The 40,900-nt window shown below is 62.2% G+C and carries 31 protein-coding genes; 16 read left to right on the top strand and 15 right to left on the bottom strand.

Annotated elements, in window-relative coordinates:
- Window positions 1-259: 259 nt before the first annotated feature.
- Window positions 260-1,894 carry an acyl-CoA carboxylase subunit beta gene (locus tag VHD36_00155; GenBank protein HVU85705.1) on the bottom strand — a complete coding sequence of 545 codons (1,635 nt, stop codon included), beginning with the start codon at window positions 1,892-1,894 and terminating at the stop codon, window positions 260-262.
- Window positions 1,895-2,484: 590 nt separating this feature from the next.
- Between VHD36_00155 and VHD36_00150 the strand changes: the two genes are divergently transcribed.
- Window positions 2,485-3,975: a sigma-70 family RNA polymerase sigma factor gene (locus VHD36_00150; protein ID HVU85704.1), complete on the top strand. Its 1,491-nt coding sequence runs from the start codon at window positions 2,485-2,487 to the stop codon at window positions 3,973-3,975.
- Window positions 3,976-4,236: 261 nt separating this feature from the next.
- On the opposite strand, the gene VHD36_00145 is transcribed toward VHD36_00150, so the two are convergent.
- Window positions 4,237-4,911 (bottom strand): hypothetical protein, encoded by a 675-nt coding sequence (locus VHD36_00145; protein ID HVU85703.1) that lies wholly within the window; start codon window positions 4,909-4,911, stop codon window positions 4,237-4,239.
- Between the two features lie 156 nt (window positions 4,912-5,067).
- Between VHD36_00145 and VHD36_00140 the strand changes: the two genes are divergently transcribed.
- From VHD36_00140 to VHD36_00120, 5 genes are all read left to right on the top strand, one after another.
- A complete protein-coding gene (locus tag VHD36_00140; protein HVU85702.1) occupies window positions 5,068-6,531 on the top strand; it encodes an amino acid permease in 1,464 nt (487 codons plus the stop codon).
- A gap of 156 nt (window positions 6,532-6,687) precedes the next feature.
- Window positions 6,688-8,073 (top strand): ethanolamine ammonia-lyase subunit EutB, encoded by a 1,386-nt coding sequence (locus VHD36_00135; GenBank protein HVU85701.1) that lies wholly within the window; start codon window positions 6,688-6,690, stop codon window positions 8,071-8,073.
- 35 nt (window positions 8,074-8,108) lie between these two features.
- Window positions 8,109-8,966, top strand: coding sequence for an ethanolamine ammonia-lyase subunit EutC (eutC, locus tag VHD36_00130; GenBank protein ID HVU85700.1), 858 nt, complete (start codon window positions 8,109-8,111; stop codon window positions 8,964-8,966).
- 298 nt (window positions 8,967-9,264) lie between these two features.
- Window positions 9,265-9,798, top strand: coding sequence for a hypothetical protein (locus VHD36_00125; GenBank protein HVU85699.1), 534 nt, complete (start codon window positions 9,265-9,267; stop codon window positions 9,796-9,798).
- Window positions 9,799-10,041: 243 nt separating this feature from the next.
- Entirely contained in the window at window positions 10,042-10,905 is an 864-nt protein-coding gene (locus VHD36_00120; protein ID HVU85698.1) for a hypothetical protein, read from the top strand.
- 41 nt (window positions 10,906-10,946) lie between these two features.
- Here the strand turns inward: VHD36_00120 and glgX are convergent, their stop codons facing one another.
- The 4 genes from glgX to VHD36_00100 form a co-directional block, all read right to left on the bottom strand.
- On the bottom strand, window positions 10,947-13,094 hold the full coding sequence (gene glgX / locus VHD36_00115) for a glycogen debranching protein GlgX (protein ID HVU85697.1): 2,148 nt from the start codon (window positions 13,092-13,094) through the stop codon (window positions 10,947-10,949).
- Window positions 13,095-13,160: 66 nt separating this feature from the next.
- Entirely contained in the window at window positions 13,161-14,498 is a 1,338-nt protein-coding gene (locus tag VHD36_00110; GenBank protein ID HVU85696.1) for an AI-2E family transporter, read from the bottom strand.
- Window positions 14,495-15,766 carry an AI-2E family transporter gene (locus VHD36_00105; protein ID HVU85695.1) on the bottom strand — a complete coding sequence of 424 codons (1,272 nt, stop codon included), beginning with the start codon at window positions 15,764-15,766 and terminating at the stop codon, window positions 14,495-14,497. The genes VHD36_00110 and VHD36_00105 overlap by 4 nt, the downstream gene beginning before the upstream one ends.
- Before the next feature lie 54 nt (window positions 15,767-15,820).
- Window positions 15,821-16,795 (bottom strand): YihY/virulence factor BrkB family protein, encoded by a 975-nt coding sequence (locus VHD36_00100; protein HVU85694.1) that lies wholly within the window; start codon window positions 16,793-16,795, stop codon window positions 15,821-15,823.
- Window positions 16,796-16,912: 117 nt separating this feature from the next.
- On the opposite strand from VHD36_00100, the gene deoC reads away from it, so the two are divergent.
- The 3 genes from deoC to cdd are packed head-to-tail and all read left to right on the top strand — an operon-like array spanning window position 16,913 to window position 18,942.
- Window positions 16,913-17,632 (top strand): deoxyribose-phosphate aldolase, encoded by a 720-nt coding sequence (gene deoC / locus VHD36_00095; GenBank protein HVU85693.1) that lies wholly within the window; start codon window positions 16,913-16,915, stop codon window positions 17,630-17,632.
- Between the two features lie 8 nt (window positions 17,633-17,640).
- Complete coding sequence (locus tag VHD36_00090; protein HVU85692.1) at window positions 17,641-18,519, top strand: purine-nucleoside phosphorylase; 879 nt, start codon at window positions 17,641-17,643, stop codon at window positions 18,517-18,519.
- Window positions 18,520-18,537: 18 nt separating this feature from the next.
- Window positions 18,538-18,942: a cytidine deaminase gene (cdd, locus tag VHD36_00085; GenBank protein ID HVU85691.1), complete on the top strand. Its 405-nt coding sequence runs from the start codon at window positions 18,538-18,540 to the stop codon at window positions 18,940-18,942.
- A gap of 13 nt (window positions 18,943-18,955) precedes the next feature.
- On the opposite strand, the gene VHD36_00080 is transcribed toward cdd, so the two are convergent.
- Both VHD36_00080 and VHD36_00075 read right to left on the bottom strand, forming a co-directional pair.
- Window positions 18,956-20,173, bottom strand: coding sequence for a nucleoside transporter C-terminal domain-containing protein (locus VHD36_00080; protein ID HVU85690.1), 1,218 nt, complete (start codon window positions 20,171-20,173; stop codon window positions 18,956-18,958).
- Between the two features lie 122 nt (window positions 20,174-20,295).
- On the bottom strand, window positions 20,296-21,807 hold the full coding sequence (locus VHD36_00075; GenBank protein HVU85689.1) for an FAD-dependent oxidoreductase: 1,512 nt from the start codon (window positions 21,805-21,807) through the stop codon (window positions 20,296-20,298).
- Between the two features lie 684 nt (window positions 21,808-22,491).
- Between VHD36_00075 and VHD36_00070 the strand changes: the two genes are divergently transcribed.
- The 3 genes from VHD36_00070 (at window position 22,492) to VHD36_00060 (ending at window position 24,645) form a co-directional block, all read left to right on the top strand.
- A complete protein-coding gene (locus VHD36_00070; GenBank protein ID HVU85688.1) occupies window positions 22,492-23,265 on the top strand; it encodes a hypothetical protein in 774 nt (257 codons plus the stop codon).
- Between the two features lie 173 nt (window positions 23,266-23,438).
- Window positions 23,439-23,726 carry a hypothetical protein gene (locus tag VHD36_00065; protein ID HVU85687.1) on the top strand — a complete coding sequence of 96 codons (288 nt, stop codon included), beginning with the start codon at window positions 23,439-23,441 and terminating at the stop codon, window positions 23,724-23,726.
- A gap of 130 nt (window positions 23,727-23,856) precedes the next feature.
- Window positions 23,857-24,645 (top strand): alpha/beta hydrolase, encoded by a 789-nt coding sequence (locus VHD36_00060; GenBank protein ID HVU85686.1) that lies wholly within the window; start codon window positions 23,857-23,859, stop codon window positions 24,643-24,645.
- 156 nt (window positions 24,646-24,801) lie between these two features.
- Here the strand turns inward: VHD36_00060 and VHD36_00055 are convergent, their stop codons facing one another.
- Complete coding sequence (locus tag VHD36_00055) at window positions 24,802-26,124, bottom strand: hypothetical protein (GenBank protein HVU85685.1); 1,323 nt, start codon at window positions 26,122-26,124, stop codon at window positions 24,802-24,804.
- A 516-nt stretch (window positions 26,125-26,640) separates the two neighbouring features.
- Between VHD36_00055 and VHD36_00050 the strand changes: the two genes are divergently transcribed.
- Window positions 26,641-27,198, top strand: a complete 558-nt coding sequence (locus VHD36_00050) for a YqgE/AlgH family protein (protein ID HVU85684.1) — start codon at window positions 26,641-26,643, stop codon at window positions 27,196-27,198.
- Window positions 27,199-27,251: 53 nt separating this feature from the next.
- Here VHD36_00050 and VHD36_00045 read toward each other — a convergent pair whose 3' ends face one another.
- Complete coding sequence (locus VHD36_00045) at window positions 27,252-28,631, bottom strand: amino acid permease (protein ID HVU85683.1); 1,380 nt, start codon at window positions 28,629-28,631, stop codon at window positions 27,252-27,254.
- Window positions 28,632-29,298: 667 nt separating this feature from the next.
- On the opposite strand from VHD36_00045, the gene VHD36_00040 reads away from it, so the two are divergent.
- On the top strand, window positions 29,299-30,306 hold the full coding sequence (locus tag VHD36_00040; protein ID HVU85682.1) for a sigma-54 dependent transcriptional regulator: 1,008 nt from the start codon (window positions 29,299-29,301) through the stop codon (window positions 30,304-30,306).
- Between the two features lie 179 nt (window positions 30,307-30,485).
- Here the strand turns inward: VHD36_00040 and VHD36_00035 are convergent, their stop codons facing one another.
- Window positions 30,486-31,931: a glycosyltransferase family 87 protein gene (locus tag VHD36_00035; protein ID HVU85681.1), complete on the bottom strand. Its 1,446-nt coding sequence runs from the start codon at window positions 31,929-31,931 to the stop codon at window positions 30,486-30,488.
- A gap of 324 nt (window positions 31,932-32,255) precedes the next feature.
- Entirely contained in the window at window positions 32,256-32,648 is a 393-nt protein-coding gene (locus VHD36_00030; protein HVU85680.1) for a hypothetical protein, read from the bottom strand.
- A gap of 132 nt (window positions 32,649-32,780) precedes the next feature.
- Between VHD36_00030 and VHD36_00025 the strand changes: the two genes are divergently transcribed.
- Window positions 32,781-32,939 carry a hypothetical protein gene (locus tag VHD36_00025; GenBank protein HVU85679.1) on the top strand — a complete coding sequence of 53 codons (159 nt, stop codon included), beginning with the start codon at window positions 32,781-32,783 and terminating at the stop codon, window positions 32,937-32,939.
- Between the two features lie 89 nt (window positions 32,940-33,028).
- Here the strand turns inward: VHD36_00025 and VHD36_00020 are convergent, their stop codons facing one another.
- Together VHD36_00020 and VHD36_00015 are read right to left on the bottom strand one after the other, a co-directional pair.
- Window positions 33,029-36,430 carry an ABC transporter permease gene (locus VHD36_00020; protein ID HVU85678.1) on the bottom strand — a complete coding sequence of 1,134 codons (3,402 nt, stop codon included), beginning with the start codon at window positions 36,428-36,430 and terminating at the stop codon, window positions 33,029-33,031.
- 357 nt (window positions 36,431-36,787) lie between these two features.
- Complete coding sequence (locus tag VHD36_00015; protein HVU85677.1) at window positions 36,788-38,374, bottom strand: 2-isopropylmalate synthase; 1,587 nt, start codon at window positions 38,372-38,374, stop codon at window positions 36,788-36,790.
- Window positions 38,375-38,789: 415 nt separating this feature from the next.
- Here VHD36_00015 and VHD36_00010 point away from each other — a divergent pair, with 415 nt between their 5' ends.
- Complete coding sequence (locus VHD36_00010) at window positions 38,790-40,061, top strand: serine hydrolase domain-containing protein (protein HVU85676.1); 1,272 nt, start codon at window positions 38,790-38,792, stop codon at window positions 40,059-40,061.
- Between the two features lie 58 nt (window positions 40,062-40,119).
- On the opposite strand, the gene VHD36_00005 is transcribed toward VHD36_00010, so the two are convergent.
- A complete protein-coding gene (locus tag VHD36_00005; GenBank protein HVU85675.1) occupies window positions 40,120-40,755 on the bottom strand; it encodes an FMN-binding negative transcriptional regulator in 636 nt (211 codons plus the stop codon).
- Window positions 40,756-40,900: the final 145 nt, after the last annotated feature.

Genomic DNA, 40,900 nt, shown 5'->3' with positions numbered 1-40,900 from the left:
AGGCAGTAGGCAGTAGGCAGTAGGCAGTAGGCAGTAGGCAGTAGGCAGTAGGCAGTAGGCAGTAGGCAGTAGGCAGTAGGCAGTAGGCAGTAGGCAGTAGGCAGTAGGCAGTAGGCAGACGATAGTGATAGCGACTTACGGGCGCAATATCGATTTCGTGCGCCAATTTTCCACTTCTTAACTGACTACTGGCAACTGACTACCGGCTACTCACTACTAACCAAAACTGCCCTCTGCCGGCTGCCCTCTGCCCACTCATTTAAACCTGATACACCCCTACCCGGAACGGTTCATCGCTGGCCTGGCGCGTGGCCAGTTCCAGGGCGTAGACCAGCTCGTCGCGCGTTTGCGCGGGATCGATGATCCGGTCGACCCAGCCGCGCGCGGCACCGTAGCGGGCATCCATCTGGCGGTCGTAGTCTCCTTTCACCTTGTCGCGCAGTGCCGCCATCTCGGCGGCATCCACGGCATGCCCCTGCCGTTCGAGGCTTTTGACCATCACGTCCAAAAGCGTGCTCGTGGCCTGCTCGCCCCCCATCACGGCGCACCGGGACGAAGGCCAGGCGAAGACCAGCCGAGGGTCGAAGGCCTTCCCGCACATGGCGTAGTTGCCGGCCCCGTAAGAACCGCCGACGAGCACCGTCAATTTCGGCACGCGGCTGTTGGCGATGGCGTTCACCAGCTTGGCGCCGGCCTTGATAATTCCTTCGCGCTCGCTATCCCGCCCGACCATGAAGCCGTTTACGTCCTGGAAGAAAATGATCGGCAGCCAGTCCTGATTGCAATTCATCACGAACCGCGCGGCCTTGTCGGCGCTGTCGACGTACAGCACGCCGCCGAACTGGATCGGACCATCGGCCGGACGCGACTGGTGATGCTGATTCGCGACGATACCGACGGGGAATCCGCCCAACCGCGCCGTCCCGCACACCAGCGACTGGCCATATTCGGCCTTGTACTCGTCGAACGTGTCGGCGTCGACGATGCACGACAGCACGTCGCGCACTTCGTAATCGCGGCGCGGGTTGGGGCTGACCAGCTCGTTAATGTCTTCTGGCGGTCGGGCCGGCGCCACCGCCTCGTGGCGCGTAAACGGCGCCGGCGGCACGGCCGGATCGGGACGCACCGCCGAGACCAGCCGCCGCAGCCGGGCCAGGCAGGTCAAATCGTCCGGGTCACGGTAGTCGATCGTGCCGCTCACTTGGGCGTGCATTTTCGCGCCGCCCAGTTCTTCGCTATCGACCTTCTGACCGATCGCACTACGCACAAGCGCCGGCCCGGCCAGATACAGGCCCGATCCTTCGGTCATCAGCAGTTTGTCGCACAACACAGGCAGGTAACCGCCACCAGCCACGCAATTGCCCATGATCGCCGAAATCTGGCCCAGGCCGGCCGCCGACATCACGGCGTTATTGCGAAAGATGCGGCCGAAATCATCCTCGTCGGGAAACACGTCCTCTTGCAGCGGCAGAAAGACGCCCGCCGAGTCGACCAGGTACACCAGCGGCAACCGGTTCTGAAACGCCACGCGCTGTGCCCGCAATACTTTCTTGGCCGTGGCGGGAAAGAAGGCGCCGGCCTTCACCGTGGCGTCATTGGCGATGATCATGTGCCGCCGGCCCTCGATCGTGCCCACGCCGCACACGACGCCTGCCGCCGGAGCGCCTCCCCACTCGGTATACATCTCCCAGGCGGCCCACAGCCCGATCTCGAAAAAACGAGTGCCCGGATCAATCAACTTCTCGATCCGCTCGCGCGCCGTGAGGCGCCCCTTCTCGTGTTGCCGCGCGATCGCTTTGCGACCGCCGCCCAGGGCAATCTCGGCCTCCTGCTTGCGAATTTCCGCGGTCAATTCGGCCAGGGTGGGCTGGTCTCCGGCGATCGTAGGAGGCATTGCGGGGGCGTTCTCTCTGAGGGCAATGGGGACGAGCAGGATGCGAAGCGACCAAAACAGGGCCGAACGGTGCATCATAGCAGCCGCCCCGACAGGGCAAAGCCGGCCGCCGCGGCGAGCCGGCACGCCATTCAGACCAAACCAACGAGCTGCTTAAACGGTCGGCGGCGGCGTTTCAAAAACTCGACGCATCGGGGATTCTCGATGATGCCCGGGAACATCATCGCCCACGGCTCCGTAGCACGAAATAGGGGCCCTGGACGATTCGTTACTCCCGGTCGAATAATGACTTGAGACAAGCCTGTCGCCCGGTGCCGCGGTCTTTGGCACCCCGAGTGCTTCCATGCCACTCGCCCCCGTTGGCGGCTCCCCTCACCGATCGGCTGTTCAGCACGTCTCTCGGCGATTTCAAGAAGGAAAGCACCTTGCGTAAGCCCGCCCAGAAAGCCATCGTTCGTCGCAATTCCGCCCCCGCGAAATCCGGCACGGCGAAGCACACGCCGGCCACCTCGCCGCGGCGACCCGGTCGCCCCGCGCGCCCGTCCCGCGAGTTGCCCTCGGAAAGCGACGACCTGCCCGTCGATCGCGAAATGGCCGAAGAGATCGATGACGAAGTCGAAGGCAACGACGATCCGCAAGCCGCCGAGGTCGACGAAGAGGAACTCGGCGAGATCGATCTCGATACGGGCTCCGAAGACCGTATCGACGACCCAATCAGGATTTACCTGATGCAGATGGGCGAAATCCCGCTGCTCACACGCGAGCAGGAGATTTCTTCGGCCAAGCAGATCGAGTTCACGCGGACCCGCTTCCGCGACAACATGCTGGCGAGCGACTTCGTGCTGCAAGGCGCGGTCACGCTTTTGAAGAAGGTGCGCGACGGCGAATTGCGCCTCGACCGCACCGTCGAGGTCTCGGTGACCGACGCCGCCGAGAAGAAACAGATCCTGTCGCTGTTGGCGCCGAATCTGAACACGCTCGATCATCTGTTGCGGCAGAATGTGCGCGACTTCCGCATCGCCATCTCGAAGCGGCAGCCCCGGGCCGAGCGCAAGGCTGCCTGGCGCCGACTCGTCACGCGTCGTCGCAAGGCGGTACGGTTGGTCGAAGAGCTGAATCTGCGCACGCAGCGTTTGCAGCCCGTGATGGACAAGCTGATCGAAATTTCGCAGAGAATGGGGACGCTGATCGAGCAGATTCGCGACCTACGACGCGAGTCGGCCCCGGCCGAGGCCATCAAGCGGCTGCGCGACGAGTTGCACTACCTGATGCGGATCACGCTCGACAGCCCGGCCACGCTGGCCCGCCGCATCCACAACACCCTGGAATACCAGTCGCGCTACGACGCCGCCAAGCGCGTCCTGTCGGCCGGAAACCTGCGACTGGTCGTGTCGATCGCCAAGCGTTATCGCAACCGGGGCTTGAGCTTCTTGGACCTCATCCAGGAAGGGAACACCGGCCTGATGCGGGCTGTCGACAAGTTCGAGCACGCCCGTGGTTACAAGTTCTCGACCTACGCTACCTGGTGGATTCGCCAGGCCATCACCCGGGCGATCGCCGATCAAAGCCGGACGATCCGCATGCCGGTCCACATGATCGAGACGATGAGCCGGGTCCGCATGGTCGCCCGCGACCTGGTGCAGAAGACCGGGCGTGAGCCGTCGGTCGAAGAAGTGGCAGCCGCCGCCAAGCTGACGATCGAGGAAGCGGCCTGCGTTCTGAAGATGACGCGGCATCCGTTGTCGCTCGACCAGCCGGTGGGCGATCACGACGACAGCTTCTTCGGCGAATTCGTCGAAGATCATCGCAACGACGACCCGCTGGCCGACATGAGCCAGCAAGCGCTTAAGCAGCGTATCGCCAGCGTGCTCGAAGAGTTGAACTATCGCGAACGCGAAATCCTGCGACTGCGTTACGGCCTGGCCGACGGCTATTCGTACACCTTGGAAGAGGTCGGCCAGATTTTCTCGGTAACCCGTGAACGCGTGCGGCAGATCGAAGCCAAGGCCGTCCGGAAGCTACAACATCCGATGCGCTCCAAGGCGCTCACCGGCTTCGTCGACGAGGTGGAAAGCGCGTAGAACCGCCGCGTCAAGTCGTTACGCGTGACAACGCATCTGTAGCCGGGCTCTGGGAGCCCGGGCGCGACAATTAGCGACGACGCTTCCGAATGTTCGCCAATCGCTGCGTGGCGTTCCATCGCATCACAAAATCCGCATAGCCCCCGGACAGAGAAAGAGGCCGAGGGCTTGCGCTCAGGGCCGTCAACCGCAAGGTTGACGGTCCTGTCTTTTTGCGCTCGCGATTGCTTCGCAACCTTTCTGTTATCAACCCCGCCTCATTTAAGCCAGTGCTTTCTGCTTCAGTTGCAATTCCGCCACCTGGATAGCGTTGGTGCGTATCTGTGCTTTGCACCATTCGATACACCCAATGGCGACAACGAGGATGCAGGCCAAAACCACGTAGTTCTGCCAAAGTGCATGACGCTCGCGGGAATCAGCGAGCGTCCACATTCCAAGCAACTCTTCCCGCAGCTCGTCCGTCTGCTGGGTAATTGAATCGAGCCCGTTACTGACCTGCTCCCATCGCTCGTCCTTTTCTCCATTGGCGCGTGCCCTTGTCTGAGCGTAGATAGCAGCACGCCGGAGATACTCCAGGATTTCCTTGCGATCGTATTGATCCAAGGATGTCAGTTGACGCTTCGGTGGGGCCTTGGGCAGTTCGAGTACCGGCGTGCGGTACATCACCGGATGAGGGACGACCGTGAGAACGCTCTGTTGGATAAACTCATACCGATCCTGGACGGATGCTGAGGACCGCTTGAGCTCGTCGAGTTGAGATTCCAAATAGAAAAACAGCCATATCCCAACGGCGAGACCGGCTGTCACCATGAAAGAGTGCAGGTGCTGAAATGGGAGCAAGCCCTTGAAGACCGACGTATCCATTTTTGGTCCCTCTCGCGTCGTGCGAATGGCGTGATACTTTTTCTTGCTTTCATTTTTCGCGGCAGTGTACAAGAGTCAAGTATCAGATTTCGCGGCGGCAACCTCCTTAGCTTGGCTAGACAATCTCCTGATCAATTTCAGCGTCTTCTTGTGATATATTGACAAACTTGCCCACGGAATTTCCAGCGGGCATTTGGCGGTCCACCTCGAATCGCTTTTCGCGCCCGCATGGATCATTCGTCCAGTCCCGTTGCGAAGCCCGAGGTCCCGCAAGGCACCGGCCATCTCCACAAATCCCTCGGCCCCATCACTCTCTGGGGCTTGGGCGTTGGCTATGTGATCTCGGGCGATTACTTCGGCTGGAATTTGGGGCTCGCCGCCGGCGGTAGCGGTGGTTTGCTCGTGGCCTATGTGCTCATGAGCCTGATGGCGCTGGCCTTCGTCTTTAGCTACACCGAAATGGCGTGTGCCATCCCGCGGGCGGGCGGGGTTTTTGTGTACGCGTCGCGCGGGCTGGGCGTCGGGGCCGGCTTTCTGGCGGGCACCGCGCAAGCGATCGAGTTCCTATTCGCCCCGCCGGCGATCGCCATGGCCATCGGCACCTATATCAACCAGTGGCTGCCCGGCATCGATCGCCGACACGTCGCTCTTGCGGCTTACCTGGCGTTTACCGGGCTGAACATGTGGGGCGTGCGCCAGGCCGCGGCCTTTGAGCTGTTCGTCACGATCGTGGCTGTCAGCGGCATTTTGCTCTTCGCCGGCGTGGCGCTACCTCATTTCGAGCTCGCGCATTTCACGGCGAACTCAATGCCGCACGGAGCCGCCGGCATTTTGGCGGCCATTCCCTTTGCCGTGTGGTTCTACGTGGCTATCGAAGGCGTGGCGAACGCGGCCGAAGAGGCGCGCCACCCGCAGCGCGATGTCGCTCTCGGTTTCGGCTTCGCGATTGCCACGCTCGTGATCCTGGGAGGAATCGTGCTGGCCGGATGCGTCGGCGTGGGAGGGTGGGAGCGCGCCGTGTACGAAGCGCAACATATTACTGCCGACGGCGACGGCTCGATCATGATTGCGGCCGACGCCACGCCCGCCGATAACCCGCTCCTGCTGGCCGCTGGCCAGATCGTGTCCGTCGATTCACCACTGTTCCATGCACTGGTGGGCATCGGTCTCCTGGGCTTCGTCGCTTCGTTCAACGGCATCGTGCTGGTCGCAGGACGGGCATTGTTCGACATGGGGCGCGTCGGCTTTTTGCCCCGCGCGTTGGGAAAGGCCCATCCGCGGACCGGCACGCCCGTCGTGGCGCTGGCGGTGAACCTGGCGATCGGTGTCGTGTCGATTTACTGTTTCGACACGGCGGGCCTGATCACGATGAGTGCCCTGGGGGCCGTCACCTTGTACGCGCTCTCGATGGTGGCACTGTTCGCGTTGCGGCGCAGGGAGCCCGACTTGCCGCGACCCTATCGTACGCCGCTCTATCCACTGCTACCTACCGTGGCGATGGTGCTCGCGGCGGTGGCGTTCGTGTTGATGCTTTACGGCAATTTCGACAACCGCGCCGCGCCTAATTCCTTTGAGCGTTGGATCAGCATTTGGTACGTCGGGGCGCTGATCGTTGCCATGCTGTACTTCGGCGCCATTGTGCGGCCAAGGCTGACGGCCGAAGACCTGCAACATTTCCGGCACGTCGATTGAGCGCGACGTCATCACCGCAAGGCGGCCGCGGGCGACTACGCAATCGACTGCCCGCATGGAACATCGCCCTCGCCGTGGGGTAAACTATCTTGATCGGCGCGAGCCGACGCGTTTTTTGCGCATGATTTGATTCGTTCGAAGTCCGCTAACTTCCCTATGACGTACCGCCTTTCGCTCGGCAAAGAGCGCTACGAATTTGCCGATCTCAAAACGCTGCTGGCCAAGGCCACGCCGGCGCGTAGTGGTGATGCGCTAGCGGGCATAGCGGCCGCAACGGCCGAGGAACGCGTCGCGGCGCAAATGCTATTGGCCGAGGTGCCGCTTACGCAGTTTCTTGCCGAGCCGGCGGTTCCCTATGAAATCGATGAAGTCACGCGGCTGATCCTCGATACGCATGATCGCCAGGCCTTTGCGCCGGTGGCGGATCTGACGGTGGGTCAATTTCGTGATTGGCTCCTGTCGTACGAGACGACGGGCGAGACGCTCGTAGCCCTCGCCCCCGGCCTGACGCCCGAGATGGTGGCCGCCGTAAGCAAGCTGATGCGCAACCAAGACCTGGTGCTCGTGGCGAGCAAGCGCCGCGTCGTGACGCGCTTTCGCGATACGATCGGCCTGCCCGGCCGGCTGTCGGTGCGCTTGCAGCCGAACCATCCGACCGACGATCTGCGGGGGATCGCGGCCTCGATTCTCGACGGCCTGTGCTACGGCTGCGGAGACGCCGTGATCGGCATCAATCCGGCGGGCGACAACATGCCCGTGCTGGTCGATCTTTTGAAGCTGATCGACGAATTGATCCACGCGCACGGCATTCCCACGCAATCGTGCGTGTTGGCCCACGTTACGAATCAGTTGGCTGCCATCGAGCGCGGCGCGCCGGTCGACCTGGTGTTTCAATCGATCGCCGGCACCGAAGCGGCCAACAAAAGCTTCGGCATCAATCTGGCGCTCTTGGCCGAAGCCAACGACGCGGCTCGATCGCTCGGCCGTGGCACGGTGGGCAACAACGTGATGTACTTCGAGACCGGGCAAGGAGCCTGCCTGTCAGCGGGCGCCCATCACGGTGTCGATCAGCAGACGCTCGAAGCCCGGGCTTACGCCGTAGCACGCCGGTTCGAACCGCTTCTCGTGAACACGGTGGTCGGCTTCATCGGGCCCGAATACCTCTACGACGGCAAGCAGATCATCCGCGCAGGGCTCGAGGATCATTTTTGCGGCAAGCTGCTGGGCGTGCCGATGGGCTGTGACATCTGCTACACCAATCACGCCGAGGCCGACCAAGACGACATGGACACGCTGCTGACGCTGCTGGGTGTCGCCGGCTGCAATTACATCATGGGCGTGCCCGGCGCCGACGACGTGATGCTGAACTATCAATCGACATCGTTCCACGATAGCCATTATTTGCGCCAGGTGCTCGGGCTGCGCCCGGCGCCGGAATTTGAAAGCTGGCTCGAATCGCTGGGGGTCGTCGACGGGGAGCATCGTTTGCTGCCAGTAAGCGAGCGACACCGGTTGTTATCGCAAATCAACTCGCCCTCGTGACCGTCAGCCGTTCGAGCGCGGCCGGAGCAATATTTTTGCCGCACCAACCTGTCGCACGTGCTGACGCCTGGCAAAAGTTGCGCGCGCTGACGCCTGCGCGGATCGCCCTGGGGCGCGCTGGCGCAAGCGTACCGACTGCGGAACTGCTCGACTTTCAGCTTGCTCACGCCCGGGCCCGCGATGCGGTACACGCGCCGTTTGACGCTTGCAAGTTAGCCGAAGAGATCGGCCGGCTGGACGTATCAACGCTTTGCCTGACGAGCGGTGCAGCGGACCGCGCGGCGTTTCTACGGCGGCCTGATTGGGGGCGCCGCCTCGACGACGACAGCCGCGAAGCGCTGGCCCTCGCGGCAGCGGCTGCGGCCCCTTGTGAAAATATCGCAAGCGCTGGTGAAGACCACGTCGTGAATACCTGGAGGCTCGATCTGGCGATTGTCGTTTCCGATGGGCTGTCAGCGCTGGCAGCTCAGCGGCAAGTGGTACCGCTGCTGGCCGCCTGGCTACCGCTGTTGCGTGCCGAGCGCCGTTCGCTAGCGCCGATCGTGATTGTCGAGCACGGCCGTGTGGCGATCGAAGATGAAATCGGTCACACGTTCGCCGCGCGTGTGGCCGTCATCCTGATCGGCGAGCGGCCAGGGCTTGGTTCGCCCGACAGCTTGGGGGCTTACCTCGTCTTCGGCCCGCGCGCCGGGCTGAGCGACGCGGACCGGAATTGCCTTTCCAATATTCGTCCGCAAGGACTGCCGCCCGAGGCCGCGGCGCTGCGACTGCATTACCTTTTTCGCGAATCCTTGGCACGAAAACTGAGCGGCGTGGCGCTCAAGGACGAGAGTGTGGCGCTGGAAACGACCGTGACAGGCATGAAGCCGGTCGAAGGGCCGGCGTCGGGATGAAATCGACGCCGCCCCTGAATGGGGCATTCGCACCGATACCGCGGCGGCATTCCCTGACCAATCAAACGGGCCTTTGCAATCGGAATTTCCGGGGCAGAACCGCGGGCTTCCCTCGGGAGCCTCGGTACAACTGCTTCCGGTCCAGGAAAAATCTCACAAAGTTAACTTGCCGACCGCCGTTTTAGGTCAAATAATTTTCTTGGCCGCGCATCGGGCAGGCTGGCCGGGGCGCTGTTTTTGCGGGGCGAATCGGTTACGCGCGTCGACAGTCCCTCGTGCGGACGTTGGAGACCAGAACATGCTCCGTGTACCACGTCGGTTGGGTAGTAAACACCGCAAGAGCATCATTAAGCACAAGATCGAGCTTCATATCGAAGAGCTGGAGCGCCGATACCTGCTGTTCGCCTCGCCGGCCGACCCGCCGACGATCATTCCCACAGCGTCCGCGACGCCACTCACCGTGGTGCAAACGTTGGGGCAGAACGCGCTGCCGGCCACCGATACGGTGGGTTCGGCAATGAACTTTGGGAACGCTATTCCCTGGATGGCGTCGCAAGGCTCCGTTTCGACCTTGTCTCAATCTCTGGGCGGCGTGGCGATGCGCACCGAAGCCTTAGGGGTCGGCGCTCTGGGCAGCCTGAACCCTTTCTCGCGCGCCAGCCACGGCCCGCTCGTCGAACCGATTCCGCCGCAACAATTGCAACCGCCGAATCCCGAAGACGCGGGCGCTTCGTATCATTTGGAAGACGCCATCGATTCGGTGGCGCGAGTCACGGCATCCTACTTTAGCGACGCACGCGATGCCGCGATCGCTGCCATGGCGACGACCTAGCGACACGGCATCCTGGGCAGGCATGCTGATTCTTCGTCCCGACGGCGCATTTACGTCGCTGCAGGTCACGGCGCACAGCGTGTCACCCCATCTGCCGGTTCGGCGGTGAGCGTTTGAGCGCCGTGTGTCGCGATAGCAACCTCTCCTGGTCGCGCGCTAGACTATACATTTTATTTCGCGCGAATACTCGTTCCATCGCGCGGCGCGGCATTTGCTCTACCTGCTGGGCAGGAGGAACTGCCCATGCGTTGGTTTCTTGCACGGCTTGCATCAAACAGCAAGCCAACGGGCTGGGCAACCCGTCGACGACCCTTGTTCTTCGAAGAGCTCGAGACGCGGCAGATGCTTGCCGCATCGGCCCTGACGATGGCCGCGGGCGTGCAGCCATCAGTCGACCCGACTCCTATCGGACCAACATTGCCGAGTGGTGCGACTACCGGCACGGCCGCGCCGACGGGGCCGGGCAGCGTATCGCCAACTCCGGTGGTAAGCCCTTCGGTCGTTGGTGCCGCGGTGGTCCTCACTTCCTCGGTTCTGACACCTACCGCAGCGGCCCCGCTAGCCGGCAGTTCCATTACTTCCAGCGCTGCGGCGCTGAATCCGGCTGGTTCCACGCAGTTGGGGGTCATCCTGGATTTCGGTCAGGATGCCCTCACGGCCACAGACGTTCCCGACGCCTCGCAGACGTCGGCAATATCGACGTCAGCAGTTCCCTGGGCGCCGTCGTTGGGTCTGGTCACCCCGTTGGGCCAGGCGCTCGGAGGCGTTGTGACCCGCACCGAATCGCTCGAACGCGGTGAACTCGGAAACCTCAATCCGATGGGACGCGCCAGTCACGGAACGTTGTCTCCAGGCGCTCCCGGCGGAGAAAACGACCAGGGCTCGCCGAGGGGCAACCAGGGCACGCGACCGGAAGATGATTCGTTCAATTCGTTCAGTGAGTGGGAGTGGCGCGTGGATCCGGATGCGGATGCGGATGCGGATGCGGCAAACGACACAGCGCTTCGTCATCTCACGGCCGTCGACGAGGATACGCCGATCGTTGCCTCCCGGCACGCGCCAAAACTAGATCCCGGTGCGGCGCGGGCCTCGTTCGGCAGTTGGTGAGCCGATCGTCTATCCTGCCACGACGACGGAGCAAGACATTGCTACGCAGTACGATCGGCCGGTTCATTCGACGAGCGGAACACGGCCACCGAACACGTATCCAGCTCGTACTGCGTCAGCAACCCCAGATTCGATTTCGCATCGACGCGCGCGGTGTCGAATACCAACTCCCAAGGCGCGGAACTGCCCGACGGGGGTAGCGTAAAGGGAATCGTGTGGGTATGGTCCGCGTTGAAGAGCAACAGCAGCGTGTCACCCCGTATCGTTTCGCCATGTGTATCGACGTCGATCGACTGACCGAAAAGCTGAACGCCCAGGCAGCGCACGAAAGGGGCGTTCCAAGCCTCGTCCGACATCTCCTTGCCGCTCGGGTCGAGCCAGGCGATTTCACGCGCTTCGGCCCCTTTCAGCGCGCGACCATGAAAAAAGCGGCGACGATGAAACACCGGCTGCTCGTGAAACAGCTTGATCACCCGCCGCGTGAAGTCGAGCAGCGTTTGCCGGTCGGGCGTTAATTCCCAATTGAGCCACGTCAGCTCATTGTCCTGGCAGTAGGTGTTGTTGTTTCCTTGTTGCGAGTGGCCGATCTCGTCGCCGGCCAGGATCATTGGCACGCCTTGCGAGAGGAGCAGAGTAGCCAGCACGGCACGTTGCTTCTTGGCCCGCAGATTCAGCACCTCGGGCTTATCGGTCGGTCCTTCGATGCCGCAATTCCAACTGATGTTATTGTCCGCGCCGTCCCGGTTGTCTTCGTGGTTGGCTTCATTGTGCTTATGGTCATAGCTGACCAGGTCGGCCAGCGTGAAGCCGTCGTGGCAAGTGACGAAATTGATGCTGGCGTGCGGTCGGCGGCTACTCCACTCGTATAGATCGCTCGAGCCGCAGAAGCGCGTGGCGAATTCCGACGCCACGCCGCCGTCCCCTTTCCAGAAGTGGCGGATGCAATCGCGGTACTTGCCGTTCCATTCCGACCACAGCACCGGAAAGTTTCCGACCTGGTACCCTCCTTCGCCCAAATCCCACGGTTCGGCAATCAGCTTCACCTGCGAGATCACCGGGTCCTGATGCACGATATCGAAGAACGCTCCCAGTTTGTCGACTTCGTGCAGTTCGCGGGCCAGGGTGCTGGCCAGATCGAAACGGAAACCGTCGACGTGCATCTCCTCGACCCAGTAGCGCAAGCTGTCCATGATCAATTGCAACACGCGCGGATTGCGCATGTTGAACGTGTTGCCGCATCCGGTGTAATCGACGTAGTAGCGGCGATCCTCGGGCGAGAGCCGATAGTAAGCGGCATTGTCGATCCCACGGAACGACAAGGTCGGCCCCATCTGGTTTCCCTCGGCCGTGTGGTTGTAGACCACGTCGAGGATCACTTCGATGCCGGCCGAGTGCAGGTTGCGAACCATGGTCTTGAATTCGCGCACCGATTCCACGCCGCTGCCCGCCGCGCAATACAAATGCTCGGGCGCGAAAAAGCCCAGCGTGTTGTAACCCCAGTAATTCACGAGCTTTTGCTCGACCAGGTGCCGATCATCAACGTGCTCGTGTACTGGCAACAGCTCGACGGCCGTGATGCCCAGGTCCTGCAGGTAGCGAATGGCTGCCTCCGAGCCCAGACCGGCGTACGTTCCGCGCATCTGCTCCGGCACGTTTTGATTGAGCTTCGTCATGCCCTTGACGTGCAGCTCGTAGATGATGGTCTTGTTCCAGGGCGTTTGCGGCGGGCGATCGTCTCCCCAGGTGAAGGCCGCGTCGACTACCACGGCCAAGGGGGCATAGGCCGCGTTGTCGCGATCGTCGAACGACAAATCCGCCGCCGGGTCACCTACCTTGTAGCCCCACATTTCGTCGTGCCACTGCGTTTCGCGCGCCACGGCCTTGGCATAGGGATCGAGGAGGACCTTGTTGGGGTTGAAGCGGTGACCTTCCTCCGGCTTATAAGGCCCCGTAACGCGATAGCCATACAGTTGTCCCGGCAAAACGTCGGGCAAATACGCGTGCCACACCATGTCGGTCGCGTCAGGCAGGGTAATCCGCGCGGTCTCTTTGTGGCCATCCACGGCATCGAACAGGCACAGTTCGACCTTTGTGGCATTTTCGGAATAGAGCGCGAAGTTTGTTCCCCGGCCGTCCCATGTCGCGCCCAGTGGGTAGGGACGTCCTGGCCAAACAGTGGGCGTGGTCATAGTGTTCCTTCTCGAGGGCGTAAGACGTGGATGCGATTCTTTCAATAATCGACGTAACAAGTCAATCTAATGCGACAATCCGGTAGTCAACCTGGCGGCCGTGGGTGGTTCGAGCAAGTGGCGTGCCTGCTCGACCAACTCGTCCAGCCGATTGACGGCGTTTTGCGTTTCGGCCGAGACCTCCGCGGCGTCTGCCATCCGCGCTCGAAGCGTCGATAGCCGCTCGGCCAGCGCACTGGGCGAAGATTCGCGCGTCGACAAGGCCGCCGCGGTCCGATGCGCCAAGTACTGGGCCCCCAGGATTTGTATCGCGGCGGCAATCGGTGGAGCAAGGAGCAATCCCAAGAAGCCCAACGAATCGACCATGCCCACGCCGACCAGGACCAGCAAAATCGGGTTATAGCGCTTGCGTCGAAACAGGCGCGGCTCGACCAGCCATTCCAACAGCATCAGCACCAAGAGCGTGTACAGCGACGCGGCGGCCAGCATCACGAGCGCCCCTTCGCCACTGACCAGCATGAAGCGCGGCAGCCAGATCGCGGTGACCGCGATCATCGCCAAGGGCGCACCGACCCAGGGAATCAACCAGGCGAGCGCTCCGACGGCCGCCGACAATACCGGGTAGGGCTGTTGCAAGAGCCAGAATCCGCACCCCAATAGGCAGCCCGCCGACAGGCTTTGTACCGCCTCACGCTGCAAATACGCTCCGGTCGCGTTTTCGATGGCGCGCCATGTTTCGCGCGATCGCTGGCGGCGCCCGACGTCCAAGAGCGACAGCCACAGCCGCTCGAAATGAACGCGATCGATGCTCCAATAAAGGCTCAAGACCACGATAATCAACACATTGAGGATCGAGCCGAAGAATCCCCAGGTCACCCCCAGCAACGTATGGACGGCGCGATGGGCCCACCACGAGGCGATGCCGCTCTCGGTTTGATCCAACGGATCGGCTTGCTGGTCTTGGTTCGCTGGCTCGGTTTTAGCAGCCGAGACATCCTTGGCGGCATCCGTGCCGGCGCGGACACCGAGGCGCTGCAAATCGTCCCAGGAAGGCAAGCGCTGGGCAATCGTCCGCTCCAGCGCGTTTCCCTTCGGCCAGTTCGTGCTGATGTCGTCGTAGGCCGCCTTGGTGTCGTGCCCCAGTTGGTGTAAGTCCGCGGCCAAGGGAAAGACCAGCGCCAGCGCCAAGCCAAAAAAAGCGACCACGCAGCCCAGATACGTCACTCCCAAGGCCAACGATTTAGGCAATCCCCAGCGGTGAAGCTGCTCGATCATGGGCCGCAGCGCTGCCGAGGTTCCCAGCGACAGGAAAAAAATCAGCACCGCCCCGCGCAATTCCCAGAGGATGGCGATCCCGGCGAGTGTCGCTAGCACCAGCGCCGTCGAAGCGGCTAATCGTCTCATCGCAGCACCTCCGCAGCCCGCACGTTCAGCACGTCACCGCGGCGCGCGAGGACGTCGTCCAGTTGTTGGGCGATGAGCTCGATCGTCTCTTCGACGCGGTCAGCGCGGCTGCTGGTGGGATCGTCCTTTTCCCGAGTTTGCAAGCGGATTTCTTGAATGAGTGCCTGCGTCTGAAAACGCAACTGACCGATCGCATCCCGTTGCGCCGGCGCCTCGGGCTCGAGCGCTTCGGGCCCCAGCACGTAACGATCCAGGAGCAACTGGATAATGGCGGCCATCGGAATGGCCAGCACGGCGCCGGCCAGCCCTTCCAGGGCGCTGAATCCGGCGATCGCTAGAAGCGTCACCACCGCGTTCACACCCACCGAGCGGTCCATGATTCGCGGCACCAGCAGATAGTTTTCCGACTGCTGAATGACGATTGCCGAAACGATAACCCACAGCACTTTCGAGGGATCGACCGACAGCGCCACGAGCATCGGCGCGATGGCTCCTAGTACGGGTCCGAAGACCGGCACCGCTTCGAGAACGCCCGCCGTGATCGCCAGCACCAGAGCATGTGGCAGGCCGATGATCAGATAGGCCACGAGCGACATGAGCCCGACGGCGAGGCAAAGCAGCCCCTGGCCGCGGATGTAGGCGCCCACCTTGGCCTGAATGCCCTCGACCACTTCGCCCGCCTCCTGCCGCTTGTCGGCCGGCAGGAACAAGAGCAGCGAGCGAATGGTTTGTTCTTCGTAGATTGTCCACAGAAAGCTGGTGAAGATCACGATCACCACGATCACGCCGCCGCGAATCAAGATACCGCTGTAGCTGATCGCGCGGTTGATGGCGGAGATCGCGCCTTCGATTACTTCGTCCTCGCGGTCGACCCACGGCGGCTTCTCCGGCAGACGCTGAGCAACCGTGGCGGAAATCTTGCCGATCCGGTCGCGAAAATCGCTGTAGCTTTCCGGCAGTGAATGCAGTACCTGCTGCGCCTGGTCGACCAACAGCGGCAAACCGACGATCGCAGGCGCCACGAGCGTGGTAAGCAATAGGGAATAGACCAGGGCAATCGACACTACGCGCGGAATGCCACGACCGGTCAAAAGCGCGACAAGCGGCTTGATCGCCGTCGAGAGCACGATGGCGACGAACAGAAAGAACAACACATGCCTGGCCACAAGTGCCAAGGCAAAGAGACCCACCACGGCGCATACGACCAGCGTGCCTCCAACGATGCGTCGTGGCGACCAGGTTTCTTCGTTCGTGGCGACCGTCGGCATGCGCTCTGTTTGCTCCCCCGCAATCATAGCCCTTGGTCCGCGCTCGGGCGTTTATCAGCCAGAACGCTTCGGTTTGCCGCGGCGTTTGTGTTTTGAGCCCGACCCCGGCGACGCCTGCCGAAACAGTGCAGGCGGCTCCGCGGCAGCCGTGGTGGTTACGAATTGAGCATGCCAAGAGGGTCGCACGGGTGCCCCCAAATACCGCGCGTAAGCCTGTGTGACCTCGGCCCCCAGGAGAAAAATCTGCGCCGAATAATAGGTCCAGATCAACACCAGAACGAACGATCCGGCCGCCCCATAGGCCGAACTGATGACCAGTCGGGCCAGATACCAGCCGATCAGGAATTTGCCGACTGAGAAAAGGACGGCCGTGATCAGGGCCCCGACCCACACGTCGCGCCAGCGCACCACGACGTCGGGGAGCAACTTGAAGATCATGCCGAACAAGATCGTCAGCACCGCGAGCGATACGGTCCACTCGACGACGCGCAACGAAAAATCAGAAATCGGCAGCGTGTTTTCGGTGAAAGACGTCGCCGCGGTCAGGAATGAGCTGACCACCAGCGACCCTAGCAAAAGCAATCCCACGGCGGCTACCATGCCCACACTCCAGGCATACTCCAGGAAAACCGGCAACCACCCTGCCCCGGGTTTTCGCTCGACACCCCAGGTCGTATCGAGGGCACCTTTGATTTGCCCAAAAACCCCCGAGGCCCCGAACCACAGCGCGAAAAAGCTTAAAGCGGTGGCCAACGTACCGGTGCGCGGCCGGGCGGCGTTGAGCACCAGGTCTTCGATCGCCCGCGCGGCCGATTCGTTGCCCAGAAACCGGTTCATCTGCACGAAGACCTCGCCCTTGGCCGCCTGCTCGCCGAAAATCGAGCCCGCGATGGCAATCGCGATGACCATCAGCGGGGCAATCGAAAAAATCGCGTAGTACGCAATTGCCGCGCCCAAACGTGGCGCATTGTGCCGCTGCCAGTCGACAATCGCGGTCTGCAGAATTTCCCAGATCGCCTTCAGTCTCATAAACTTTGGATCGCGTGCGTGTTAGGAATCCGTTCAGCGGCTTGGCGCTCGGCCCATCGCGGCGGTAACTTGGCGGCGACTTACAGAGACTCGCGCGCCTAGGCGTAAGGTACCACGATGGATGCAACTATCGCCAGGATGATCGATTATTCGCTCTTGCCGCCGGTGCTCACCGACGACGAGCTTCGTGACGGTTGCCGCCGGGCAGTCGAATTGAGCGTGGCCAGCGTCTGCATCAAACCCTATGCCGTACCGCTGGCCGCGACGTTACTGGCCGGCAGCACCGTCGCCGTCGGTACAGTGATCGGCTTCCCGCACGGTTCGCATCACACGGTCGTTAAAGTCTTTGAAGCCGAGTTAGCCTGCCGAGAGGGCGCCACCGAGCTGGACATGGTCGTGAATCCCGGCAAGGTCCTCAGCCGCGACTGGGCCTACGTCGAAGCCGATATTCGCGCTGTGGTCGATGCGGCGCATTCGGTCGGTGCACTGGTAAAGGTGATCTTCGAGAACGACTTTCTGCCCGACGACGCGCTAAAGATCGAGCTGTGCCAGATCTGTCGTCGCGTCGGGGCCGACTTCGTGAAAACGTCGACCGGCTATGGATTCGTGCGACAGTCGGCCGGTGGCTACAACTATCGCGGCGCCACCGAGCACGACGTGGCTCTGATGAAAGCGCACGCCGGCCCGACCATGCAGGTCAAAGCCGCCGGCGGCGTGCGCACCCATGCCGAAGCGGTACGGATGCGCGAACTAGGCGCGACGCGCATCGGCACCAGCGCTCCCGAAGCCTTGATCACGCCTGCGGCCGACGCGACTGTGACCGCCGCGGGCTACTAGCGAGCGCCATGGAACCGAATTTCCAAACGGCGGCGATCGAAGAAGCGGCGAGCCACATTCGCGCTTGCTGGCAGAGCGCGCCGCGGGTCGGCGTTATTCTTGGATCGGGATTGGGCGGGTTCGCCGACCAGATCGCGGTCGAAACAGCAATACCTTACGGCGGCATTCCCCATTTCCCGCAATCCACGGCTGTCGGGCATCGCGGCCAATTGGTGTGCGGTACCCTGGCCGGCGCGGCCGTCATCGCCATGCAAGGGCGTTGCCACGCCTACGAAGGGTATACAGCCGCGCAGATCACGCTGCCGGTGCGCGTGATGCACGCCCTGGGAGTCGAATTGCTGATCGTCTCGAATGCCAGCGGTGGCATGAATCCGCGCTATCGGCGGGGAGATATCGTCGTCATCGACGACCATATCAATCTGATGTTTCGCAGCCCGTTGGTCGGGCCGCACAACCCGCCCTGGGGCGACCGCTTTCCCGACATGAGCTGCCCCTACGATCGCCAGCTCAACGATCGAGCGCTCGCCATCGCCCGGCGCGAAAACTTCGCGGCTCACCGTGGCGTCTACGTCGGCGTGACAGGTCCGAATCTGGAAACCCGGGCCGAGTACCGGTTCTATCGACGTGTCGGCGGCGACGTGATCGGCATGTCCACCGTGCCCGAGGTGATCGTCGCAGCGCAACTGGGACTGCGCGTGTTGGGTTTGGCTACGGTGACGAACGTCTGCCTGCCCGACGCTTTGGGCCGCGCCACGGCGCATGAGATTATCGACGTGGCAGCTTCCGCGGAACCGAGGCTGCGAAAGATCGTGGCGGAGATTGTGGGCGAGTTTGCCGCAGAAGCACCTTCGCGCGAAGTCGTTACCACCACAGGTCCAGGACTGTAAACAGCGGCACGTGCCTTTATGAACGATTCGCTCGCAGTATTGGATCGCGAACGACTCATCGCGGCCGCGGTCGACGCACGGCAACGCGCCTATGCCCGATACTCACGGTTTCAAGTCGGGGCGGCGATCTTGACCGTCGACGGGTCGATCGTCACGGGTGCGAACGTGGAAAACGCCTCGTACGGCCTGACGATCTGTGCCGAGCGCGTGGCCGTCCACACGGCCGTGGCCGCCGGGAAGCGGGATTTTCGCGCCCTGGCCGTGGCCACCGCCGGTGGGCTCACGCCGTGCGGCGCATGCCGGCAGGTCCTGAGTGAGTTTTGCGATGATCTGGTGATTTTGCTCGTCGACACGGAGCGGCAGAATGCCGTGACCGAGGCGCGTGTGGCCCAGCTCTTGCCGAACTGCTTTCGACTGCGCTAGGCGCCCCCCTGCCTCAGACAAGCACACCGGCGATACACGCGGTCATGCAACTCGCCAAGAGACCACCCAGCATGGCGCGCAGGCCGAATCGGGCCAGTTCCCCCTCGCGCTCCGGAGCCATCGGTCCGATGCCGCCGATCTGGATGCCGATCGTCCCCAGGTTCGAGAAGCCGCACAGGGCGTAGGTGATAATTACGCGTGATCGATCGCTGATGTGCGTCAGCGAGTCAGGCTCGAGCCACTCGGCCAGTTGTTTGAAGGCCACGATCTCGTTGGCCACGACCTTGATGCCCAAGAGCTCGCCTACTTTCAAGCAATCAGCCGGTTCGATTCCCATGACAAACGCCAGCGGCGCAAACGCGTAACTCAAGCCGGCCGCCAAGGACCACGATTGGCCGACCTGCGCGCCAAGCCACACGATCCCCGCATCGAGCATGGCGATCAATGCCAGAAAGGCGATGATCATGGCTCCCACGGTCAGCGCCAATTTCAGCCCTTCGGCAGCGCCGAGCGCCGCGGCGTGAATGGCGTTGGCCGCACTGGTATCGACTTCCATCTTCACACGCCCGCGCGTGACAGGCTCGCCCAGTTCGGGCTCCATGACCTTGGCCAGCAAAAGCGACGCGGGAGCGGAAATCAACGACGCCGTGATCAAATGCCCGGCGCTCATGCCCATGCTGACGTAGACGGCCAGGACGCCCCCCGCCGCATTGGCGAAGCCACCAATCATGACGGCCATCAATTCCGAACTGGTCATGCTGGCGATATAAGGCCGGATCACTAGTGCCGCCTCGGTCGGTCCGACAAAGATGTTGGCCGCCGATGCCAGGCTTTCGGCTCCCGAAGTGTTCATCAGACGCTGCATGACCACGGCGAAAAGCCTGGTCACCAATTGCATGATGCCGAAGTAGTACAACACCGACATCAACGACGAAAAGAAAATGATCGTGGGCAATACCTTGAAGGCGAACGGAAACTCGTGAAAATTCGGCCCGAAGACAAAGGCAGCGCCGACGTCGACGAAATCCAAGAGGCGCGTCACCAGGTCGCCGGTCGTCGTGAACAACCATTGGCCCGGATCGGTCTTGAGCACCACGACAGCCAGCGCGAACTGCAAGAGCAGCCCCCCCGCGATCACGCGCCAAGGAATAGTGCGACGGTGCGAGCTCATCAGCCACGCCAGGCCGATAATCACCAGCAGGCCTGCCAGACTGATGAAGCGCGAGAGCATGCTTGTTCTGTCGCTTTTTGCGAGCCGTGAGATTTTTTGGCCCGCCCGAGCCGTTGACGCCAGCGACAACACCATACCCGGCCGGCGCGACGCGTAAAGAGCAAATCAAGAATTGGCGGTCGCTAACTGACCAGGCGATCGCGCACCGCCAGTCGCCGGGCAACGGTTACTCCCGAATTGAGCGCCCCTTCCATGAAGCCGACGAACTTGAGACAGGTATGCTCCCCGGCAAAGTGCAGTCGCCCCAAGCCCGCCGCCAGAATCGGTCCTTGTCCAGTCACCTGTCCCGGGGCCGGCGTGGAATAGCTGCCCAGCGTCCACTTCTGCGCTAGCCAATCCACGAATTGGGTGCGCACAAGACACTCTGGTAGCTTCGGATAGCGCTCGGTCAAATCTCGCAATATCGTGCGAACACGTTCCGGGCCCGTGAGGCGGTGCAATTGCTCGGCGGCCTCACCGCCTGCAAACGCCACGAATGCCTTTTCAGGTCCACCCGGCTGACCCGCCGTGGCGTCCCACGTGAAGCCGATCGGGCCGTCGCTCATACTGGTCGGCGGTAACTCGGAGGGGGTCCAGAAATCCTCCTTCGCCGAAACCAGGAATTTCACGTTCTTCCCCATCTGCGGCTTCAACACTTCGGGCAGCGCCGGCTCGAAGCGGATGTGGCGCCACGTGCTGGGCGGGGCCGCCAACACAACGTCATCTGCCTCGAAGGTCGCGCCGCTCAAACAGCGCACTGTGGCGCCTGACTCAGTAACCTCGACGCGCTCTACCGGCATCTGCAGGCGCACGCGATCGGCACCGATCGTTTCGACCAGTCGGTCGGCCAACTGCTGATTCCCCCCGACGCAATGGAACGCCTCGTTTTCTGTCCAGTATTTCTCTAATCCGCCCCCTTTGATCGTGGTCAGGGCGCCGAGAAAGCTTTCGCGCGCGGTAGGCACGCCGCTGTAGGAGATGAACTCCGTTTCGATCGCCAGACGTACGAGCGGCCTCAATTCTTGTCTGTCAAGCCATGTTGCGACGGACAACTCGTCCAATTCCTTTGCGTCTGCGCTTTTCCACGGTTCGTCGGCATCGATCGAGCGGGCCGCGTCGGTCATGTGGCGCTCGACCTCTTCGATCTGCTGAAAAACCGCGATCACCCCCAGCTTGCTTAACCGCTTGCCGCCCAGGATCACGGGGCTATCGATGTCGTGCGTGTCAGGCACGTCGACCAGTTGCAGCTTGAATCGCTCCGCATAGGCCAGCCAGGTCGGGTGATTCGAACCGACGAACTCGCCGCCGGCCTCGACGGTTTTGCCAGGCACGAAATCGCGCAGCGTGTGTACGCGTCCGCCCACGCGATCGCGCGCTTCGAGCACGGTGACGTCATAGCCCGCCGCGCGCAACTCGGATGCGCACGCGAGGCCCGCCAGTCCGGCGCCAACAACGATGACGCGACGATCGGTTCGCTGGCGGCCGTAGGTTGCTGCAGGCGCCGCGCACATGAGCATCGCCGCCCCCGCGGCCAGCGATTGCCGCACAAATTCGCGGCGCGATAAGTAGCCAACGGCCTCGATTCGCCGCGCGCGATGCGAGCGCCCCAGCAAGCGCGCTGCGGCAATCGTTTGCAGGTCAGCGAGGGGTGCCATGGAACGCAAATCCGATATCCATAGTAATTAGGAAGCCTGCACAAGATGCGGGCCGGAATGTCCCATGATAGCAGAGCCCAACTTGCTTGCTTTTCTGTATTTCGGGCGTTTGTCAGCGTTGTGACGCGCTAATGATCCTGGGATACTCCGCCCCTCTTCTGTTGGGGAATTCTCAGGATTCACTTCGGAGCTGACCACGGGATGCCTCCTCGCGGGCGACATCCTGCGCAAGCGCCTCGTTTCGCAGCGGTGCCACGCTGCGCGCACGGGACCGCGCGATTATCGCGGCGGTGGTTAAGCGTCGCTTTGCTGGTGGCACTATTCGGCATCAAGGCCGGTATCGCCAAGGGTTGGCAAGCGCCAGACTCGCCGTTCGTCGGAAGTATTGGCCTTACTGGCAGCGCTGCGCTCTCTGATGCGGCGATCGAGCGGCTCCCGGTCGCGCCGGATGGAACGAGCGCCTTTCGGAATCCGCCGCTCCTGGTCGTCTCGCGGCCCGAGCGGGTGTATGCACCGGAGCAGTTCGCACAGCGTGTATCAGCCGAGCCCGAGCCGATTCGCCTGCCGCCGCCCACCTTCGTCGCGCCGCCCGAGGCGGCCAACTCAAGTGGCGGAGCTAGCGCGGTGAGTTCCGGTCAATTGGTGTTGGCGGGCGAGGAGAGACCCGGCGGTGTCGCGGGACTCATGACGCCCGCCGACGGACCGCGGCGACGCGGCTTCTTTGCCAAAGTGGTTGGTCCTCCCATCGAGACCGCCGGTGAGATGCTTACGGACATACCGTTCGACTACCGCAATTTTTATTCAGCGCGCAGCCTGCTGTGGCTCGGTGCCGGTATCGGCGTGGCGGCGATCGTGGCCAATACATCGATCGATCAACACTTCCGTAACTGGTATCAGGACGACGTGCGCAGTCAGACCTCGGACAATATCCACAACGCGATCGCATGGCTGGGCAATGGCGGGATCATGGTGCCGATCTGGGTGGGGACGAGCTTTGTCTTTACGCCGATCGAAGAATACTCCCCGACGGCGCATATCATCGGCACCTGGGGGCGGAAAAGCACCCGCGCTTTTCTTGTCGGTGGTCCGATGTTGCTGGCCTTGCAGTATGGCCTGGGCGCGCACCGCCCCAGCGCCGATCTCGATTCGCATTGGCATCCATTCCAGGACAGCCATGGCGCCAGCGGCGATGCCTGGATCGGCGGCATAACCTTCCTGACCGTTGCCAAAATGACGGATTCGAAGCTCGTGAAGGCCGCGATGTGGGCGCTGGCCCTCTTTCCCGCGTGGGGACGCATCGATGTAGACCAGCACTACCTGTCGCAGGTCACGCTCGGTGTATGGCTGGCCGCGCTGTCGGTCAAAGCGGTCGATATTACCGATCGCTCGACGAATATGTTCATCGTCCCCTCGGCTGGCCCCGGAAATTTCGGCGCGTCACTGGGCTTCAAATGGTGAGCCCATACGCAACGCCTGCCTTGATCGGCCAGTGCTCCTGACATATCCGGGCTGAAAACAGACGCCGCCGCAGCTTTTTTCCCGTCCGCCGCGTAAAATAGAGCCAAGATTCGCCTGCCGCGAGCGAATAGCTTGCCAGTCGCCGTCTTGTCTCCATTTGCGGAGGATCGAGTATGTGGCCGCAGATCATCGAAACCTTGTCGTCAGACCCGGGCATCCTTCTAGGAGCGATACTGGGAACGCTAGGGATTCTGGCCGCCACCTCAGTATGCATAACGGCCATCGTCAGTGAGGCCTGGCGCAAGGTCAGGCAGACCGAGGACAATAACGCGCTCAAGCAGTCGATGCTCGATCGTGGCATGTCGGCCGAAGAGATCACGGCCGTCGTTCGCGCCGCGCCCGAGAAGCGTGCCTCGTTCTCGTTCAATGCGGGGCGCGGTGGCGTTCGCTGCCGGACGTGACGAATTGGCGCAGGTCGATCCAGGGTTGCCACCGACCGAACTCGGCGCAGGTCCTCGTCAAAAAGTTATGATGGCGGCGGACTCTTTTCTTGTGCGCCTCGCGCGATCACGACTCTTACGGTTTGTATGCGTGATCGCGGCGGCTGCACTACTCGGTCTGTCGCTATTAATGTTTTTCGAAAATTCTCTCATCTTCATTCCCTCGCGCTATCCCGACGGGGATTGGCAGCCCCGCCACATCGAGTTCGAGGACGCGTGGTTCACAGCCCCCGACGGCACACAGCTGCACGGCTGGTATTTGCCGGTCGATGAGCCGCGAGCCTACGTCCTCTTCGCTCACGGCAACGCCGGACACATTGCGCACCGTGCGCCCTTCCTGCGCCACTTGCAGCAAGAACAACGCGTGGCTGTGCTGGCCTTCGACTACCGCGGCTTTGGCCGCAGCAGTGGCCGCCCGAACGAAGCCGGCGTCTTGGCCGACGCCCGCGCGGCGCGCTCCTGGCTCGCCGAGCGCGCGCAAATCGCGCCAGGCCAAATTGTTCTCTTGGGCGAAAGCATCGGCGGTGGCGTCATGGTCGACCTGGCAGCAGCGGACGGGGCGCGCGGCTTGATTCTGGAGAACACGTTCACGTCCCTGCCGGACGTTGCCGCGTATCACTTTCCCTGGTTGCCAGTGCGTCCGCTCATGCGGACGCGGTTCGATTCGCTCGCGAAGATCGGCAACTATTCCGGGCCGCTCCTGCAGTGTCACGGCGATGCCGACACGGTCGTGCCGTTCACGCTCGGCCAGCAGCTGCATGCAGCGGCACAAGAGCCGAAGAAGCTGGTCGTCATCCGCGGTGGGGATCACAACGACCCACGCGACCAACAGTGGCTGGCCGCGCTGGACGCGTTCTTCGACGAATTGTCCGAACGCTGATGTCGCCGAAGTGCTCCGATCCAGGTTCCATATAAATGAAGCTCGCGGCGCCGGAAGAGGCACCGCGAGCGAATGCGAGCGGGCGTGAAACGACTCAATCGTCGCGCTCTGGTGGATGAGCCACCAGCGGCAACCGATCCAGGTTAACGTCGTGCATTAACGACGGATCGTGTTTGTCGGTGCTGACGCTCGCTTGGGGGCGCGGGCCTGGCGCGACGGCGACTTGCCACCGGGCGCTTTGCCCGTGGGCGATTTGCCGGCCGTACGCGGTACCGGAGGCGCTTGGGGGGCTACGGTCGGCACGCCATCGCCCGGATCTTCTTCCGAGAACGTCGATTGGCCCTGGGTAATGCGCGCCGAGTTGGCGACTTTGCCATCGTCGTTCCACCACGTCCATTTGCCGATCTCCACGCCTTTCACGAATTCACCGGTGACGGACTTCTGACCGTTCTCATGCCACCAGATCCACAGGCCGTTGCGCTCGCCATTGACGTATTGGCCTTCGAGCGCCTTCTGTCCGTTCTCGAACCACCAATTCGTTTTGCCGACGGGCAGATCGTTCAAGTACTGCCCTTCTTCTTCCTTCTGGCCATTCTTGTGCCAGGTGACATACCGGCCGTGGCGTTGATCCTTGCCTTCCCGGGTGGCCGTCGTTTTTATCGTACCGTTCCACCAGTCGTAATTCGACTTGAGGACTTCACGGGCAAAGAGGTATGTCCCTTCCATCTTGGGCTGACCGTTCGGATACTTCTCGACTTTCTTGCCCAGGCGGCGACCATCCTGATAGGTGTCGTTCATCGAGATCTTCTTATCCATTCCCCACTCGCGCCACTGACCGTCGAGTTGGCCGGCGCTGTAATCGATCTCGCGCATCTTCTGGCCACCAGGGTAGAACCAGGTCGACTTCCCCTGGCGTTCGCCGTTCTCGAAGTTGAACTCGCTGCACAGACGGTCTTGCTTGTCGTAGATCGACCACTTGCCATGCATGCGACCGTTGTCGAAGGTAACCTCCGACACAAACGGCGCCTGGAACTGCTTGTACGGTACCTGAGAGAACATGTCCTGGCCCGCCGGGTGCCAGCGGGTCCAGACGCCATGCCGTTCGCCGTAGCGATACTGGCCGCAGGCGACCATGCGGCCACGCTCGTCGTACATGGTCCATTTGCCGTGGTTGACATAGTTGCCGCTGGCGTCCTGCACGACCTCGCGTTCGATTTTGATTTCCCGGCTGGGATAGCGCTCCTGGATCAGCTCGGCATGGCCGGCCGTCGAAGCGGGTTGCTCCACGGGCTCGACGGACGCGGCTTCGGCGGCCGCCGGTTCTTCAACGGCCGAGGTCGCCGGCGTCGCGCTCTGTGGCAAAGGAACTCCCGCAGCGGCGTCGACCGGGGCCGACTCCATGACATCTGCCAACGCGGGAACCGATAACGAAAGCCCTACGGCGATGCTCCACAGCAAGGCTTCAATGGAACGGGACATTGCCATCACTCCCTATGCAAGCGTGATGTCTGGATTTCGTGGCTCGATCGCTACTGGTCATAAAACCGCATCGGCCAGCACCGTCCGAGGAATTAACAATTTGCGCTGGATCGGCAGATTCGGTTGCCAGGGCGCAGAAGGCTTCATGAAACCCGCCTCGGGGATCAAACCCTTGTCGCGTGGCAGGTTGCGCGCGGCGTATTCTGCTGGGCGACGCGCCGTTTGTAGGCCAGCCCAAGCAGTGGCCGGGGATTGCTGTCTACCGCCCCTAAACCTAAAAAGACCGTCAATCTTTCCCTGTTGGTAAGAGTCGAATGTGGCGTATCGATCGCCGCGCTCGCTATCCGGGCGCGCGGTGCCTGGTGCAATTCTTACCGAGTATTCGGGGCTTCATACGACCGGCAAAGGTCGGTAGTTTGAATGAATATTGCGACCGGCCGCGGCGACGCTCGCAACGCGAGTCGAGTGTGCAGCGATCGCCGCCTCTGACGGAACGACCGATGAGGAGAGGACACGATGGAATCATTGCAAGGCCTCTTGCTGGTGGCATCTCCTGAGCTGGGAGATCCGAACTTTCGCCAGACGGTCGTCCTCATCGTGCGGCACACGCCCGACGAAGGAACTCTCGGATTGGTCCTCAATCGGGCGACGTCGACCAGCGTTCGCGAGCTTTGGCAGCGTATGGGACAGGAAGACTGCCAACAGGACACGCCGCTCAGCTTAGGCGGCCCGTGCGAAGGCCCCTTGATGGCGCTGCACACGGAAGCCACGATTGCCGAGATCGAGGTTTTGCCAGGCTTGTACTTCACGGCTAGCAGCGATCAATTGCGGGCGTTGATCTGCGAGAAGCACGAGGGGCCGGTCCGTTTTTTCTTTGGATACGCCGGCTGGGCTGCCGGCCAACTGGAAATGGAATTGCAAGCGGGCGCTTGGCGCACCGAGCCGACCGGTCTGCGGCATGTATTCGCTCTGCAATCCGAGTTGTGGGAACGCTCGATTAGTGAAGCGGCTGGCTGGGAAGTGTTGGCGGCGCTGCGCATCAAGGACGTACCGGTCGACCCTTCGAGAAACTAAATCGCCACTGGCCTGGCGCTACGGAATCGCTCGCAAACGGGCGTGCAGGTCGATCAACGCTCGTTTGAGAGGCGTCGTGCGACCGCGAAAACCGCCATGCCCACCGCGATGAGAAGGAGCCCGATGCTGCATTCCACCGGCGCCGCCCAAAACATGCTGGAAAGAACCAGTATGTAGGCCCCCACGAAAACCGCCGGCAGCAACGGATAGCCCCACGCGCGATAGGGGCGCGGCGCCGCAGGCCGGGAGCGCCGCAGCACGAATACCGCCACCACCGCGGCCAGATAGAAAAGTGCCGCGCCAAAGATGCAATAGTCGCTCAGCACGTCGTACAAGCGCTTGTCGGGATCGGGATAAAAATCGCCGAGCACGATCAAGAGCGTGGCCCATGCCGACAACGCCGCGATGGCGATGGCCGGCGTTCCAAAGCGCGGATCTACGCGGCGCATGGGGCCGAGAAACTCGTGATCGCGCGCCGCGGCGAAGAGCACGCGAGGCCCCGTGAGTATGTTGGCGTTGAGGGCACCGAAAATCGACACGGCCAGCATGGCCATGGTGAGCTTGCCGCCGAAATTCGGAATCAGCTTCTCGGCCGCCGTCACGGCCGTCGCCTTGGCGGTGGCGATTTCGCTAGCGGGCAGCGTGAGATGGTAGGCCAGGTTCGCGCCCGTATAGAGCACGATCAACAACAGGATTCCCAAGATCAATGCACGGGGCACATTGCGCGCGGGCTCGCGCACTTCTTCGGCCACGATCGGAAGATTGGCCCAACCGTCATAAGCCCACATGATGCCCGAGACGGCGCTGCCGATGCCGGCCAGCAGTCCAGCGCTCATCGCGTGCGGAAACAGCCGCCCCAAGTCGACCGCGTTCGACTCCAGCGCCACAAAGGGGAGCACCGCGAGAAAAACGACGAAGGCTCCCTTGATGACAGTCGTCAGATTTTGCACGGCGCCGCCCCATCGCGTGCCAACGATATTGATCGCTGCCAAGAGGACGATGCTCGCGATGGAAAACAGCCGCTCCGTGCCTGCGTCGATCGCGAAGCCGGTCGCCGTAGCGAATTCCCCGATCGTAATCGCCATCGCGGCGGCGAGCGTGGCAATGCTGCCACTGCGAATAATGCAGAACTCGGCCCATGCCCAACTGAAAGCCCAAAGAGCCCCGTAGGCCTCGCGGAGAAAGAGATACGAGCCGCCGGAGCGCGGAAACATCGCCGAAAGTTCGGCCAGCGCCAGCGCTCCGCAGAGATTCACGACGCCGAGCACGATCCATAGCGTGAGAATCAGTCCGACGTAGCCATCGGTCGCCGCCGCCACCTGGCTGGGCTTGAGGAAGATCCCCGAACCGATCACCCCGCCCACGACGAGAGTGACCGCTGAGAAGAATCCCAGCACCGGTGGCAGATCCGATTCCCGATTCGTTCTGTTCATGATGTGACCACGGTGACCCATGGCAGACCACCATAGTCGCTTGAACCGTTGGGGCACACAGAACGTAATCGGTTGTACGACAATTCGTCGCGAAAAATGCTCCTAATTCAAGATTTTTTGGCATTGCAGAACAGCGCAGTTTCTGGGCGGACCGTGCAAAAAATAGCCAAGATCCGCCGGCGCGGGGGGCATGGCTCGAAAGTAACCAATACCGTCACTAGCGAAGCTCTATTCGACGCAACTTGTTCCTGCATAGCCACTAACAGCGACAGAGCGAATCGGAACGGCACTCGGGACGGATTGTGAGGATTAGAACGGCGCGGCATTCGCAGTATCCTCAACGCCTCAAAACGGTTAGCGCCCCTAAGGTTTGCGTTTTTGGTGTTGTTTAACTAGCATGAATCGAGTATTTCGAAAGTGCGGGGCTTCGATGTCGCGGGGGGTATCTCCTCATCGCACATCGAGCCGCCGAAAATGCGGCACGCTTGCACGCCTCGTTGGTGCGCAGGCAGCAGCAGGGATTGCTTCGGTGCTGGGGCCGAGGAACGCTAATGATTGATTGACCGCCAGTTACTTCAGCATGAGGTTGGCTGGCGTGTGACACGTGATTGCAAGCATCGTACCGCCGATATCCCGCGACGGGAGACGATGCGCAAGGCTTCGACAAATGCTTAATGACACTCAAACCGCGCCCACGGATGGGGTGCACGCAGTAAACTGCGGCAAATCGGTCGATTGGGTACTCGGCCGTAATGCGGTAGTGCGACGCATAGCTCAGCACGCCGAACGCGTCGCTGAAGTCCAATGCAGTTGCCTCATTTGGGGTGAGACGGGCACGGGCAAAGAACTCTGGGCCAGCCTGATCCACGCTTCCGGCAGCCGCGCCGGGAAACCCTTCATCCCCGTCAATTGCGCGGCGCTGACGCCGACGCTGGCGGAAAGTCAGTTATTCGGTCACGAACGCGGGGCGTTCACGGGCGCCGCGGGCAGCTCGCTCGGTGTTTTCCGCGCGGCCAGCGGCGGCGTGGTATTCCTCGACGAGATCGGCGAAATGCCGCTCGACTTGCAGCCGAAGCTCCTACGCGTCTTGCAACAACGCGAGGTGACCCCGGTCGGCGCTTCACGTCCGGTGAAAATCGACGTACAAGTCATTGCAGCGACGAATCGCAATCTCGAAAAAGAGGTGATCGACGGCCGGTTTCGCGAAGACCTCTACTACCGATTGAACATGGTCGAGCTGCGCGTGCCGGCGTTGCGACAGCGGCCCGAGGATATCCCGGAGTTCATCGAGTTCTTCTCGGACCGATTCGCGAGCCGTTATGGCCGCCCTCTTTGGCAACCCGACAGCGAAATGCTGCAGAAGTTTTGCGAATTCCCCTGGCCGGGCAATATTCGGCAACTCGCGCAGGTCATCGAGCAGTCGTATGTGCTCGATTGCGTGCCAGTTTTGCCCGAGTCGTCGACGATCCGCCGCGAGCAGACGCTAGCCCTACCCTTTTTGAACCTGGAACGATTGCGCAACGAATCGATCCGACAGGCATTGCGCGTCACCCGTGGACATAAAGGGCGCGCGGCAAAACTGCTGGGAGTTCACCCCAACACGCTGACGCGGCTGCTCAGCCGCTTCGAGGTGTCGCTGAGTATCCCCGAAGCCGGTGATGGGGAACTGCAATGATGGGGAACTGCGGCCGCGTCTGATCCTAGGCGGCCTGTTGAAGAACTCAACGGGCTGCGACATCGCAGGGATGCGATGGCAAAATATCGACGTAAGTCGTTATTTTGCGAGCCGTGCGAAGCTTTGCTTCGCACTTGGCGAGGTTGAAAAAAGCCACGAGGGCTTTTTTCAACTGGCTGCTAGCCTACCAGGAAGATTTCCGGCGTTGCAGAGCTCGGCGATTTAGCGCCCGAGTCGCGCGACGTCGCGAATGCGCCACGCGGCCGGTGATGCGCGGGTCGGCGCGGACCGCGAAGCCCGAAGCTCAGGCCAACAGCCATGGGCGCCAACTGGCCGCGGCTCGAGAGAGTCCAGAGCAGGACCGCGCCAATCAAGTACGAAGTCAACAGCATATGCCCGGCCGCGCGCCCCAGCGGCACTGCAAAGAGCGCCAGCCCGACGATCCAGGCAATGGTGACGATTTGCTTTGGAGCTTCGTAGCGGTCCTGCGCCATGATGACGGCCAGCGCCGGCAGAACGGCGGTCAAATGGTAGCTCCACACGACCGGCGAGAACCACACGGTACCGAGCAGCAGCAAGGCGATCTCGCCGGCCCACTCCTCTTGTGAAAGCGCCGCGCCGGGGCGCCGCAGCAAGGTCGCGATTCCGGCCGCCAATCCCGCGAGCACGCAGCCCGTCACGATCGACAGCCCCTGCGGCGAGAGATCGGCAACGGCCATGCTGGTCTGTCCGGCGCGGGCCGTGAGCAGGCGGCGCAGAACGACGATCGTGGATTGGTTGGTGATGCGATCTTCGTCGATCCAGGCTTCGCCGTGCATCTGGTCCTGCAGCGTGCCCATGGCACCGCCGTGCAGGAAAGCGGCGTGTTCATGCCATGTTCCCTGCCAGCCGAACGCGGCCAGCGAGAGAGGGATATCAATCGCCGCGACGACGGCCAGCGCGATGAGTGCTGCCTTCCATTTGCGCTTGAGCAGCAAGTAGCCGACGCCGATCACGGGGAGCAATTTGATCCAGGTGGCGACGCCCAGCAGCGCGCCCCCTTTCCAATCGCGTCCGCGGCTGGCATGGACGAGGCCCGCGACCATGAGCCAAACCATCAGCACGTGAAACGCGCCGATCATGAATCCGTCGGCGGCAATGACCAGGACCATCAGGGCCGCGGCCATGGTACCGCGGCTGGCTACCGACGGATTGCGCGGCGGAAGCAAACGATCGCGCACTGTCGACAGAAGCGCGAACCAGGTGCCGATGTTGAATAAGCAATATGCCGTCGCAACAACGGCGAGTGGCGCAAGCGTGAACAGGATAAACGCCACGTCCACCGACGGCAGATACCGATTGAACGCCGTGCAAGGGTTCCGAGTGCCGTGTACGACAATGAAACGGCTGCTGCGCACGAAATCGTAAACGTCCGAACCCTGGTCCGTGACGGCGCGCATCACCGCCCACGGCAGCATACCCAACAGCACCACGATCATGATGAGCATGGCAAAGCGGGCACAACAAATCCGCACGAGCAGGTCCTGGCCGTGGCCCACGTCTTGCCGTTCGTTGGCGGATTGTTCGCGCGCATTGCCGGCGGGCAATTCCGCTGCCGTCGCAGAGCGCGCGAATGAGGGGGCCATGTTTGTTCGACGTGGCAACCAGGCCACGCATTGCGCACGCGCTTGGCCCTGCCGCCGCGCGAACGTTTGCTAAAAGCGGTTGTAGAGTTAGCCCATGCCGCGGCAATTCTCCCCATGCCGCGATGACGCTTTAGAAATCCCGAACTCACGCGCTGCGTCGATATCCCGAAGCACCTGTCTACGCTTCTTGCCGAGCGTGTCGAGCCAAAGCAAGGTGCCTGAACGACGACACGTCAATTTGTCGGAGGTGCTATATCAGAAGCGGCCGGCGCGGGTCAAGGCGACTTGCCGATGCTGTCACTCGACGGATCGTCCAGGCGAGCCTTACAACGCCGGCACCGTGAAGTGCGTTTCTTGCACCCATTGGCTGGCAATTTGACGTAACCGGCGCTGCGTGCGGCCGGGCAATATCGCCAGGGCCTGGGCGTGCCGGTCTTCGCCCGGCAACGGGACATGCGCCAGTTCGATCGTGCCGCCGGGCGCGACGACGCGGGCAATTTCCGCGAGCGCCGTGCGCGAGAGGGGCGTGCGCTCGACGATCACGTGCTGTACGCTGCCGTCGGCCAACGGAATACGATCGGCGCGAGCCACGATCACGTTCGGGATCGGCGAGCCGCGCTCCGCGCCCAAGGTCTTATACCGGCTGCGATTAAGGTTCAGGGCCCCCGGATGGCGTCCCTCGCCGCCGATGTCGAGCGTAATCGTCATTTTGGTCACGCCACGCGATCGATTAAGTAGAATTCAGCCCGCGGAATTTGAAACTTCATGCGGCTTGATTATAGACTTGAAAGGGAGGGGGAGAGCGCAGCAGAGGACGCATTGCTCACTTTCTTAGAAGGAGCCGATGCCGTGCAGCATTCTCATCTCAAGTCGAATCGACTCGACGTCTTTGGTGATTCGATGCTCAACAAGCTGGCCGCGCGCAGCCGCCGCCAGCGCAAACGTCTGGCGAGCAAGAAGCGCCGCGCGACGTGGCATTTGCGCCATCATGAGCTGACGGACGATTGATCCGTTTTTGCGACCCGGTCCAAGGTGCATCCCGCTGGGCCGGTCTGCGCGCGGTTGGCGACTAACGGCGAGGAGCTAGGGCTGGATCGTCAGTCGCCGCGCAGCGTCGCCAGGACAGGCGCTCGCAGCGCGGCGCGGACGGCCCACATGCCGGCCCCCAGGCCCGCGGCCAGCACTAGCGCGAGCGTGGCCACGATCGGCAGCCAGGGCAGATGCGCGCCCCCCGGCGCCAAGTGCGGCGCCACGGCCACGAGCGCCGCGAGCGTGCCGATCGCCAGGCCTGCAACAAGCAGCAGCGCGTTTTCCCACAACACGATCCGCGCGACCAGCGCGCGGCGGAAGCCGGCCGCGCGCAGCAGGGCCAGCTCGGCGCGACGCTCGACGACGTTGCGCAACTGCACCGCGGCCAGTCCGAAGGTGCCGAGCAATAGCCCCAGGCCTCCCAAGCTTTGAAACGTCGAGAGATAAGTGTTTTGCACCGAATAGTACTCAGCCAGCCGCTCGGCGGTGGGCTCGGCATCGAAGCCGAAATCACCGAGCGTCTTTTCGAGCACGGTTTGGACCTGCGCTTCGTCAGCTGGTGGCGTTTCGATCAGGAAGAAGCGATAGCCGCTCGACTCGGGAAAGTATTTCAGAAAGTCGCGCTCGTTCATCAAGACCGCCCCTTGCAGGACGCTGCCCGCCAGTAGGCCGACGACCTCGGTCGTGAGCGGCTCGCCTTGACCGTCCTTGATCTCGTAACGGCTGCCGACGCCACTTAAGTGCAAGCTGTACATAGCCGTGGCCTCGTCGAGGACGATCGGCACGACGGGCCCGTCGCCCCCGGTATCCGTGGGACGTTTATCGAGCAACAGCCAGGGATCTGCCGCTTGCTCGGGCGTGGTGGCGGCCGATTTGCTCCAGGCGAAGCCGCCACGTTCGATCAAGGACTCGGGCAGCCCCAGCACGCGCGGCTGTTGTGCTTGATAGAGGTTCAAGCAACTGGCATCGTCACCACTGGCCACGCGCAACGAGAAGACTTTCGCGTCAGCCAGGGCCTTTTGCTCGGCCGACGAGAAGCCCAGCTCGGTCTGACCATCGTCGGTTGTGAAGTCTTGATAGATCGGCTGATCCGATTCGGCGACGATTGCGAAGCCGCCGGTACCGCTCGCAAAGCCGGTGCTCGGTGCTAGTCGAAAGGCACCGATGGCCACGATTAAGAAGCTGGCGGCGGCGATCAAGCCGATCACTAGCGCGCTGCGGCCGGGATTGCGAGCCGCGTTGGAGTAAGCCAGCCACACAAGCGCGGCCCGGCCGGTGCGGACCAGCGAGCCGGCCGCGCCGGTGCGCAACTGCGCCACGACAAGCGCCAAAAGGGCCACGAGCACGAGCGCACCTGAGCCGAGGAAAGCCATCGCCTGGGCCATATCTCCCAGGCGGGTTCCTGCAGCGCCGGCGGCGAGCGCGGCCACGAGCGCCGCGCCGGCCACAAGCGGCGCGCGGCGCGATTCTCTAATGCGCGCTCCGGCAGGCTCCGTCACGCGATCCGACAACAGCGCGCGAACGTTCGCCTGCTTTAGCCGAGCCAGTGACCGGTAGATGACAACCAGCGAAACGAGCACGCCCACGATCGCGCCCGCGACAAGCGTCGCGGGATTGACGTGCAGATGCAGAAATGGCGTGCGTATGGCCGCCAGCCACCACGTCGTCAGGGCCAAGATCATCAGCCACGCGTAGCCGACCCCGATCACAGCGCCAACAATTGCTCCCGCGATAGCCACGACGGCCCCTTCGGCCAACAGCAATCGGCGAACGCGGCGCATGGGCCAGCCGAGGGCAAGCAACAAGCCGATTTCGCCGGCACGTTCGTCGACGCCCAAGCGAAACAGAATCGCGATCAGTAGTAGCGCCGCCACGATGATGAAAAAACTGAAGCCGAGAAACAGATATTGAAACGGTGTCGTGCCGGTCGCCGCCTCGATCGCCCGCAGCTTGACGGGCTGAAACACGAAACCCAGGTCAGATGGAGCGAGACGAAACCGGTCGAGCAGCTTGTCGGCCGTTCGTCCTTCGCCCTCCGGAATGCGCAGCGAGGTCGTGTCGCCGAAGCGGCTGCTCCACAACTTGCGCGCTGTGGCCAGCGCTACGAACGCTTTCGGCGTCGCTTTGTGGTGGTCCCAGTATTCTTCGTCGCGCGGGCGGACGCGCTGGCTGTCGAACGGGAACGGCGGATTCCAATCCGCGATCGATAGCTGGTCCGTCACGCCGGGCAGCGTGGGCGTCAGGTTGGGATCGTCTGCGCCGCCGGCCAGCGGCAGGATCGCGGCCAGCCGTAGCTCGACCGTTTTCTCGCTCACACGGCCGTGGGTGCTTTCAGGCTCGAAATACGTCAAGCGGATCGGGTCGCCGATTTTGGCCTGCAGGTCATCGGCGGCCCACTGGTTGAGCGCGATTTCGTCGGCCGCGAGTTCTCGCACCGGCTTGCCCCCCAGGTCGAGAAATCCGCCAGAGGGTGCCGCCTTATCAAAGTCGATACCTGTCACGGTCGAATAGGGAATTTCACGCGCGCCATCGGCGATCGTGTTGGCCAGGTACGTGAATGTGGGCTGCGCGCCCAAGGGACCGAATGATTCTTCGGCCGCCGCGACGACCGCTGGCTCGAAGAGCATGCGATCACTTTCCAACAGGAAATAGCCGAGCGGCGCCTGGCGGATCGTCAGACCGTAGTCGTCGACCAGGTTGGGCGCGAGCAGAGCCTGGAGCGCCTCATGGGCGGTCTTCATCTCGGCCGGCGTGGCATTGTGAAATTCGCCCCCCACGAGCAGCGCGTTCACCTTGCCCGGCTGCTTGAGAATTCTCTGGATGTCGGCCACGTTCACGAAGGCATCGCGCGGGACCGATTGATTCGGCCGCAAGGCGAAGCGGCCCACGCCCTCGGCGGGCACGATGCGCCGCACCGACAGTCGCAGATTCGTGATCGTTTCGGTCTTTCGCCCGAGCGCACTATCGGCCGGCACTTCGCGCGCGACCGGCAGACGCACGATCACGTCGTCGCCGATCTTGAGCCCTAGATCCTCGGCAAGGGCCTCGTTCAGCGTGATCTCGCCAGGTGGCGGAGGTGCAAAATCCTTCCTCTCGACGTTCGTCAGCTCCGCAAAACGATCGTCGATGCCCAGGATGTTGACGCGCATCGCGCGGCGCTGTGACCGCGGATCCTCGACCGTGGCTTCGAGCAAGATGGCCGGGGCGACGGTCGAGAAATACTCCTGGAATTCGGGCTGGTCGCTTAATTCACCTGCCAGTTGGGCGCGAAAGAAGCGCGGCACGGCCAGGATTTCGTCGATGCGCTGCAAACGATCGAGCGCCAGGTGACGCAGGCTGTCGCGGACCGAATCGCCCACGACCAGGGCGCCGGAGAGCACGGCCGTCGCCGCGGCCACACCCAAAGCGACGGCCAGGTGCAACCGCCGATGGTGGGCCAGTCCGGCGGACAAGAGTTGCAATAGCGACATGCGTGGCTCTTCGGCAGACGTAACGTTCGAGCTTTTCGTATGATAGCCGCGCCGCCGTGGTCGCACAGCGTGCCCTGTGTGCAAAGCGGTTATGCCACAGGGCACACCGAGGAAGCAGGCGAATGCCTAAACGCAAATGTCGAAAGAAATCAGAATGAGCGAATGACTAACGGGCTTGCACGGTGATGCATCGCAGCACACCAAGCATCCTTTGGGATTTGAGCTTTGAGTTTTCTTTAGACCTTCGGATTTCGACCTTCGGCATTTTCTCTTCACCGACGTCTGGCTGCGGCCGTCCCTGCATCATGTCGGTGACCTCGGTGTGCTCCGTGGCAAAAATCGATTTCGCCTGCCGAGCTACACGTTGCCGGCGACCTTGGCCTGGGGCGATTTGCCTTCGCGCTCGAGTTGTGCGGCGACGCGATTCACAGCGGTGAGAAACGCCTGCACGCTGGCTTCGACGCTATCGGTCGACACGCCGCGGCCGCGATAGATCTGTCGATCGTGCTCGACCTCGACCGTGACCTCGGCCTGGGCGTCCTTGCCGATCGTCACGCTGTGGACGTTGAAGTCGCGGCACACGACCTCGACGCCCGTGATCCTCTCGACCGCATGAAACAAGGCATCGAACGGGCCATCGCCGGCGGTGACCTCTTCGGTGACTTCGTCGGTGCCGCGCTTCAGCGTCAGCGAGACGGTGGGCACCTGGCCCGACTCGGCCACCAGGCGATAGCCGGCGATGGTCCAGGTTTCGGGGATTTCGCGCATCTCCTGTTCGATCAGCGCGGCGATGTCGGCGTCGTAGACTTCCTTCTTCTTGTCGGCCAGCACCTTGAACTGCTCGAAGACCGTTTGCAGTTGCTCGCCGCTTATGTGATAGCCCAGGGCTTTGGCGCGATCGGCCAAAGCAGCGCGTCCGCTGTGCTTGCCCAGCACGAGGTCGGTCTTGGCCAGGCCGACGTCCTCGGGCCGCATGATCTCGTACGTGCGGCGCTCTTTCAGCATGCCGTCTTGATGGATGCCGGCCTCGTGGGCGAACGCGTTGCGGCCGACGATGGCCTTGTTGCGCTGCACCTGGATGCCGGTGATGTTCGATACCAGCCGGCTGGTGGGCACCAATCGCTCGGTGACGATGCCCGTGCGCGCGTGGTAGTAATCGTTGCGGGTACGCAGCGCCATCACGACCTCTTCCAGGGCGCAGTTGCCGGCCCGCTCGCCGATGCCGTTGATCGTGCATTCGATCTGGCCGGCGCCGTTTTCGACCGCGGCCAGGCTGTTGGCCACGGCCAGCCCCAGGTCGTTATGGCAATGCGTGCTGATCACGGCGCGATCGATGTTCGGTACGCGCTCGCGCAGGGCGCGGATCACGTTGCCGATGTGCGTGGGCGTGGCGTAACCGACGGTGTCGGGAATGTTGACGGTCGTCGCCCCGGCCGAGATCGCGGCTTCGACGACCTCGCACAGAAAATCGACCTCGGTCCGCGAAGCGTCTTCGGGCGAGAACTCGATATCTGGGCAGTAACTCTTGGCGCGTGTGACCGACGTGACAGCGCGGCGGATGATTTCGTCCTTGTCCATCTTCAGCTTGAATTCGCGATGGATGGCGCTGGTGGCCAGAAAGACGTGAATCCGCGAGCGCTCGGCGCCCTGCAAGGCTTCCCACGCGCGATCGATGTCTTCGTTGGCCGAGCGGGCCAGCCCGCAGATCACGGCGCCGCGAATATTGTTGGCGATTTCGCGGACGGCTTCGAAGTCGCCGGGCGAGGCGATGGGGAAGCCAGCCTCGATGATATCGACGCCCAGGTCGACCAAGGCCTGGGCCACCTCCAGCTTTTCGGGGATGTTCATGCTGGCGCCGGGCGATTGCTCGCCGTCGCGCAGCGTGGTGTCGAAGATGGTGATGGTGCGTTCGGCAGGCCGTTTGGCGTTTGCTTCGGCATTCATGGGTTTTTGTCCCTGGGCGATTGGTGGTGAGCGCGAGGAATCGAAACGCGGTGCAGAGGGCCGACCCTAGGCCGGCCCGGTAAGCACCAACCACGCCCTCGTGGGCGTGCGGGTACGCTCGCCTCGATGATCGCCAAAGTTACGCATGGGACGTTGATTATAAGGGAACAAGTTTGGGCAACAAAAAACCCCAAGGCTGCCAGGCCTTAGGGTTCGTATGCTGGTCGGATCAGGTCGGAATCTTCCGAGCGTACGAACCCTAGCGCTTGCCGAGGGCAAGCAACCGCAAGCGAAGCGGTAGTAGGTTCAGTCGCGCCATGGAAGTGTTCCTGTTTGGGATAGGCTGCTAAAGGCCCATCGCATTGAACTCTAGCTAACAGGAGAGGGGCGGTCAAGCAGAATGGTTCGGATAATAATGCCGCTTCCGAGCCTTAATGGTGCGATTGGATATCACTGGGATAATGCTCAAGGGTTGCAATGGTTCCGAGGCTCCTTGGCTTGGCGTACCACGGGCCGCACTGATAGCGGTGCATCGAACATGCGATTCGAAGGTGCATTCTCAGAGGGACCCATGAGCCCAAGCAAGAGATCGGGCCACAGGCCGTTATTGTCCGTCCTCGTCGCTGTCTTAGTAGGGATTTGCAGAATTGCAGGAGCGACTGAGCCGGCCGACGTCGATAAGGTCGAAGGGCCGCTCGGCCAGAAGCTCGACGAGCAGATGAAAAAGCACGCCGAGACAGGATTCGGCGGCGCTCTATTAGTCGCCAAGGACGGCAACGTCGTCATTGCCAAGGGTTATGGACTCGCCGATCGACAGAAGCAGATACCGTTCACGTCGCGTACGGCATTCGACATCGGCTCCCTCACCAAACAATTCACCGGCGCCGCGATCGCCAAACTGGAGTCACAGAAGAAGCTCGACGCAGACGACAAGCTTGTCAAATATTTCGAGAATGTCCCGAAGGACAAATCGCAAATCACCCTCTTCCAGCTACTGACGCACGGCGCCGGCTTGAAGAGTGATTTCGGCGGCGACTACGAACCTGCCACGCGCGCGTGGATCGTCGAACAGGCTTTCCGGTCAAAGCTACTGTTCTCGCCCGGCGAGGGGCATCGCTACGCTAATTCTGGATACAGCCTGCTGGCGGCCGTGATCGAGCAGGTGACCGGACAATCGTACGAAGCCTACTTGCGCGAGCAACTGTGGCTGCCAGCCGGAATGAAGCATACGGGCTATCTTTTGCCGAAATGGGACCCCAACGCCGTCGCGCATGGCTACGAGAGAAAGACGGATTGGGGCACACCACTTGATAAGAACTGGGCGAAGGACGGTCCCTACTGGAACCTGCGCGGAAATGGCGGCGTGCTTTCGACCGTCTGGGACTTGTATCGCTGGCACCAGGCGCTGCTGGGTGACGAAGTGCTCACGAAGAAAGCAAAGGAAAAAATGTTCTCGCGCAAGGTCGAGGTGGAGACCGATGCAGACGTCTGGTACGGCTACGGTTGGGTGCTGAGCGATTCTTCACGCGGTACAAAGGTCATCTCGCACAACGGCAGCAATGGCGTGTTTTATTCGGAGTTCATCCGCTACGTCGATGAAGACATCGTATACATTTCCGCCAGCAATCGCTCCGAGGATGCTTCAGGCGCCTGCCTTGAGGATATCAAAGACATCATCTTTCCGTGAAGCTGCCGGATGCCACCGATGCCTTTCGTCGAAACGACCGCTTTTTGCAGACACGCTCTCAGCGCTCTAGCGTTTCGCGCATCAACCGGCCGATTTCGCGAGCCTCGGGGTCACTGCTTGTGGCCAACTGCTGGGCCACATTTGCGCGCCGCTCGGCGGAATGGTTCTGGCTCAGTTTCCACTTCGCCTCGAGCCGCGTGATATCAATGCGAAAGGCGACGATCTGCTTGAGCAATTTGCTGACGTAATCGGCGTTCGCGTCGAACTGCCAAGGCTGCGGCTGCGACTGCTCGTAGAACTCGACATAATCGGCTACGACCTGGCGGGTCGTCGGTTCGTCATCGATGATTTCGCAGCGACCCGTGGCATGGACGGCCAGGTAGTTCCAGGTCGGGACGACTTCGCTGTCGTCGTACCAGGAGGGCGAGATATACGTGTGCGGACCAGGGAAGACGACGAGCACTTCGCGACCGCCCATGTCGCGCCAATGCGGGTTGGCGCGGGCCATGTGCCCGACCAACTGCCCATGCGGCCCAACGTCGCGCCGCAAGAGCAGCGGCAGATGCGTGGCGCACAGCCCGGCGTCCTTCAACTCAGCGTCTTTGCCCGAGACCAGGATGCCGAAGCTGTGCGACTCGATGAAATCGAACACGGCCGTCTGGTCAGGGCCTTGGAACGTCGCGGGGATGTACATAGTCCGGCTCGGTCGCTGGGTTGGATTGCGTCGGTGTTGGTTTCTGGACAGCCGTGCAGCGCTCGAGGTTCGAGCCGGCTTTTTGTGGTGCAGGCGTCTCGCCTGCTCGTTTCCCTCGTCGGGGCGAGCCTCTGTACAGCGCAGC

This window comes from Pirellulales bacterium, assembly GCA_035546535.1.
Taxonomy (GTDB): domain Bacteria; phylum Planctomycetota; class Planctomycetia; order Pirellulales; family JACPPG01; genus JACPPG01.
Note: the sequence above shows the minus strand (reverse complement) of the source record. Positions and strands in the feature narration are given on the sequence as shown.

Bases quoted from the DNA above. Each gene is read 5' to 3' on its own strand.
- VHD36_00155 (HVU85705.1), bottom strand. From the start codon at position 1,894: ATGCCTCCTACGATCGCCGGAGACCAGCCCACCCTGGCCGAATTGACC.
- VHD36_00150 (HVU85704.1), top strand. From the start codon at position 2,485: ATGGCCGAAGAGATCGATGACGAAGTCGAAGGCAACGACGATCCGCAA.
- VHD36_00140 (HVU85702.1), top strand. From the start codon at position 5,068: ATGGATCATTCGTCCAGTCCCGTTGCGAAGCCCGAGGTCCCGCAAGGC.
- VHD36_00135 (HVU85701.1), top strand. From the start codon at position 6,688: ATGACGTACCGCCTTTCGCTCGGCAAAGAGCGCTACGAATTTGCCGAT.
- VHD36_00125 (HVU85699.1), top strand. From the start codon at position 9,265: ATGCTCCGTGTACCACGTCGGTTGGGTAGTAAACACCGCAAGAGCATC.
- VHD36_00120 (HVU85698.1), top strand. From the start codon at position 10,042: ATGCGTTGGTTTCTTGCACGGCTTGCATCAAACAGCAAGCCAACGGGC.
- glgX (HVU85697.1), bottom strand. From the start codon at position 13,094: ATGACCACGCCCACTGTTTGGCCAGGACGTCCCTACCCACTGGGCGCG.
- VHD36_00110 (HVU85696.1), bottom strand. From the start codon at position 14,498: ATGAGACGATTAGCCGCTTCGACGGCGCTGGTGCTAGCGACACTCGCC.
- VHD36_00105 (HVU85695.1), bottom strand. From the start codon at position 15,766: ATGCCGACGGTCGCCACGAACGAAGAAACCTGGTCGCCACGACGCATC.
- VHD36_00100 (HVU85694.1), bottom strand. From the start codon at position 16,795: ATGAGACTGAAGGCGATCTGGGAAATTCTGCAGACCGCGATTGTCGAC.
- deoC (HVU85693.1), top strand. From the start codon at position 16,913: ATGGATGCAACTATCGCCAGGATGATCGATTATTCGCTCTTGCCGCCG.
- VHD36_00090 (HVU85692.1), top strand. From the start codon at position 17,641: ATGGAACCGAATTTCCAAACGGCGGCGATCGAAGAAGCGGCGAGCCAC.
- cdd (HVU85691.1), top strand. From the start codon at position 18,538: ATGAACGATTCGCTCGCAGTATTGGATCGCGAACGACTCATCGCGGCC.
- VHD36_00080 (HVU85690.1), bottom strand. From the start codon at position 20,173: ATGCTCTCGCGCTTCATCAGTCTGGCAGGCCTGCTGGTGATTATCGGC.
- VHD36_00075 (HVU85689.1), bottom strand. From the start codon at position 21,807: ATGGCACCCCTCGCTGACCTGCAAACGATTGCCGCAGCGCGCTTGCTG.
- VHD36_00070 (HVU85688.1), top strand. From the start codon at position 22,492: ATGACGCCCGCCGACGGACCGCGGCGACGCGGCTTCTTTGCCAAAGTG.
- VHD36_00065 (HVU85687.1), top strand. From the start codon at position 23,439: ATGTGGCCGCAGATCATCGAAACCTTGTCGTCAGACCCGGGCATCCTT.
- VHD36_00055 (HVU85685.1), bottom strand. From the start codon at position 26,124: ATGTCCCGTTCCATTGAAGCCTTGCTGTGGAGCATCGCCGTAGGGCTT.
- VHD36_00050 (HVU85684.1), top strand. From the start codon at position 26,641: ATGGAATCATTGCAAGGCCTCTTGCTGGTGGCATCTCCTGAGCTGGGA.
- VHD36_00045 (HVU85683.1), bottom strand. From the start codon at position 28,631: ATGAACAGAACGAATCGGGAATCGGATCTGCCACCGGTGCTGGGATTC.
- VHD36_00040 (HVU85682.1), top strand. From the start codon at position 29,299: ATGCTTAATGACACTCAAACCGCGCCCACGGATGGGGTGCACGCAGTA.
- VHD36_00035 (HVU85681.1), bottom strand. From the start codon at position 31,931: ATGGCCCCCTCATTCGCGCGCTCTGCGACGGCAGCGGAATTGCCCGCC.
- VHD36_00020 (HVU85678.1), bottom strand. From the start codon at position 36,430: ATGTCGCTATTGCAACTCTTGTCCGCCGGACTGGCCCACCATCGGCGG.
- VHD36_00015 (HVU85677.1), bottom strand. From the start codon at position 38,374: ATGAATGCCGAAGCAAACGCCAAACGGCCTGCCGAACGCACCATCACC.
- VHD36_00010 (HVU85676.1), top strand. From the start codon at position 38,790: ATGCCGCTTCCGAGCCTTAATGGTGCGATTGGATATCACTGGGATAAT.
- VHD36_00005 (HVU85675.1), bottom strand. From the start codon at position 40,755: ATGTACATCCCCGCGACGTTCCAAGGCCCTGACCAGACGGCCGTGTTC.